The organism is Silvania confinis, assembly GCF_025564085.1.
GTDB classification, from domain to species: Bacteria; Pseudomonadota; Gammaproteobacteria; order Enterobacterales; family Enterobacteriaceae; genus Enterobacter; species Enterobacter confinis.
This window is the reverse complement of the sequence record NZ_JAMGZJ010000070.1, coordinates 1-56,291: the sequence shown is the minus strand read 5'-3', so window position 1 is coordinate 56,291 and position 56,291 is coordinate 1. Positions and strand designations below refer to the sequence as shown.

Here is a 56,291-nt window from a genome sequence, read left to right as displayed (position 1 = left end):
ACAGCGCCATAACGCAATAACAAACCGCAAACGTCAGTTTGCGGTCGCTGTGTGGATGTCAGCCTGACAAGTGCTTATTCTCAGGGGTATTTTGTAACATGGCAGAAAAACAAACTGCGAAAAGGAATCGTCGCGAAGAAATACTTCAGTCTCTGGCTCTGATGCTTGAATCCAGCGATGGTAGTCAACGCATCACTACCGCTAAGCTGGCCGCCTCTGTTGGCGTGTCGGAAGCGGCGTTATACCGTCATTTCCCCAGTAAAACGCGCATGTTTGATAGTCTGATCGAATTTATCGAAGACAGCCTGATCACGCGTATTAACCTCATTCTGAAAGATGAGAAGGACACCACCACGCGTTTGCGCCTGATTGTATTGCTGATCCTCGGTTTCGGCGAACGCAACCCGGGCCTGACCCGTATCCTCACCGGCCACGCACTGATGTTTGAACAGGATCGGCTGCAGGGGCGGATCAACCAGCTTTTCGAACGCATTGAAGCGCAGCTGCGCCAGGTATTGCGCGAAAAGAAAATGCGTGAAGGTGAAGGCTACAGCACGGATGAAACGCTGCTTGCCGGGCAGGTTCTGGCCTTTTGTGAAGGGATGCTATCCCGCTTTGTGCGCAGCGAATTCAAATATCGCCCTACAGACGATTTTGAGGCCCGCTGGCCGTTAGTCGCGACACAACTGCGATAACAGCTTGCCGGAGCCTTATCCGGCCTACCGGCCCGGTAAGCGCATCGCCACCGGGCCGTTTATTCAGACGCCAAACGCTTCCCGATAGGCGCGCACCGCCGCCAGGCTTTCGGCCATTTCCGGCTTCTCTTCCAGATACGCGATCAGGTCTTTCAGGGTGATAATTGACGTCACCGTGCAGCCGTAATCGCGCTCCACTTCCTGAATGGCAGAGATTTCGCCGCGACCGCGTTCCTGACGGTCGAGAGAGATCAGCACGCCTGCGAGCGTTGCATCGTTGGCCTGAATAATCTTCATCGATTCACGGATCGCTGTCCCTGCGGTGATCACATCGTCTACCAGCATTACGCGGCCCTGTAGCGCGCTGCCAACCAGGCTTCCCCCCTCACCGTGTGTTTTAGCTTCTTTGCGGTTAAAGCAGTACGGCACATCGCGATCGTGATGTTCTGCCAGCGCCACGGCGGTAGTCGTGGCAATCGGGATGCCCTTATAGGCTGGCCCAAACAGTAAATCGAAATCAATCCCGGAATCCACCAGCGCTTCGGCATAGAATCGGCCTAACAGTGCCAGATCGCGCCCGGTATTAAACAGCCCGGCGTTAAAGAAATAGGGGCTCTTGCGCCCGGATTTCAGCGTAAATTCGCCAAACTTAAGTACCTGCTTGCTAAGCGCAAACTCAATAAACTGGCGCTGATACGGCTTCATGGATTCGCTCCTTACTTATCTACAGACAAAAAAAAGGCGACTCATCAGTCGCCTTAAAATCAATTTTCTAACGCCGCTTTCTGCGTCGTCACAATGGACTCGATTCCCCCTCGGGCTAATGCCAGCAAGGTAAGGAGTTCTTCGTGGGTAAACGGCTCGCCTTCTGCGGTGCCCTGTACTTCAATGATGCGACCGTCTTCGGTCATCACCACGTTCATGTCGGTTTCTGCCGCAGAGTCTTCAACGTACTCCAGATCGCACAGCGCTTCACCGTTAACGATCCCCACGGACACTGCAGCAACCATGCCTTTCAGCGGGTTCGCTTTCAGCTTGCCAGACGCAATCAGCTTATTCAGTGCATCGGCCAGTGCCACACAAGCACCGGAGATAGAGGCGGTGCGTGTACCGCCGTCAGCCTGGATAACATCACAATCCAGCGTGATGGTGAATTCACCCAGCACCTTCAAATCCACCGCGGCGCGCAGCGCACGGGCGATCAGACGCTGAATTTCCATGGTACGGCCACCTTGCTTACCCTTCGCCGCTTCGCGGGCGTTACGGGTATGGGTGGCGCGTGGCAGCATGCCGTATTCGGCAGTGATCCAGCCCTGGCCCTGACCTTTCAGAAAGCGCGGCACGCCTTCTTCAATGGAGGCGGTACACAGCACTTTGGTATCACCAAATTCAACCAGCACGGAGCCTTCAGCGTGTTTTGTATAGTTACGGGTCAGGGTGACGGGGCGCACCTGGTTGGCGCTACGACCTGATGGACGCATGATGTTATCTCCGGGCTTGAAACGAATGTGGCTGCGCATTATACGGATTAAACGTGCTTATTCCTATCCTGAGAAAGCCCCAAAAGCTATAATCCCCCCATCTCTCCTTTAAACACGGGAATATCTATGATCCGCAGTATGACCGCCTACGCCCGGCGTGAAATCAAGGGTAGCTGGGGTAGCGCTACCTGGGAAATGCGCTCGGTAAACCAGCGATATCTTGAAACCTATTTCCGTATGCCGGAACAGTTTCGCAGTCTTGAGCCTGTCGTCCGTGAGCGCATTCGTGCCCGTCTGACGCGCGGAAAGGTTGAATGTAATCTGCGTTTTGAACCTGACGCGAACGCACAAGGGGAGCTGATCCTCAACGAAAAACTGGCTAAACAGCTGGTTAACGCTGCCAACTGGGTCAAAATGCAGAGCGACGAAGGCGAAATCAACCCGGTTGATATTCTTCGTTGGCCCGGCGTGATGGCGGCAGGAGAGCAGGATCTGGACGCGATTACCACGGAAATCCTCGGTGCTCTTGATGGCGCGCTGGATGATTTCATTGTGGCCCGTGAAACCGAAGGTCAGGCGCTGAAAGCGCTGATCGAACAGCGTCTGGAAGGCGTGAGCGGCGAAGTGGTAAAGGTTCGTTCACATATGCCAGAAATTCTGCAATGGCAACGTGAGCGCCTGGTCGCCAAACTGGAAGACGCTGACGTTCAGTTGGAAAATAACCGCCTCGAGCAGGAGCTGGTGCTGATGGCCCAGCGCATTGATGTTTCCGAAGAGCTGGATCGTCTGGAAGCACACGTCAAAGAGACCTACAACATCCTTAAGAAAAAAGAAGCTGTTGGTCGCCGTCTCGACTTTATGATGCAGGAGTTCAACCGCGAGTCGAACACCCTGGCGTCAAAGTCAATTAACGCAGAAGTGACTAAATCAGCCATCGAGTTGAAAGTGCTGATTGAGCAAATGCGCGAGCAGATTCAAAACATCGAATAAGTACTGATGCTCTGGTCTATTGATAATGGCTCCATTGATGGGGCCATTATCATTTTTGCCTCGAAAAAAACTAATGTGATTTTTTATCAAAAACCGCACTAACCCAGATACAAAGCCAACAGTTCATTAGTTAATCTAAGTCATCAACGCTCACACAAGAAAATCTAAATCGTGAGGCAGGCCACAAAACGCTACTCTTGCGCCTTCAACTCTGGGGGTAACATGCTGCTGCACATTTTGTATCTGATCGGTATCACCGCCGAAGCAATGACGGGCGCCCTGGCGGCCGGGCGTCGTCGAATGGATACCTTTGGCGTGATAATTATTGCCACGGCAACCGCGCTGGGCGGCGGTTCGGTACGCGATATTCTGCTGGGCCACTACCCGCTCGGCTGGGTCAAGCATCCTGAATATGTGATTATCGTGGCCGTCGCAGCCGTACTGACCACCATCGCCGCACCGGTTATGCCCCATCTGCGACGTCTGTTCCTGGTATTGGATGCTCTTGGCCTTATCGTCTTTTCGATTATTGGCGCCCAGGTTGCGCTGGATATGGGCGAAGGCCCGGTCATCGCCACAATCGCCGCAGTCATCACTGGCGTGTTCGGCGGCGTATTGCGCGATATGTTCTGTAAACGCATCCCGCTGGTCTTTCAGAAAGAGCTCTATGCGGGCGTATCTTTCGCCTCCGCCGTACTGTATATCGCCCTGCAACACTATGTGAGCAGCCACGACGTGGTGATCATCTCCACGCTTCTTTTTGGCTTTACCGCCCGTATGCTGGCGCTGCGTTTAAAGTTGGGACTACCGGTTTTCCACTACCGGCACGACAGCCATTAATGCGCTAAAACCCTTCACGCCTTGCTCACCCAGCCCTACCGCCAGGGCGTTAACCGTAGGGTGATGCACAAATTCAACCAGCTTCCGGGCCCTTTCCGTACCGACGCCTGGCACTTGCTGCCAGCGTGGCGAATCTCTTCTCTGTAACTGCTGCCAGCTTCGATCGCTCAGCGCACGCATTGCAGTGCGCGGGAGTGGGATCCCAAGCGCATCCAGCCAGCGTTGAAAGGGCTGACGGCGCACCAGGTTAAATTGATGCCATAGCTGCTGACCCCGCTGCGCTGACAATCCCGGCGTCTGCTGTAGCTGCGATTGCGTTAGCGCAAGCCAGGAAAAGAGGTGCTCGAAATGATGCGCCTGATGTAACGCCAGCCAGCCTGCCTCTCCCAGACCGGTGATATTTAAAACTGCAGACGAACTCAGCCAGACCAGCCGGGCAATAAACTGCTCGTGACACTCTGGTGTCGCATAAAAACAGGTGAGCGGCGTAAAACGTGATGCTGGCGGCTCGGGTTTATGCCGTTCGCTTCCTCGCCAGACGACTTTATCCACGCGCGGAATTCCCTGCCCGGCCAGGCTGACCTGAATGTGATCGCCCGGGGCAATATCCAGCGCCTGCCAGCGCGCAATCGACCCCAGATTCACCCGCTGTACTCGCTTATCATCCAGTTGAAATGGCTCGAGTGCGGCAACGACTGCAATCCTGCCGGAACGCCCCACAGTAAAGTTAATGGATCTGACCTCAGCAACCTGGGCGACGGGCGCATATTTCCACGCCACAACCCAGTTGCCCTCTCCGGGCAGCCAGCGTTCGCCCTTGGGTTCCTTCGCCGAACGGATCACGATGCCATCGGTGACAAAAGGAAGTGGCGACGTCAGCCAGCGATCGCGCAGTTTTGTGACACCCTCCACCGAGTCGATTTTGCGCGTCCACGGTTCGCTAAGGGTGAAACCCGCACGGGTTAACGCTCGCAGACGTTCCGGCATCAACGCGGGACCATTCGGCCATGCCCAGATAAAAATGCCGATCTTATCCAGCCCCACATGATCACCTTGTCGCATCATCGCCCCGGCCACTTTTGCCCGGGCATTCATCCCCCCCATATTCTTCTGGATGTGGTTATCGCGACGTAGAAACAGCTCCCCCTGCAACACGCTATTGGCAAGCTCTCCGGTCAGTCGTGGGGGTATGGACGCGATGCGCATCACTTTCTCGGTCCAGTCTTCACCTTTCAGACCGTTGCCCCGGCTGGTCGCCTGCACCAGTTTCCCTTCACGGTAAACCAGTGTCACCGCCACACCATCCACCTTCGGCTGCACCCACAGATCTCGACGCGAATGCATCCAGTGTCGAAGCGCAGCCTCATCCGCCATTTTCTGTACCCCGGTATGGCTGACCGGGTGTCTGACCGACCCGGTGACAGGCGCCAGCGGTTCAGCGGCCTGCTCCTCACTAAAACAGCGCTGCCACTGTTTCAGCCTCTCGGCGAGCTGATCGTACACCTCGTCATTGACCTCACTTACGCCCTCTTTCCAGTACGCCGTATCCCAGCGGGTAATTTGGGCCTGAAGGCGAGCGATCTCCTGCTCTGCCCTGGCGGGCGACCATACGGGGCATACCGCCAGCCCAAAGCCGCTCCAGATCATCATCACAACGCTTAACGCTCTCCACATTGCCACTCCTCCCTGTTTTGCAACGGGTATAGCGCAGCACAGCGCCACAGGCGATGGGCAAAATCAGACTTTACGAGTCGGTATCCGCACTTTATTTCTGTTGCAGCAACTGGCGGAAAAAAGTGGAAAAAGGCGAGCAAAAATCAACGATGAAGAGGAAAAAGTGTGACAAAGGCTACGTCACGAAGCGGCGACGTGTATAATAAGCCCGTATGTAGGACTTCAACGCTATCAACATACAAAGACTCTCATGGCTCAAGGCACGCTTTATATTGTTTCTGCCCCAAGTGGCGCGGGTAAATCCAGCCTGATTCAGGCGCTGTTAAAAACCCAACCGTTGTACGATACGCAGGTTTCTGTTTCTCACACCACACGGGCACCGCGTCCGGGTGAAGTGCACGGTGAGCACTATTTCTTTGTCGATCACGCTGAATTTAAAACGATGATTGGCCGGGATGCGTTTCTTGAACACGCCGAAGTTTTCGGTAATTACTACGGAACCTCGCGTGAAACCATTGAGCAGGTCCTGGCGACAGGCGTAAACGTGTTTCTTGATATCGACTGGCAGGGCGCGCAGCAAATTCGCATGAAAATGCCGCAGGCTCGCAGCATCTTTATCTTACCGCCGTCGAAAGATGAGCTGGATCGTCGTTTACGGGGTCGCGGCCAGGACAGCGAAGAAGTTATCGCAAAACGTATGGCCCAGGCAGTTGCGGAAATGAGCCATTACGCCGAATATGATTATCTGATTGTGAATGATGATTTCGATACCGCCCTGGGCGATTTGAAAACGGTTATTCGCGCCGAACGTCTGCGCATGAGCCGCCAGAAGCAGCGACATGACGCATTAATCACCAAACTGTTGGCAGACTGAACCCACATTCAGTATCATGCCCAGTCATTTCTTCATCTGTGGAGCATTTTAAGTATGGCACGCGTAACTGTTCAGGACGCTGTAGAGAAAATTGGTAACCGTTTTGACCTGGTGCTGGTCGCCGCGCGTCGCGCTCGTCAGTTGCAGTCCGGCGGCAAAGATCCACTGGTACCGGAAGAAAACGATAAAACCACCGTTATCGCGTTGCGCGAAATCGAAGAAGGTCTGATCAACAACCAGATCCTCGACGTACGTGAACGCCAGGAGCAGCAAGAGCAGGAAGCCGCAGAACTGCAGGCCGTTACCGCCATTGCTGAAGGTCGTCGTTAATTAAACCTGCGGGTCGCCCTTGTATCTGTTTGAAAGCCTGAATCAACTGATTCAAACCTACCTGCCGGTAGACCAGATTAAGCGTCTCCAGCAGGCGTATCTCGTTGCACGTGACGCTCACGAGGGCCAGACACGTTCAAGCGGTGAACCCTATATCACGCACCCGGTAGCGGTGGCCTGTATCCTGGCCGAGATGAAACTCGACTATGAAACGCTGATGGCCGCCCTGCTGCATGACGTGATTGAAGATACCCCCGCCACCTACCAGGATATGGAACAGCTGTTTGGCAAAAGCGTTGCCGAGCTGGTGGAAGGGGTGTCTAAGCTTGATAAGCTGAAATTCCGCGATAAGAAAGAGGCGCAGGCCGAAAACTTCCGCAAGATGATCATGGCGATGGTGCAGGATATCCGCGTCATTCTGATCAAACTCGCCGACCGTACCCACAATATGCGCACGCTGGGCTCATTGCGCCCGGATAAACGTCGTCGCATCGCCCGTGAAACCCTCGAAATCTACAGCCCGCTGGCGCACCGTTTAGGTATTCATCACATTAAAACCGAGCTGGAAGAGCTGGGTTTTGAAGCGCTGTACCCGAACCGCTTCCGGGTGATCAAAGAGGTGGTGAAAGCCGCACGTGGTAACCGTAAAGAGATGATTCAAAAGATCCTCTCTGAAATTGAAGGGCGTTTGCAGGAAGCCGGTATTCCCTGCCGCGTCAGCGGTCGCGAAAAACACTTGTACTCTATCTACTGTAAAATGGTGCTCAAAGAGCAGCGTTTTCACTCGATCATGGATATCTACGCGTTTCGCGTGATCGTCCATGATTCCGACACCTGCTATCGCGTTCTCGGTCAGATGCACAGCCTGTATAAACCACGTCCTGGGAGGGTAAAAGACTATATTGCCATTCCAAAAGCGAACGGATATCAGTCTCTGCACACCTCGATGATTGGTCCGCACGGCGTCCCGGTTGAGGTACAGATTCGTACCGAAGACATGGACCAGATGGCGGAGATGGGTGTTGCTGCGCACTGGGCGTACAAAGAGCACGGCGGTGAAAGCAGCACTACCGCCCAGATCCGCGCCCAGCGCTGGATGCAGAGCCTGCTCGAGCTGCAACAAAGCGCCGGTAGCTCGTTTGAATTTATCGAGAGCGTTAAATCCGATCTCTTCCCGGATGAGATTTACGTTTTCACGCCAGAAGGGCGCATTGTCGAGCTGCCTGCTGGTGCCACGCCGGTCGATTTTGCTTACGCCGTGCATACCGATATCGGCCATGCCTGCGTAGGGGCTCGCGTCGACCGCCAGCCGTATCCGCTGTCACAACCGCTGACCAGCGGCCAGACAGTAGAAATCATTACCGCACCGGGTGCCCGCCCGAACGCGGCATGGCTCAATTTTGTCGTCAGCTCGAAAGCCCGCGCCAAGATCCGCCAGTTGCTGAAAAATCTCAAGCGCGATGACTCGGTCAGCCTGGGCCGTCGTTTGCTCAATCACGCACTGGGCGGTAGCCGCAAGCTGGCTGAGATCCCGAAAGAGAATGTTCAACGTGAAATCGAGCGCATGAAGCTTGCCACGCTTGACGATCTGCTGGCAGAAATCGGGCTGGGCAATGCGATGAGCGTAGTGGTAGCGAAGAACCTGCAACAGGGTGACACCTCGGTACCGCAGCCTGCATCGAACAGCCACGGGCATCTGCCGATCAAAGGCGCCGACGGGGTACTGATCACCTTCGCCAAGTGTTGCCGACCGATCCCTGGCGACCCGATTATTGCCCACGTCAGTCCCGGCAAAGGGCTGGTTATCCATCACGAATCCTGTCGTAACATCCGGGGCTACCAGAAAGAGCCTGAGAAGTTTATGGCGGTCGAGTGGGATAAAGAGACCGAGCAGGAATTTATCACCGAGATCAAGGTGGATATGTTTAACCACCAGGGTGCACTGGCCAACCTGACGGCGGCAATCAACACCGCCTCTTCCAATATTCATAGCCTGAATACCGAAGAGAAAGATGGCCGCGTGTACAGCGCCTTTATTCGTCTGAGCGCGCGCGACCGCGTACATCTGGCGAATATCATGCGTAAAATCCGCGTGATGGCTGACGTAATAAAAGTCACCCGAAACCGAAACTAACCAATGAATTCGACACGTTACGAGCGTATCCGTGAGATGCTCGCCAGGCGACAGCCTGACCTGACGGTCTGCATGGAGCAGGTCCATAAACCGCATAACGTGTCGGCAATCGTCCGTACTGCAGATGCCATCGGCGTTCATGAAGTGCACGCCGTCTGGCCGGACGGTCGGCTGCGCCCCATGGTCTCATCTGCCGCAGGCAGCAACAGCTGGGTACAAGTCCACACTCACCACTCCATTCGCGACGCGGTCTCGCACCTGAAAGGCCGAGGCATGCAGGTACTGGCGACCCATCTTTCCGATAAAGCCGTCGACTTCCGCGAGATTGATTACACCCGCCCGACCTGCATTCTGATGGGTCAGGAGAAAACCGGGATCACCCAGGAAGCGTTAGATCTGGCTGATCAGGACATCATCATTCCCATGACCGGGATGGTGCAGTCGCTGAATGTCTCTGTCGCATCAGCGCTCATTCTGTATGAAGCCCAGCGTCAGCGGCAAAATGCCGGGATGTACCAACGCGAGAGCAGCGTGCTGCCGGAAGACGAACAGCAGCGCCTGCTGTTTGAAGGCGGTTACCCGGTACTGGCCCGCGTGGCAAAGCAGAAAAACTTACCCTACCCCCACGTGAATTTGCAGGGCGAAATTGAAGCCGATGCCGCGTGGTGGGCCACGATGCAGTCGGCGAAATAGATCATGCAAGGCCGCCTGCTAGATGCCGTACCGCTGAATTCGCTGACCGGCGTCGGTGCGGCGCAGAGCAGCAAACTGGCAAAAATTGGCCTGCATACCGTGCAGGATCTCCTCCTGCACCTCCCCCTGCGCTATGAAGACCGTACCCATCTTTATCAGATTGGCGAGCTGCTGCCCGGAATTTACGTCACGGTAGAAGGCGAAGTCCTGAACTGTAATGTCACCTTCGGCGGCCGCCGGATGATGACCTGTCAGATCAGCGATGGCACCGGCATCCTGACGATGCGATTTTTTAACTTCAGCGCGGCGATGAAAAACAGCCTCGCCACCGGGCGACGGGTGCTGGCCTACGGGGAAGCCAAACGCGGGAAGTATGGTGCGGAGATGATCCACCCGGAATACCGCGTGCAGGGCGATCTCAGTACCCCGGAGTTGCAGGAAACCCTGACCCCGGTCTACCCGACCACCGAAGGCATTAAACAGGCGACGCTGCGCAAGCTGACCGACCAGGCGCTGGAGTTGCTTGATACCTGCGCCATTACCGAACTGCTGCCGCCCGAGCTGGCGCAGGGGATGATGAGCCTGCCGGAAGCGATGCGCACCCTGCACCGCCCGCCACCGACGTTGCAGTTAAGCGATCTGGAGAGCGGACAACACCCGGCCCAGCGACGATTAATTCTGGAAGAGCTGCTGGCGCATAACCTGAGCATGCTGGCGCTGCGCGCGGGTGCGCAGCGTTTTCACGCCCTGCCGCTTTCTGCCAACGACGATTTAAAAGACAAGCTGCTGGCCTCGCTGCCGTTTACACCGACCGGCGCACAGGCCCGCGTGACCGCCGAAATTGAGCGTGACATGGCGCTGGATGTGCCGATGATGCGCCTGGTTCAGGGCGATGTCGGTTCCGGTAAAACGCTGGTGGCGGCGCTGGCTGCGTTACGCGCTATCGCGCACGGCAAACAGGTGGCGCTGATGGCGCCGACCGAGCTGCTGGCCGAGCAGCACGCCACCAACTTCCGCAACTGGTTTGCGCCGCTGGGCATTGAAGTGGGCTGGCTGGCCGGGAAGCAAAAAGGCAAAGCGCGACAGGCCCAGCAGGACGCGATTGCCAGCGGTCAGGTACAAATGATTGTCGGTACCCACGCTATATTCCAGGAACAGGTGCAGTTTAACGGCCTGGCGCTGGTGATCATCGATGAACAGCACCGCTTTGGCGTGCATCAGCGCCTGGCGCTGTGGGAAAAAGGACTCCAGCAAGGGTTCCATCCGCATCAGTTGATCATGACCGCGACGCCGATCCCCCGCACGCTGGCGATGACCGCCTATGCCGATCTCGACACCTCGACCATCGACGAGCTGCCACCGGGACGTACGCCGGTAACCACAGTTGCCATTCCGGATACCCGTCGCCACGACATTATCGACCGCGTGCGCAACGCCTGCGTGCAGGAAGGCCGTCAGGCATATTGGGTGTGTACCTTAATTGAAGAGTCCGACCTGCTGGAAGCACAGGCGGCAGAAGCCACCTGGGAAGAGTTAAAGCTGGCCCTGCCGGAGCTGAACGTCGGGCTGGTGCATGGCCGCATGAAACCTGCCGAGAAACAGGCGGTGATGCAGGCCTTCAAGCAGGGCGAGCTGCATCTGCTGATCGCCACCACGGTGATTGAAGTGGGCGTAGACGTACCCAACGCCAGCCTGATGATCGTTGAAAACCCGGAGCGTCTGGGTCTTGCGCAACTCCACCAGCTGCGTGGCCGCGTAGGACGTGGCGCGGTAGCCTCGCACTGCGTGTTGCTCTACAAAGCCCCGCTGTCGAAAACCGCGCAGAAGCGTCTGCAGGTGTTGCGCGACAGCAACGACGGCTTTGTGATTGCACAGCAGGATCTGGAGATTCGCGGCCCTGGCGAAATGCTTGGCACCCGTCAGACCGGGAATGCCGAGTTTAAAGTGGCCGATTTACTGCGCGATCAGGCCATGATCCCGGAAGTTCAGCGACTGGCACGCCATATCCATGAACGCTATCCCGAGCAGGCTGCAGCGCTGATTGAACGCTGGATGCCAGAGACCGAACGCTACTCTAACGCCTAATTCCGGATCGTTTTGTACGATGAAATTTCTGCGAAACAGGCTGGCAATCGTTTGCTTTTCTCATCCACTCGGCTAAAATGCCCGCTTTTCCTCAGGGGATCGCCGCAGATGTCCGTTAACGCCTTAGAACAGCAAGATGCGCAACCGATTGCGCAGCCACATAACAGTGAACTGATTTACCGTCTTGAAGATCGTCCACCGATGGCGCAGACCTTGTTCGCCGCCTGTCAGCACCTGCTGGCGATGTTCGTGGCGGTGATCACCCCCGCGCTGCTGATCTGTCAGGCGCTCGGCTTACCGGCTCAGGACACTCAGCACATCATCAGCATGTCGTTGTTCGCATCGGGCGTTGCCTCTGTGATTCAGATTAAAGCCTGGGGTCCGGTGGGATCGGGTCTGCTGTCGATTCAGGGCACCAGCTTTAACTTTGTCGCCCCGCTGATCATGGGCGGCACCGCGCTTAAAACCGGCGGCGCAGATGTCCCGACGATGATGGCAGCGCTGTTCGGCACCCTGATGCTGGCGAGCTGTACCGAGATGATTATCTCCCGCGTTCTGCACCTCGCGCGCCGCATTATTACCCCGCTGGTTTCCGGCGTGGTGGTGATGATTATCGGCCTGTCGCTGATTCAGGTCGGTCTGACGTCGATTGGCGGCGGCTACGCTGCCATGGCCGACCACACTTTCGGCGCCCCAAAAAACCTGCTGCTGGCGGGCGTGGTGCTGGCAATCATTATTCTGCTGAATCGCCAGCGTAATCCGTATCTGCGCGTCGCCTCGCTGGTGATCGCCATGGCCGCTGGCTACCTGGCTGCATGGGCAATGGACATGCTGCCGCAGTCCACCGCGCCAACCGACAGCCCGCTGATCATGGTGCCAACGCCGCTGTATTACGGCCTTGGCATTGACTGGAACCTGCTCCTGCCGCTGATGCTGGTGTTTATGATCACCTCTCTGGAAACCATCGGCGACATCACCGCCACCTCTGATGTTTCTGAGCAGCCGGTCTCTGGCCCGCTGTATATGAAGCGTCTGAAGGGCGGCGTGCTGGCGAACGGCCTGAACTCCTTTGTTTCTGGCGTGTTCAACACCTTCCCCAACTCCTGCTTCGGCCAGAACAACGGCGTGATCCAGCTGACCGGCGTGGCCAGCCGTTACGTGGGCTTTGTGGTGGCACTGATGCTGATCGTGCTGGGCCTGTTCCCGGCCGTGAGCGGTTTTGTGCAGCACATTCCTGAGCCGGTACTCGGCGGCGCGACGCTGGTGATGTTCGGTACCATCGCGGCATCTGGCGTACGCATCGTCTCCCGCGAGCCGCTGAACCGTCGCGCGATCATGATTATCGCCCTGTCGCTGGCCGTGGGTCTGGGCGTGTCTCAGCAGCCGTTGATCCTGCAGTTTGCCCCGGACTGGGTGAAAAACCTGCTCTCTTCCGGCATCGCAGCAGGCGGTATTACCGCCATCGTCCTGAACCTGATCTTCCCGCCAGAAAAGAACTGATCCCGCTTTTACGGCAGCAGGTTACTGCTGCCGTACACGTAATTACACCATTCCCGCCTTGAGCATTGCGTATAAATCGTGCATAACTCCTTTATGTGCGTTTTACGTGATGGAAGACCATGAAATTTATTGGAAAGCTACTCATCGGTATTCTGGTTGTTCTGCTGGTTGCGATCCTCGCGCTCTATCTCCTTGTTCAGTCCCGATGGGGCGCGGCTCAGGTCAGCAGTTGGATCACGAAAAATACCGATTACGAACTCAGTTTCGACCTGATGGATCACCGCTTCTCCTCCCCCAGCCACCTGGTGCTGAGAAACGTGACCTTTGGTCGTGACGGCCAGCCTGCGACGCTGGTCGCAAAAATGGTGGATATTGGCGTGAGTAGCCGTCAGCTGACCGATCCGCTGCACATGGATACCATCACCCTGTTTGACGGCACGCTGAACCTCTCGCCGCAGACCGCCCCGCTCCCCTTCCAGTCCGACCGTTTGCTACTGAACAACATGGCGTTTAACAGCCCCAATACCGAATGGGATCTGAGCGCGCAGAAGGTGACCGGTGGCGTCAGCCCGTGGCAACCCGAAGCGGGCAATGTGCTGGGGAAAAAAGCCAACATCCAGATGAGCGCCGGTTCGCTGACGCTGAACGGCGTGCCCGCCAGCAACGTGCTGATCCAGGGCGAACTGAACGACAAAGAAGTGGTGTTGAGCACCATTGGTGCGGATATGGCGCGGGGCTCCCTGACCGGCACCGCGCGGCGCGACGCCAATGGCGGCTGGAAGGTGGACAACATGCGCCTGAACGAGATCCGCCTGCAGAGCGATAAATCGCTGGCCGACTTTTTTGCCCCCATCACCACTCTGCCGTCGCTGCAGATTGGCCGCCTGGACGTGACCGACGCCCGCCTGCAGGGGCCGGACTGGGCAGTAACCGATCTCGATTTAAGCCTGCGCAACCTGACCCTGAGCAAAGGTGACTGGCAGAGCGAAGACGGGCGTCTGTCGATGAACGCCAGCGAATTTATCTACGGTACCGTGCATCTGTTCGACCCGATCCTGAATGCGGAATTCGCCCCGCAGGGAATGGCGCTGCGCCAGTTCACCTCGCGCTGGGAAGGTGGGATGGTGCGCACCTCCGGGAGCTGGTTGCGCAGCGGCAAAGCGCTGGTACTGGATGATGTCGCCATCGCCGGGCTGGAATACACCCTGCCACAGAACTGGAAAGCACAGTGGATGGAGACCCTGCCGACGTGGCTAAACAGCGTTACGTTGCGCAAATTCAGCTTAAGTCGCAACCTGGTGATTGACGTGGATCCAATCTTCCCGTGGCAGATCACTTCCCTCGACGGTTACGGCACCAATCTGCAGTTGGCGAAAGATCGTCAGTGGGGTGTGTGGGCCGGCACGGCCACCCTGAACGGCGCGGCGGCCACCTTTAACCGGGTGGACGTGCGTCGTCCGTCGCTCGCGCTGACCGCGAATGCCTCGACGGTCGCAATCAGCGACCTGAGCGCCTTCACTGAGAAAGGCATTCTGGAGGCGAAGGCCAGCGTTTCGCAGCAGCCTGCGCGCCATGCGACCATCAACCTGACCGGGCGTGGCGTACCGTTAAACATCATGCAGCAGTGGGGCTGGCCAGCGCTGCCGGTAGCGGGCGATGGCAATATTCAGCTCAACGCCAGCGGTAACGTGCAGGCGAATGCGCCGCTGAAACCGACGGTCAGTGGCAAGCTTAACGCAGTGAATATGGATAAACAGCAGGTGACGCAGACGATGATGGGTGGGGTGGTGAGTACGGTTGGGCAACCGCCAGCCCCAACTGTACCTTAGTGGCTCCGGGCATTGCCGGGCGGCGGCTTCGCCTTGCCCGGCCTACAAATTCAAAACCGTAAACCAAACTGTAGGCCCGGTGAGCGCCAGCGCCACCGGGCGTTTAACACTTGTCAGAGGTGGATAACCACCTCATTCCCCTCGGCTTTCACCACCACGCCCCACTCGCTACCCACATTGGATGCACCTTTAACGCCGCTAATCTGCTGCACATTGCGCAAACAGACTGACCAGCCCCGCGCGTCACCGCTCCCTTTCAGGGTAAGGGTGTTGCCCGTACGCGTGGCGGCCAGGGTAAACGCCACCGCTCCGTTGGCCGCAGGCACTTCACTCACCACCGTCGCGCCATCGTCGAGATTAAACAGCTGGAAGGCCGTCCCTTCGTTCCAGGCGTAGTCCGGCTTCTGGTCGTTGTTGCCCAACGCCAGCAGGGTGTTGTCGCGTACGTACACCGGCAGACTCAGAAAGTCGTGCTGCTGTTTGTGCCAGCGGCTGCCCTGCACTTCGTCGTTATGCCACAGGTGCGTCCAGCGTCCTTCCGGCAGGTAAAACTGCACATCGCCCGCCTCGCTGAACACCGGCGCAACTAACATCGAGTCACCGAGCATGTACTGGCGATCGAGATAATCGCAGGCCGGATCGTCCGGGAACTCGAGCATCATCGCCCGCAGCATCGGGGTGCCCTGCTCGCGGGCCAGCGCCGCCTGGCGATACAGGTACGGCATCATCCGGCATTTAAGCTGCGTGAAGTAGCGCACCACGTCGCAGGACTCGTCGTCGTACGCCCACGGCACGCGATAGGATTTGCTGCCGTGCAGGCGGCTGTGGCTGGAGAACAGCCCAAATGCGCACCAGCGTTTATACACATCTGCCGGAGCCGTATTTTCGAACCCGCCGATATCGTGGCTCCAGAAACCGAACCCGGAGAGCCCAATCGACAGCCCGCCGCGCAGGCTTTCGGCCATCGATTCGTAGTTGGCGTAGCAGTCGCCGCCCCAGTGCACCGGGAACTTTTGCGCACCGACGGATGCCGAACGGGCAAACAGCACCGCCTCTTCTTCGCCAACGGTCTCTTTCAGCACGTTCCACACCAGCTCGTTATAGATGTAGGCGTAGTGGTTGTGCATTTTCTGCGGATCGGCGCCATCGAACCACTGCACGTCCGTCGGAATACGCTCGCCGAAGTCGGTTTTGAAGCAATCGACGCCGATATCCACCAGGCCTTTCAGCTTGTCGGCGTACCATGCGCAGGCTTCCGGGTTGGTGAAGTCGTAAATCGCCAGCCCCGGCTGCCATTTATCCCACTGCCACAGCGAGCCATCCGGGCGTTTCAGCAGATAGCCCTTCTCTTTCAGCTCCTTAAAGATCGGCGATTTTTGCCCGATGTACGGGTTGATCCACACGCAGACCTTCAGCCCTTTCGATTTAAGGCGGCGGATCATTCCTTCCGGATCCGGGAAGGTGACCGGGTCCCACTCAAAATCACACCACTGGAAGGCCTTCATCCAGAAACAGTCGAAGTGGAAGACGTGCAGCGGCAGGTCGCGCTCGGCCATGCCGTCGATAAAGCTGTTCACCGTCGCTTCGTCGTAGTTGGTGGTAAACGAGGTCGTCAGCCACAGGCCAAACGACCACGCCGGTGGCAGCGCCGGACGCCCGGTGAATTGCGTATAGCGGTTGAGCACCTCTTTCGGCGTTGGGCCGTCGATCACGAAATACTCCAGATATTCGCCCTCAACGCTGAACTGCACTTTCGAGACTTTCTCGGAACCGATTTCAAACGAGACGTTTTCCGGGTGGTTCACCAGCACGCCGTACCCGCGGTTAGTGAGGTAGAACGGGATGTTTTTGTACGACTGTTCGGTGCTGGTGCCGCCGTCGCGGTTCCAGGTATCGACCGTCTGACCGTTGCGTACCAGGGCGGTAAAGCGTTCGCCGAGGCCGTAGACCGTTTCGCCGACGCCCAGATCCAGCCGCTCAAACATGTAATTACGATCGCTGTTGTCGTCCTGCACGTAGCCGTTGTTTTTCAGCTGGCTGCCAGTGATGCGCTGGCCGTGACGCAGGAAGTCCAGCGCCCAGAACTCGCCTTTGGTGACGCGCACGCTAACGTTGCCGCTTTTCAGCTCGGCATACTCGGCGTTGTTTTCAATCTTTACGTCGACGTCTTTGAGGACGTTGAGCGGATAGTGCGGGCCATTATCCAGCGCGCCCTGGAAGTGCTCGATGCGCACCCCGACAATTCCCTCCTGCGGCGCAAACAGGCGCACCGTGAACATTAAAGAATCCAGTTGCCAGGCACGCTCGCGCACGTCGCGCGGTGCGACATACACCACCAGGTCGTTACCCTGCTGTTCCACCTCAAATACCTGCACCGGCGACGTCACATTCAGACCCGGTTGAATAAGCCAGTTTCCATCACTGATTTTCATGCTTTCGTCCTCTTAGTTCTGTAATTCTTTGCTGACCGGCAGCGTGTTGAAGTCCTGCTGATTACGGCGTGCGCCCTGCGCCAGATCGCCCATGATTTTGAGCAGGAACGGCGTTTTCAGGCTGTAGTAGCGTTTGGCGATAATCGCGCTCAGCAGGTAGCACGCGGCCGGAACCAGCGTAAACAGGGCAATTATGATGCTGATGGTGGCGCTGTTCTGGGTTTTGGCTGCGGCATCGTATCCGCCGCCTGCCAGCATCCAGCCAATCAACGCGCCGCCGATCGCCAGGCCCAGCTTGAGCACGAACAGCGTGCCCGCGAAGCTGATGCCGGTGAGGCGTTTGCCGTTGGTCCATTCGCCGTAATCGACGGTGTCGGACATCATCACCCACTGGATCGGCGTGACCAGCTGGTGCAGCACGCCAATCACGAAGATAAAGCCGAACATGGTGATGTTGGCCTGCATCGGCACGAAGAACATCGCCACGCTCGCCACTGCCAGCAGGGCGTTGGTCCACCAGAAGACGCTGACTTTGCACTTCCAGTCGGTGAGCGGTTTGGCCAGCGCCGAGCCAATCAGGTTGCCGACGCAGTAGGTGGTCAGGAAGGCGACGAACAGCTCCGGCGAGCCGAGGATCCAGGTGACGTAATACATCATCGCCCCGCCGCGCACGCAGACCGCGAGGATATTGAGGATGGTGAGCAGCCCGACGATGCGCCACTGGTCGTTTTGCCAGATATCGCGCAGATCTTCGCGCATACCGGAGGTGCTTGGCGGCACCTGGATGCGCTCTTTGGTGGTGAAGAAGCAGAACGCCAGCATCAGGAACGCCACCACCGACAGCACCGCGATGCCGCCCTGGAAGCCGAACGCTTTATCCTCGCCGCCAATCAGATTGACCAGCGGCATCATCAGCACCGTCGAGAGCATGCCGCCCGCGGTCGCCAGCACAAAGCGCCAGGATTGCAGGGAGATGCGCTGCGTCGGGTCGTTGGTGATCACCCCACCCAGCGCGCAGTACGGGATATTGACCACGGTGTAGAGCAGGGTCAGCAGGGTGTAGGTGACGGCGGCGTAGATCATTTTGCCGTTCAGGCTGAGGTCTGGCGTGGTGTAGGCCAGCACGCAGACCAGACCAAACGGGATCGCCCCGAACAAAATCCACGGACGGAATTTCCCCCAGCGGCTGCGGGTCCGGTCGGCCAGCAGGCCCATGCACGGATCGGATATGGCATCCAGCGCACGCGCCAGCAGGAACATGGTGCCGACAAACCCGGCGGGAATGCCAAAGATATCGGTGTAGAAGAACATCATGTACAACATCACGTTATCGAAGATGATATGACTGGCTGCGTCACCCATGCCGTAACCAATTTTCTCTTTGACGGATAAGACTTCACTTTTCATTGCTGTTCCTGCGCCCGAAATGGGCCCTGAGACCGGTTACAGGTTTTGTAAACCATTCACAAACAGGCAGGTATTCCGTTTTCTGGTTACGTTCTTATGATTCTTGTTTTTTGTGATCGCGTTAAAACTGGCGACATAAAAAAGGTAAGGTGAGGATTTTGTTAGGATTTACCTTAGAAGGGGTAACGCAGGTCAAAAAAGGGATGAAATAAGTGAGCGAAAGATTGGGGTAAATGATTGAAAGTAGATATACTGCGCTCCGCCTCCATGTAGCAATCGAGGCGCGGAAGATCGTCATCTCCGGTGAGGTGGCTGGATTTCAAATCCAGTTGGGGCCGCCAGCGGTCCTGGGCAGGTTCGACTCCTGTGATCTTCCGCCAAAAATGCTTCTGTACAAATTGCTCATATGACAACGACAACTTTAATTTTTATAGAAATACATCATCATCCATATAAATAGATATGAAATTTACTTCTAAAAATCATACCATGTTTGTTAATCCCTTGAGAAGCATAGTATAGTACTCTAAATCATGAATTGTTATTTCTCTATTCAAATCATGAACTACAATATTTCTAATTTCCCGTAATCTCAAAAACTGCTCAACAAAATCCTCACTAATCAAACTTCTCTCTCGTAACCTTAAAATTAAAGGTGATAGAGGCATAACTTTGTTATCAGGCGCAATATTACTTTTATAGGCTAAATCCATCACTCTCTTTTCAAAGAGCTTCCAAGAAACAATAAAATCACCATAGTACTGATTATTATTTATAGCAACATTTTCAGCCAACTCTTCTCGTTCGCTCTCAGATACGGTGATTTTATCTAGAGATGAAATCGCTTTTTCTAAAATGGGTTTCACTTCATTATTTAGAGTAATTATTAGATCATAATCATTTTTATCGAAGATGTTATTGTGTGCTATTTTACATCTTAATAAATATAGTTTCTCCCATCTTGCCTTAAGGTATGTTGCTTCACAATCAACATGTTTTTGGAAATATCTTTGCCAATTGGATAATGGTATAAACTCTTTGATATTTTCAATTTTTATTGAGTCATCCTTATGATTTTTTATGGTGAGAATCAATTCATCAATATCCTGAGTTCGATATGAATCAAATAAAAAATTTGATAATTGAATGAAATCCGTTTCATATAAATAATTATTATTCCCAGATGTACTCCTATCTCTCTTTGCTTTAAGTAATTCTTCTGGAAAAGTAGTCTCTATCCAACCTAAACCGACATTTGTAAGCATGAATTTTGTAATTAACTTTCTCATCAAATTTTCTATCTCATGTATGATAGGATAGCATTTTAATGAATAGTTATAACTTATATCATCCCATATGGTCTGAATATTATTTTTCGACGCAATATGTAGCATCCCTCTAAGTACTTTCAAAAATTCCACAAAACTTTCAATTTCTCCCTCATGTCCGCTCTTAACCTTTAGATGAAATATTTTATGCCTTTCAGAAGGTGATTTTTCCTCCAAAATCTCGAGATTAAATGAATTATTTTTATAGGTCACTTTCTCTTTAATCAATAAAATATCCGCATTGGATTGTATAAAATTAATAAATGCTTTTTTGGTTTTGCAGAACGAGTCTTTTATTTCTATTGTAACTAAATATTCAACTTTCATATTAACATCCTTATATTTTAAGACATGCGTATTTGAGAAAATATAATTATCCTTGTGGTTTTATTCCCCGTTGACGCAAAGCCTCCCTTGCCAGTTCCTTCAACCAGCTGGCGAGACTAACCCCTTCTTCAGCAGCCACAGCCTCCAACTGTTCCTTCAATGCCGGATCAATACGCATTTTAAACTGCGGGGATTGCCCACCGCCTTTTGGTTTTTTTTCGCGCGCTATGATTGACATGAGGCCACCTATCCGTCTACTCTAAATCAAATTAGGAGGCCACCTAAACCTCCTGTTTTATCAACGCGCCAGTGTGCAGGAACACACCGGAGCGTCTAACCTCACCAACTATCAAGGAGTTGATTATGGCTGATTCGCATTCTACCCCAGACATCGCCACCACCGGAATAGAGCGTACATTAATTGTGGGATATCGCCCGCACGGTTTGGACCGCAGTACGCCAAATCTGATCCTTTCCGGCAAGTGGCTACGCGCCGCGGGATTTGATACCGGGGATAAAGTCACGGTAAAAGTGATGGACGGTTGCATCGTGGTGATGGCGCATAACCCGTATGAGAAAACGTTGCTCAACGAATTGAAGCAGGCGCAGCAGAAGCTGAAAGGGATTGAAGGGGCGCTTGCCCTCGTTTAACCAGGCAGTTTCCCGCAACCTGTAAGTCTTACTTACAGGTTCGGCAGATATTTAATTATTCGGTAGCTTCCCCTACACTCCTGACAGACATCTGCTCCGTCATTTCGAGCACGTTACCCACTCTTTTCAAACTCCCGGTAGTCATCACAACAGACGATATCATTTCCGAAAAAACACATAAGCCATTGTTAACACGATAAACGCAGCTATTGATTTTAAGGCCAACTCGCGCGGCAGATAGTGAGCGGCCAAAACAGCAAAGATCATCATTACCAAAAAAGGGATCCAGGCCCAAAAGGCAAAAGAGATCTGCTTTTTAATCCATTGCATGAGCGCTTTTTTCATTATTTTATCATCCGTAATATTGAGTCAGCAATGTCTGAGCCTGAGTAATTAAAAGGATTGAGGTGCCTGCATTTAAAGGTAATGGCTAGATTATAAACATATAACCTCAAATTGATGAATGAAAAAACCTCTTCGACACCACCGCTCTAGCATTCGACAAGGATCAGTTACATGTTAATCTTCGACATTATGATTTTTGAATAATTTATTCACTAAGTAAATAATTACATTAAAAAAACCAAAATGAAACTCTTGAAAATTCAACAAGCGTGAATTAAGTCACAATAATATTTTGTAATTATATAGAAATTAGCATGCGTGCTTTAGCGAGGTCACAGGAGGTGATATGTATTATAGCGATTCATTGATAAGAAAAATGGAAGCGGAGAAATTACTGTCTGTTAAATTAGAGGAGGCTCTATCAGGCGTAAAGGATGATGTGATTAAACAAGCAAAAATTATTGGGGATGGTGCAACTCGGCTGAGTTACTATACTTCATGCTTTACTGATAATTATCAGGATGTATGCTCGAGATTACAGCATGAAGATATCCGATTTATAAAAGCAATTATTCGATTGGTTAAGGACAGGAATATTATCTTCCAGATGGTATCAATTTACGTTGATTGTCTTTTACAAAACAAATCGATTGATCGTATTCAACACATACAAACTCTTTTATTGAGATTGGGCATCACCCTTTCTACGTCGATGCTGACAAGCCAGGCTTTAGTTTATTCAATAACAGAGGCTATCTGTACTGGTGCTCATACTCATGCATGGATAAAATCGAAGATAGGAACTTTATCAACTTACTCAGTGTTTCTCCTGAAGGCATACGGTTTGGTTGAAGAAGCTTCAAAAAGCGCCAACCTTCTTAAATCATCCCATCCTTATTACTATAACGCCCTCTATCACAATGAACTCGAAATGATGTTTTTCATTATCGAACCTATTATTCTTAAATCATTAATTTTCAACGCTGCTTCAACTTCAGACAACGACATCGCACATGCCATCTCCAGGATGATAAAAGGATGATGCAGTTCCTGAAAAAGTGGGTAAAAGAGCAATTATCCTTTTGCCTGCGTGGAGGTATCCCACTACTCATTGTTATTGTCTTTTCACTACTTGCCGTATCGTATTTACCTGAAAATATCGCCATCAAAGCCATTGGCCTATTCATTATCGCTGTTGGTATCGCTATTTTCTGTATCAAGCAAAGGTAATTCATCAATTCTAAAAGGATATTCTCATGTCTAATCCCGCTCACTTATGGCTTACAGATGAAAATGGCTCACCCATTATTGGCCCGTCATTACTGCCCTCTCGCCTCGGTTCTTTCGAAATTCGTAACGTAAGCCATACCGTCTGGGTACCCGAAAGCCCCAATACGGGCCGACTGACAAGCACCCGGGTGCATCGACCTCTCAATATTCATAAAGAATTTGACAGCGCAACGCCCATTTTATATCGCGCAATGTGTGAAGGGAGGACGTTTACATCAGCAACGTTAAAAATGTATAAGACTCTGGATCAAGGTGTAGAGAGCGAATACTTCAACATTATTATGGAGAACGTCAGAATTGCTTCAATCTCACCCTTACTTCACCCGGCAGGGATCAGCAACACCCACCTTGAAGATATCCAGTTAAGATACGAGAAAATAACGTGGAAATATTGTGAGGGTAATATTCTGTATAAAGACGAGTGGAATAGCTTCGCAACATCCTGAGCACCGAAACAACCTCTGGCGGGGGGAACGCGTCTGGCAGATCTCACCTCCCCCCTGTGACCCCCCTCACAACTCCACCACAAACCCCACCCCGCGCAAAAAATCGGAACTCCACAAACAAAGGCTGGCAAGCCGCCCATCAGCGCCCCGGTATACTCAGCACGACACCAATCAGAATGAGTACTCTACAAAATGAAAACAACAGACATCACTTCTGACAGCTACGTCAAAGTCAGCGTGCGGGAAAAGATCGGCTACGGGTTTGGCGATCTGGCCTCCAACCTGTCGTTTGGCTTCGTCTCGCTGTTCCTGCTGTTCTTCTACACCAATATCTATGGCATCAGCGCCGTGCAGGCGAGCCTGATCTTCGTGATTGCCCGCGTGCTGGATGCGCTGTTCAACATCTGTATCGGCTACGTGATTGATAAAACCAACACCCGCTACGGCAAGCTGCGCCCGTACTTGTTATTTGGTGCCGTGCCGCTGGGGATCCTCACCATCCTGTGCTTCAGCACCTTAGGCGAAGAGTATAAGTTCTATTACGCGCTCTTTTCCTACACCCTGTACTGCCTGGCCTACACGGCGGTTAATACCCCCTATTCCGCGATGACCAATACCCTGACGCAGCACGAAGGTTCCCGCGCCTCGCTGTCGGTGTACCGCATTGTGCTGGCGATTGTCGGATACCTGATTGTCTCGACCACCGCCGACTTGCTGATTTCGCAGTTTACCGATAAGAAAATGGGCTACGTGTTTGCCGTCAGCTGCTTCAGCCTGTTGGCCACCTTCTTCTTCCTCGCCTGCTTTGGCATGACCAAAGAACGCGTCAAAACCCAGCCGGATCAAAAAGCCCCGACGCTGAAAGAGATGGTCTCGGCGGTGTCCGGCAACCTGCCGTTAATCAACCTCTCGGCGTTCACCGTGTTCTTTTACATCGCCTACACGGTGTGGATGGCCATCGCGATTTACTTCATCAAATACACGCTCGCCGACGAGTCCTTCACCACCAAATTCTTTTTGATCCAGTCGGCGGCGTATGTCGCGGGCACCATCGTGTCGGAAAAACTCATCAGCCTGATGGGTAAAAAGTGGATGGTGCAGTTCGCGCTGCTGATCGGCATCCTCGGCATGTTGTTCCAGTATTTTCTCGCGGGCAGCAATGGCACCCTGATCATGACCGGCGTGTGCCTGTTCAGTATCACCCTGGGGATGGGCTTTGTGGCGATGTGGTCGATGATTGCCGACACCGTGGAATACGCCGAATGGAAACAGGGCGTGCGTGCCGAGGGGGCGATCTACGGCTTCTTTAACTTCATCACCAAAATTGCGATGGCCATTGGCGGCGGCTGCGCCGGGTTGATGCTCGACTATTTTGACTACTCTTCCGAGCACCTCAGCGCCAGCGCACTCAACGGCATCAACCTGATGATGACCCTGTTCCCGGCCCTGATGTTTGCCCTGAGTATGGTGTTCGTCTTCTTCTATACCCTGGACGAAAACACCTACCGCAACATCATCAAAGACATTCAGTTACGCAAAGTTAATGCGCAGTAAGCACCAGGGGAAAAATATGAAAACTGACTTTCACGCGATTATTGCGGCCATGAGCGCCGAAGACAAAGTGGCCCTGCTTAGCGGAAGTGGCCTGTGGCGCACCGCCAGCCTGCCGCGACACGGCATTGAAGACATTGTGATGACCGATGGCACCTACGGGGTGCGTTACAGCACCAGCCAGATTGAACAGGGCGAAAGCTGGAACATCACCGATTTTCTCGACGTGATCGCGCAGAGTGCTGGCGACGTTGAGCACGAAGAACACAAAGGCGGCTCCGAGGCGTTGTTCACTAAATCGAAACCGGCGACCTGCTTCCCGAACGGCTCGACCCTGGCGTGCAGCTGGGATATCTCGCTGGTGTATCAGATGGGTGCCGCGCTGGCGCAGGAGTGCCAGGAGATGGGCGTTGGCCTCCTGCTCGGGCCGGGGATCAATATTCGCCGCACGCCGCTGGCCGGTCGCGGGTATGAATACTATTCCGAAGATCCGGTGGTGAGTGGCGACATTGCCGCCGCGCTGATCAACGGCCTGCAGGACAACGGCGTCGGTGCCAGCCTGAAGCACTTTGCCGCCAATAACTCCGAATACCGCCGCACCGAAATGGATTCAGTGATTGAAGAGCGGGCCTTGCGCGAGATCTATCTCGCGGGCTTTAAACGCGCGATCGAGAAAGCGAATCCGTGGACGGTGATGTCCTCCTACAACCGTCTCAACGGCGTGCAGACCTCGCAGGATAAATGGCTGCTGACCGACGTGCTGCGTACGGAATGGCAGTACGACGGGCTGGTGATGTCCGACTGGTACGGCATCAAAGACCGCCCGGCGTCCCTGCTGGCGGGTAACGACCTGGCGATGCCGGAAACCCAGCTCGACAAGAAGGATTTACTGGCAGCCATCAACCGGGGCGAGATCCCCGCAGAGGTTCTCGACACCGCCTGCCTGCGGATGCTGACCCTGATCGACAAGGTGCAGCGCCACCGCAAGCCGGGCAGCAAAGCGGATTACCACCAGCATCATCAACTGGCGCAGCGCCTGGCGGCCGAATCCATCGTCCTGCTGAAAAATGCAGATGCCATTCTGCCTCTGCAGAAAGGCAAACAGCGCACCCTCGCGGTGCTGGGCAAGCCCGCGCAGGAGCCGGTGATCCAGGGCTCGGGTTGTGCCACCACGGTACCGTATATGCTCGACCGTCCGCTGGATGAGATTTTTGAAGTGGCCGGCAGCGACTTCAACGTCGAATACGCGGTCGGGACGCCGGAGGATAACGCCAGCGATCCGCAGGCGCTGGCGCAGGCCGTTGCGGTGGCGAAAAATGCCGACGTGGCGATTGTGTTTGTCAGCACCGCCATTGGCGAAGACGGTGAAAATGGCGATCGCCAGGATTTGCATATTTTGCCGGCACACGAAGAACTGATCCGCGCCGTCGCGCAACAGCAGCCGAACCTGATCGTGGTGCTGGCCAACAGCGATGCGGTGGTGATGCCATGGCTGTCCGACTGCAAAGCGCTGCTCGAAACCCACTTTGGCGGACAAGGCATGGGCCGCGCGGTCGCCGATATCCTGTTTGGCCGCGCCAACCCGTGCGGCAAGCTGACGGTCACCGTGCCGAATACGCTTGAAGAGACCCCGGCCTGGCTTAACTATCCTGGCGAGAACCTGCGCCATCACTACAGCGAAGGGCTGTACGTGGGATATCGCTACTATGACCGCCGCAAACTGACCCCGCTGTTCCCGTTTGGTTTTGGCCTGAGCTACACCACCTTCGACTACAGCGGGCTGACCACCTCGGTGCGCGAGCTGGAAGAAGGCAAGACAGTAACCGTCAGCGTTGACGTCACCAACAGCGGCAACATGGCAGGGAAAGAGGTGGTGCAGCTGTATCTCTCTGCCCCGGCCGGTGAGCTGGCGCGCGAAGAGAAGGCGCTCAAAGCCTTTGCCAAAGTCCATCTCGAACCCGGTGAAAGTAAAACCGTAACTCTGGAGCTGAACTGGCAGGACTTTGCCTGTTATCACCCGGGCATCGGCGACTGGGTCGTCGATTCCGGCGAGTATCAGCTGCATATTGCACGCTCCTCGCGGGATACGGCATTGAGTATCGCGATCGCCGTGCGGGCAACACCGCGCTACGCGCCGCTGAAAATTGATAATTCGCTGACTCAACTGATCGGCAACCCACCCGCCTTCGCCCGCGTGGTGACGCTGGTGGCCAGCAAAAATGGCCTGCCTGAGCAGCAGGTGCGAGAAAAATTATGTGCGATTGCGCCCGATCTGGTCTTCGGTCTGTTTATCTCTTTAACGGAATTCCTGACTATTGATATCACGCGTCAGGAGCTGGCGAACGCCCTTGCCGGGCCTGCAGCACAGCAGTAAAGCCTGAGTTCCCTCTTGCTTTGGCAAGAGGGACACGCCCCGCCTTCATTTGACGGAGAGTTAGCGATGTTCCCCTTTTCTGTCGCCCGGTCCCGGGTCAACTCGCCGCAGCAGGCAACGACCGCCATCCATGAAGGCAGCGGCTACGAACTGATCTCGTTTGATGCGGAGAAGCTGAACGTGTTCGCCGCCGAGGTATTCTACTGCGAACCGCACTGGCACTCGGCGCCGGAACTGATCTGCATTCTGTCCGGGGAATTTTCTGTCACCCTCGGGCATAGCACATCGGTTTTTGCCGCAGGCGGGATGCTGTACATCAACCCGGATGAGATCCACTCTCTGGAAGCCCGCGCGCCAAACAGCCAGCTGTTAACCCTGCAGTTTGCGCCGAACCTGTTTGATGAGACCCACCCGGCCCCACAGATGGAGTACGCCTCTCTGACCCCTAATCAGGAACGCGACGCAGACAAACAGCTCAGAAATAGCGTGATTGCGCTGGTTGAGCACCTGGTGCGCGCGCAATCGTCATTTGACCGCATCTCGCTGGTTTATCAGCTGTTAGGCACGCTTGCCGCCACCGGCAAGCGTCAGGATGACCGCCAGCAAGTCACCATCAGAAAGAAAGATCAGCAGTTGGTGAAGTACGGCATCGAGTTCATTAACCAGCATTTCGACGATGAACTGACCTTAACCACCATCGCCGATAACGCCGGGGTCAGCTATCACCATTTTTCACGCACCTTTAAGAAGATCAGCGGCTACAACTTCAAAGAATATCTGACCATGATCCGCATTAATAAGGCCAAGCGGCTGCTGAAAGATACCCATATTCCGATCACCGACATCAGCTACACCTGCGGGTTCAGCTGCCATAAGCAGCTGATTTTCGCCTTCAATAAATACTGCCGCATGACGCCGACCGCGTTTCGTAAAAGCTACATCACGGCGATCAATTCCGCCGATGAACTGCAGGTGATGACCGATTCACGATTTTTGCCGCTGGGGGAATCGGTGATTGCGCGGCTGAGAGGATTTATGTCGGCAGGGTAAGGCGTTTCGTATTACAGCTTCTCGCATATCGCGACGTTCAGCCGAACAAAGTCATCCCACGCAATAACCTCTTTCAGCTTTGCACGATAGTAATCTTCTACCCGGCAGACCAACGGGCGCGTCTCATAAATGGCGCACAGATGCGTCTCTTCGACAAAATGCTGGCAGACCCCGTCCCCACGATCGAGGAACGCGGTTTCGGGGCTGGCACTGACCCTGCGGCAACATTTGCCGCAGGCGTTACAGGGGAAGGGCGAAAGGGATTCGTTACTCACGCAAAATGACGCAGCAGGGAAGCAAGACGCTGGGCTTCCAACACGTGATCGCTCAGAACCTTGTCCTGCTGACTGGCTATCTCCCGCGCGGCTTTGACCTTATCCAGAATGTCGTTGAACAGAAGATTTAAATCCTCATTCACCATACGAGTCACATTGGCGTCGAACTGATTGGCGATGGTAGTCGCGAAATCCTCCATCTCCTGCTGATAGCGCTCCCACTCCCGGCGATACTGCTCGCTCTGTTCGCGCGCATGTTTACTCTCGCGATCTTCCGCAAAAATACCCCACAGCGAGCTGATAATCGTGATGGCCGGTCCGACGTAAGGGATCCACTTGCCGACCACCATCGCGCCCCATTTTTCCATGGTTTTTGGCCCGATCCCTTTCATCAGCGATGGCAGCCAGTCTTTTACCACCCCAAGACCCGTCACAATGTGTTCCGGTTTGGCGATCGAACTCAGCGAGTTCACCGCCTGGCTGACCATATCCGCGTTGATGCCGCCTTTTTCGGGTTGCTCAACATGGGTCGTCGCCTGCATGCCCGGCATGTGCGGAATATCCTGCGCCGCACCGCTACTGGCCTGGCTTAAAATGGTCGCCTGAAGGCTGTCCACATCATCGGCAAAACGCTGAACCAGGAACGTTGTCTCCTGCTGTTGCACCCCTTCGATCTGCCCGCAGGCCTGCTTAAACAGGGCATCAATTTTCATCTGCGCCTGCTGTGGATCCTGACGCAGTGCGGTTTTACTGCCCTGATACATCACATCGCGCTGGCGTTTAACTTCATCGATTATCGTTTTGCGACAAAGATGCTGCTGCTCAACGATGTTTTTCAACAACGCATCAAAGCTGCGCACGGTTTCGCTGGTGGTGTTTTTGTCCAGCACCAGGAGGACGCGCTCCAGAAACGCCTTCAGTTCACCGCCAAGACGGCGATAGATATGCTGGCTGTCGATGCTGGCGATGAATGCCTCCAGCTCCGCTTCAAACAGCGGAAATTCGCTCATTCGCAGCAGCCCGGCGCGATTCTCCAGTTTGGCTTGCAACGCCATCTCGGCATTCACGCGCAAAATCGGGATTGCCTGCAGCACATCTGTTAACCCCTGCGCATCGGCCAGGGTCTGCAGACGAATACGAATGTCATTTTTGAGGCGCGTTAACGACTCGATGTCCATTCTGTCTTTATCGTTGAGCACCAGAAACAGCTTTTTCTTCGCCTGCAGAATCTCGATCAGTACCTGAAGCGTCTTCTCTTCTTCCGCCGCACCCGACGGGTTGACGACAAAAATCACGGCGTCCGCTTTCAGCATCTGCTCGCGGGTAACGGCTTCATGTTTGAGCGGCGCATCCACTCCCGGGGTATCGAGGATCATGCTGTTATGCCAGCGGTACGCATCCACGCGGTCGGTCAGCGGAATGTCGCCGGTTTTGGCAACGCGCTCCCCCACCAGGGCATTGATCAGCGTGCTTTTTCCGGCGTTATACACGCCGTAAACCATGATGCTGGCATCAGGCTGGTTACGCTTATCGTCAAACTGTTTCTGCAGCGCGGCAAACTCGCGGCTCAGTTCAGAGTACTGGCCTGCGAGCTTCGCCGTCAGGTCGTAGGTGTGAAAAAGATCGGCAGCTGACATGTCCATGGTGCTAGTTCACCTCACGGCTTAAGTGTTTTTCGGCGCTTTCCTTCAGCTTGCTTAACGCCCGCTCAAAGCTCTTAATTTCATCGTTTACGCTGGCACAGGACACTTTCATATCCGCCACTAACGCACTGATCAGCGTCTCGACGTTGTGCGTAATCTGTTTTTCGATGCCGTCGTGATAAAGGCCCAGCACCTCCGTTCGCAGCGCGTTCAGGTTGTCGCCCACCACAAACTCAATGGTGCGTGTGGTTTGCTGAGCGCGGTCTCCCACCATCGAACCAAGTCCCCCGCCCAGCCCGGCTCCGATAGCCGTGCCTAACGGACCACCCAGAATCGTTCCCGCCAGTCCACCGAGCAGCGCGCCCATACCACCGTTACGGCCACGGGTGCTTTTGCTGTAACCATCCGGAATTTGTTCGGTCATTTTTTCAACCGAGAAGGCCGGCAGAGAGAGCGACGAGGAGGTCCAGGTCGAGGTCACGTTCGCTTTAAAATCGGCCATCACATGCGTGAGGATGGTGTCCAGCGCGGAATCCATCAGCGTAGCCATCTGACGATCCCACTGGGTCTTCGCCATTTTTAACGCGGCGTTGATCTGATACTCATCGTCACGGCTGGCTGCCAGCTCGTCGAACCGGGCCTGAATCGCACTGCGCATGGCCGATTGTGCGACGCGAACAGCAGGGACAACCCGCTTATCGAGGTCTGTTTCAAGCTTCGTCAGATTACCGTTTAACTCGCCGGTCAGCTGGTGATATGCCTTAACCCCGGTCAGGCAGTGGGTCAGAAAATTTTTGAAGTTGGTCATCGGCACCGCGCGCTTCATCCGCACGCCCTGCGCCTGAGAAATATCGTGCAGGCGGGCAAACAACTGCCCCATGCCGCTATCGTGGATCGCGGCCTTATCATCCGCATGTAATTCCGCATAGCGTGCAGAAATGGACAAAATATCCACGCGGCTGGCGTCAATATCGCTGCTTTGCAGCTCACCTTTGACAAAATTCTGCTGCAGCACGCGATCCTGCAGCGGTTTCATCACGCAGCGTTCAATAGGTTCGTCTTTGACGTCATCCCAGTCATGCTCCTTTTTATCGCTGCCTGTGAGCAGCAGCATGATATTTTTTTCTTTACCAAACAGCTGGCGGATCTCGTTCAAATCGCTGGCACGGCCTGGCGCATCAGACTTCATGGTGTAGAGGATCAGGTCCGCATGATCGGCATGCTCTCTCGCCAGTTCACCATTTTGTGAACGCACAGAATGCAGGCCAGGCGAATCCACCCAGGTCAGGCCCGGCAGACGGAAGCTCTGGATCGAGCTGGTCGCCTCGGTTGCCCCGACGCGGAATTTGCCCTGCTGCGCCGCTTCGTTGTGCGCATCGCCGTTTTCCGCGTCAGTATTGTCATGGGATTCATACTTCAGCGTGATGTCGTCCTGCTGCTGCTCGCAGGTCGGATCGGTATATCCCCAGGCCATATAATTGCCCAGCGAACTTTTCCCCGACTTCACCTTGCCATAGACATAGACCAGCAGAGAGTCCTCAAAATTTTTGCGAAAACTCAGCCCTTTATTCTGGTTTTCCAGGCTGGCTTTCCAGTCGCTATCCAGTTTTTCCAGCCCGGAGATAAACCCTTTCAGGGACTGGCTGAGTGGGCTGGCGTCCGGCAATCGGGCCCGGGCGTTAGCCAGAAGGCCAGACAGGTTAGAATTAAACTGCTGGTAGTGGGCAGCAAAACGGGTATCCAGCGCCTTTGCCTCATCCAGCGAGGAGTCAAACTGCTGTTGCAGGTTGTTGAAAGAGGCCAGCAGATCCTCGCGCAGCATCTTGTTGTTCATGGTGTTATTCCTGTCTGCTTAGCGAGCTAAATGCTGGCGAATACGTTCAAACTGCTCGCGATAATCCTGCAATTCCTGCAATTGCACGTCCCATTCCGTCATCTCATCAGCAACGTCCTCGAAGGCGTCGGTCATGGTGAGCGTAACGTCATAGCAGGCTTCAAATTCATTGAGGTTCTGGCGCGTTTTGCTATCCAGCATCGAGAGCTCTTCCTTGTCGACAAAATGCTCTGCCACCACGCGTTTGTACTGCTTGCCCGTCTGAAGAATGGCAGCTTTAAACGGCGCCGGGCTTTGATAATTCACCTCTACCCACCCTGACAGCGTTTGCGTAAAGTCGGCGGCACGCCGGGCACCTTCACTTTTTAACGCCGCTTTAATGGACTTGCGTTCTTCCTGCTGTTCCCGCTCGCGACGCTCACGTTCTGCCCGCTCCCGGCGCTTACGCTCTTCGTCATCGCCGTTACCATTCGAACTGTCATCATCACTGGATGCCGCTGCGATCAGAGCGCCGACGCCTAATACCGCTGCGCCAATTAACCACGGTAATGCCATTTTCTCTCTCCTTATACGGCCGGGAATTTATTCAGGGTTTGGGTCATCCACGCGCGGAAGTCATTCATCGCCTTATCAAAAGGCTGAAATCCTTGCTGGATTTGGCGTTCGGCGTGGGCGTATTTTTGCTGGATCGCGTGTTCGGCTTGGGTTAATTCGGCAATGATTTCGTCAATAGCCACCCGCTGGCGCTCACGTTTGACCGCGCTGGCATCGGTATTCAGTGCATCCAGATGCTGGGCCAGATCGTAAAGGTGACTGGCACGGACCAGACCGTCCTTTTTTTGCATGACACCGGCGTGAAAACGCGAGCCGGAAAGGGCATAGCAGCGAGGGGTAAAACCGAGGTCGTCACGACACTGTTCCAGCATGCGCTTTTCAATCGCCGCGATGCCGGTGTCGCTTTCTACATCTGATTTACTCAGGACTAAAATAATATTCTGCTCAGCAAACTGCCCGAAGGAATCTTTAAGTTTGCCTAAAAAATCGACTTCGATTTTTTCCAGTTCACCCTGTGGCTGATGCACAAACAAAACGATATCCGCTTTAGCCGCACCCTGTAGCGCGATTAAATCATCCGCGTTATTCGCATCAAGCCCCGGGGTATCGAGGAAAATAAAATCGTCCGTTTCAAACTCTTTCAGCTCCGCCGTTTCGCGGATGTCATTCGTGCAAAAACATTCGGTCTGAATATGGTTAGTCAGCATATTCAGCAGATAGCTTTTACCTGCATTCATCAAGCCCCAGGCAGCCACAACGGGTTTTCCTGGCGTAATGTTCTGATCCAGTAAAGCATCAGCCTTGAGCAATAACTGCGTGTGGAGAGACGTATTTAAATCAAGCATGAAATAAGATCTCATCAAGTTATAGAGTGATTAAGCTGATCGACTCCGCATCATTCATTTCACTGGCTTTCGCCGTGCGCGACAGAAAATCGTCGGCAAAACTCTCTTTCAGCGAAGCGGGTTCGAGAATACGAATATCGGGGAGCCAGTAGCGTAGCCAGCGGAAGAGCGTGTGTTTATCGTTATTGGTAGTCGCGAGCGTCAGGCTGCCATCCGGGTGCGTTTGCACAATGTGCTGGCTGGGGAACAGCGCCCGGCGGGTGACATATTGCGCGGCATGGGCCGACACCCACAGGGTGGCGTCGATACGTGCGCCAAAGTGGATCCCCGTGGTGGTGTCCAGCTCTTCCCGTACGGCATCATCAGCATAAAAGTGGACGTCGGACAGGTTAAAACGGGTAATGCGCGCCAGCTCAAAGGCCTTCAACCGCCCCGCTTCAACCCCAGCCAGATACCACAAGCCATAATGGTTGATCAGCCGATACGGCTGCACCACGCGCGATTTACCCCGATAGGAAAAGGTGACGGTCTTGAGCGCACTAATGGCGCGATCGAGGTTGTCCATCAGGTCGCTGAGGAGTCGATTTTCCCGACTGCTGGCCCCCCGAATCGTCAGGTTATCAGCGCTTTTCATCCGCTTACGTAACGATCTGCCATCGCTGTGCGGAAACAGATGGGACACGCCGGTAAAACTGGCAAACTCGGCAAGGTGTCCAACGTGCAGGGCCGGGAGCAAGTGCTTGCTGAGCTTGTATCGCCCGGGAGAGACCTCTTCCAGCACATGTGAAAGGCGGGCTAAATCGCGATAGGCCGTGCGCTCGGTGACGTCGAACCGCTCGCAAAACCAGTTTTTATCGATGATATTTCCCTGATACAGCGCGCCAAACGTTTCGCAGAGTCGTTCAATAAGCAGGGAATGCTTGCTCGTAACGCTTTCTTTCATCGTGTCCTGGATCCCTCAGTTCAGAATGCATTTACCATCAGAATCAGGTTTTGAAACCTGCTTTGCATTCAGCTTTAACCATGAATTTAGTAAGCATTAACGGCATAACAGCCGGAAACTTAAGTCAAAATTTTGGCGGTTCAGGTGTTGGAAGGTAATGCGATACACTGACAGGTGGTGTCGGGGAAGCTGAGCCTGCAAGTGAAAAAGCGGGGCATAACGCGGTGTGAAAATGGCAGGGGTTACCTGCCATTTTAGAATTGCGACGAGCTTACGCTATTAAGGCTCCACCGGTGTCAGGTAATCCAGGCGCAGCGGCTCCGCCAGCAGGTCATCCATTTGCAGGATAAAGTCCTGGAAATGCGGCAGCGCAATGTGTGCCTCCAGCCCCTGCTGTCCGCGCCACGACTCCCGGACATAAAAACAGTCTGGCGTGTCGCGCAGCTGAAAAAGCTGATACTCCACGTTGCCGGGCTCCTGTCGGGTGGGGAGCAGCAGCCCCTGTAAGGCGGTTTTCAGCGCTTGCGTCTTTCCGGGTTTGGCTTTCAGCACCGCAATAATGGAGATGATGTCAGTCGATTCCATCTCAGAATCCTTCCAGCACAATCTTGCCGACCGCACGCCCGGTTTCGAGCTGCGCGTGGGCTTTCTGCAGGTTAGCCGCGTTGATCGCGCCGTAATGCTCACCCAGCGTGGTGGTGATGACCTTGTCGTCAATCAGCCCGGCCACGCGCGTCAGCAGCTGATGCTGGGCGATCATGTCGCGGGTTTCAAACATCGAGCGGGTGAACATAAATTCCCAGTGCAGCGAGATGCTTTTCACTTTCAGCGGCCGGGCATCCAGCGTCTGCGGATCGTCAATCAGCGCCAGTTTCCCCTGCGGCGCCAGCGCTTTAACGATCTCTGCGTAATGGCTCTCGGTGCTGTTCAGGCTGGCGACGTGGGTCACCTCGTGAATGCCGATGGCAGCCAGCTCTTCCGACAGTGGCTTGCTGTGATCGATGACGTGATGCGCGCCCGCGTCCCGGACCCACTGCTGGCTTTCAGGCCGCGATGCCGTGCCGACCACGGTCATTTTCGTCAGCTTGCGCGCCAGCTGCACCAGAATCGACCCGACGCCGCCCGCGGCACCGACAATCAGCAGCGTATCGCCTTCGTTACCCTGCTCCTCGATACCCAGACGATCGAACAGCATTTCCCATGCGGTGATCGCCGTTAACGGCAGCGCCGCCGCAGAGGCGTTATCCAGCGTTTTGGGCTTCAGCGCCACAATGCGCTCGTCCACCAGCTGGAATTCGCTGTTGCTGCCTGCGCGGCCTAACGCCCCGGCGTACCAGACTTCATCCCCTGGCGCGAACAGGGTGACCGCCTCGCCCACCGCCGTGACAACACCGACGGCGTCCCAGCCCAGAATGCGCGGCGTCTCGCCCTGAAAACCAGCCCGGACTTTGGTGTCCACCGGGTTAACGGAGATCGCTTTGACATTGATCAGTAGATCGTGACCGGTCGCCACGGGCTGCGGCAGGTCGATCTCCTGCAGGAAGTCGATGTTTTGCGGGGCAGAACGGGTAATGGCAATGGCTTTCATACTTTCTCCGGCGTTAATTCGTTGGATGTATCGCAATAATTTGATGGTAAACGGCGGCCGTCGCAGGAAAAATAGCCTCGCGGCGATAAGACTTATACTCGGGAGAATAAAATGTTTCGGCTTGAGGACCTGGTGCTGTTTGTTCGGGTGTCTGCCCTGAGCAGCTTTAGCGATGCGGCAAGGGAAGCGGGCGTGCAGCCTGCGCAGGTGAGCGCTGCAATCAAACGACTGGAGTCGTGCCTGACAATCCGGCTTTTTGCCCGCTCGACACGCAGCCTGCGCTTGACGCCCGAGGGCGAGGCCTGGTTGCCCTACGCGCGACAGATGCTCGATGCGATGCACGCCGGGATGCAAAAAATCCACACCCCGGATGACGCGATCTCGGGCACGCTGCAAATCGCCGTTCCGTCGGATTTAGGCCGCAACTTACTCCTGCCCGTATTCCAGTCCTTTGGTGAGCGCTATCCGGCGTTACGCCTGCGGCTTTTTTTCTCCGATCAGGTAGCCGATGTCTTTAAAGACCCGGTCGATATCGCCTTTCGCTACGGCACGCCAGAGGATGCGTCGTATATATCCCTGCCCATCGCGCCCGCCAACCGCCGCGTGCTGGTTGCCTCTCCCGAGTGGGTCGCCCGCCACGGTGACGTCCTGCACCCCGATGCGTTAAGTCATCTCAACGCCCTGACGTTTGTCCTGCGCGGGCGCGTTCACGATCGCTGGACATTTTTCCGTCACGATGAGGTCTTAAACGTGAACGTCAGCGGCACCATGATGAGTGACGATGCCGAGGTGATCCGCCGCCTGGCGGTCTCCGGCGCGGGCGTGGCGTACAAATCCTGGCTGGATGTCGCAGAAGATGTCCGCGCCGGTCGGCTGCAGGTATTAATGACGGACTACGAGGGCGAGAAAGCGCCGCTGAATATGATCTGTCCGCACCGCAAGCAGTTATCTGCAGGGGTCAGGCTGCTTTATGAGGCGGTAAAAGCGTGCTGTGAGGGGCAGGCATCTGTCGCAAAAGCAGGTTGCTGAGGTAATGGGGATCAGCCAGCCCGCCATCACTCAACTTGAACAGCGTGGTAATGAGCTTAAAATCGCGACGCTTAAACGCTACATAGAGGCGATGGGCGGGAAACTGAGCCTGGATGTTGAGCTCCCGACAGGAAAACGCGTTGCGTTTCAAATTTAGAACACCGTTGGTGAGGGTGAGCAAAGGATATTCACCCTCATCCCACCCGAATCTCCATCACCGCATAGACCCCATCTTTCGGCACGATTACCGTCACATTTTCCACCGCGATGCCCGCCGCGAGATGGATATCCTGCAGCTGCTGTAGCGTGCGTGGGAAGATCGGCGTCCAGCCAATGCAGCGCAGGGCAAAATCGATTTGCGGGCTGCTGGTCAGCATATTGGAGACCACGATCGCCCCGCCGGGCTTAATCAGCCGCAGAACGTGTTTCAGGAATGTAACCGCATCGGTGTCGTTGAAATATTCGAAAATCCCCAGCGCATCCACCAGCTCGACGTGGCCTTCGCCCAGCTCCTGCACCAGAGCGTCACTGCGGATCAGGGCGTGGATCAGATTACGTTCCAGTATCGTCACCTGCTCGCCGATCTTCAGCCCTTCGGCAACGACCATTTTCTTCGCCCACTGCAGCGAGACCGGATCGTAATCCACCAGCGTCAGATGCACTTTTTGCCCGTCCAGATGCGCATTACGCAGCGCTTCCAGCACCGGGATCGCTGCCCCGCTGGCGAGGCTGACCCAGACGTTGTCGATATCATTACGCAGATAGTTTTCGGCCAGCACCGCCAGCACCCGCGCGCGGGAGCGGATGCCGATGGCATCGTTGGCGTGGATAAACCACTGGCGGCTGTTGCTGTCCATTCGGGTGCCGTCGGGGAGATGTTCATCCAGCGGGTTCTGGATGGCGTACAGCGCCAGCGCCGTCGGCACCAGCCGGGTACGCCAGGCCACAACCGCCGGACGGGTGGCAAAAGCCTGTTCAGACCAGCTGTGCTGGCAGGTGAGGGTCACGTCGCCGCTGGCGTCTTTTTTCACCATCGGCGGCATTAGCTGCGGGTCCGCTTTTAAGGCCTTATCAACGGCGTTCAGCTCACGGGTCACTTCGTCTTTCATCGGCCAACTGTCGCTGACATCAGGAAATGACGCGCTGTGAATGGTCATGGTACTCGGCGCAGTGCCGCGAAAGGGTTGCCAGTGCATATGTTCATCTCCCGTGTGCCCTCAGGGAAGTTTAGTCACTTCCCCGGAGAGCGCCCCAGGAAGAAAGCACGATCTTTACTGCTTCACCCACACCAGCTCATCAACCTTAAAGCCCAGGCTGCGCGCGGTGTTGAGGTAATCCTGTTTCACGGCATCCGGGATGGTTGGCGTACGCGACAGGATCCACAGATAGTCGCGGTTCGGGCCGCTGACCAGCGCGTATTTATAGTCATCGTCCAGCTTGATCACGTTATACCCGCCGTAGAACGGGCCGAAGAACGAGACCTTCAGCGCCGCAGTGGTAGGTGCGCCGGTGAACGAGGCTTTACCCTCACTCTCTTTCCACTCGCCCTTCTCAGGATCATAACCCCGGTTGAGCACGCGGATCGCCCCATCGCTGCGCTTGCTGTAGGTGGCGGTCACCTGCTCCAGCCCGCGTTCAAAGCGATAATCCATACGGGCGATTTCGTACCATTTGCCCAGATAGCGGCTGGCATCAAAGCCCGTAATGGGCTGCACGCCTTTAGGCGGCGTGGGGGATTTACAGGCAACCAGCGTCAGCGCAATGGCGACACCGGTCACAACAGGCCATAGTTTCATCAGAATTCCTTTCATTTGCGCGGTTGGAATTAAAGTGTAGTGCAGCGCGGTGGCGCTTCATCCTGGCGGCAAATATTCGTAGTATATTAAGATTATTCCTCCTCTTCGGGTGCAGGCATGGCTTACTCCATTGGCGAATTCGCCAGACTCAGCGGGATCACCGCCACCACCTTGCGGGCGTGGCAGCGGCGCTACGGCTTACTCAAGCCGCAGCGCACCGAGGGCGGCCATCGCCTGTACAGCGAAGAAGACGTCCAGCAGGCGCTGAAAATCCTCGACTGGGTGAAAAAAGGCGTCCCGCCAGGCCAGGTGAAGGCGCTGCTGGAACGTCCTGCAGCCGGTCGCACCAACAACTGGCAAACCCTGCAGCAGAACATGCTGCAACGTCTGCAGGCGGGTAAAATCGATGCCCTGCGCCAGATGATTTACGATGCCGGCCGTGAGTATCCACGGCCAGAGCTGGTCGCCAACGTATTGCGTCCGCTGCGCAGCCAGATGTCGGCCAACGTACCCGCCGCCATGACCTTGCGCGAGATCCTCGACGGCATCATCATCGCCTACACCTCGTTTTGCCTCGAGGGCGATAAAAAAGCGGCGGGCGACAATATCCTGCTCAGCGGCTGGCACCTCAACGACCCGTGTGAAGTCTGGCTCGAGGCCTTAGTACGCACCGGCCAGGGTCACCGGATCGATATCCTGCCCATTCCCCCCGCCACGCTGGCACCGGAGATTTTCCCGGACCGTAAATGGCTGTTAGTCACCCGCGGTAAACTCACCGCTGCGCGCAAAAAGCAGGTTGAGCAGTGGCAGCAGCAGCTTTCCCTTGAGGTGATTATCCTCTGATTATTTTCTCCTGCGGGAGTTGTCACAGAAAGTTGAATATTTTCCCGCGCCGGGAGTGCTAACGTTTTCCTGTCACTGACGACTTAACAGGAAAACACCATGAAAAAAATGCTCCCTCTGCTGGCCCTTGCCACCCTGGCCTTTGCTCCTGCCGCCTTTAGCGCCCCTGTCGGCACCCTCAGTGTGCATATTCTTGACCAGCAAACCGGCACCCCGCCACCGGGCGTGACCGTCACGCTGGAAAAGCAGCAGCAGAATACATGGACCCCGCTTGCCAGCGGCAAAACGGACCAGGATGGCCGCATTAAATCGCTCTATCCGGCCGATCAGGATATGCAGCCCGGCGTGTACAAAGTGACGTTCAAAACTGCAGATTATTTCCATGCGAACAAGCTGGAATCATTCTTCCCGGAAATCCCGGTGCTGTTTACCGTGACCCGCACCAACGAAAAACTGCACATTCCTCTCCTGCTCAGCCAGTACGGTTACTCGACCTATAAGGGCAGTTAAAAGCCATTGATAATTATCGATAATAAAAAGTAGCCTCGCCAATACCTGGACAAACTCGTCATGTTGTGTAAGTTTTAAAGAAGGGCTCTGGAGGTACACACCATGACAACAAAACCTGTACTCGGTATTAGCGGCTGTTTGACCGGATCCGCCGTTCGCTTTGACGGCGGACATAAGCGGATGGGCTTTGTCATGGATGAGCTGTCCCAGTGGGTGAGCTTCCGGCCGGTTTGCCCGGAAATGGCGATCGGCCTGCCGACGCCGCGCCCGGCGCTGCACCTGACCAAAACCGCTGTCGGCGACATCGGAATGCGTTTTTGCCATGAACCTTATGATGACGTCACGCAAAAAATGGCAGATTTTGCAGCCGATTACCTGCCTAAAATCGGCGATCTGGCCGGGTTTATCGTCTGCGCCAAATCCCCCAGCTGCGGGATGGAACGGGTGCGGCTGTACAATGAAAAGGGCGATCGCGGCGCGAAAGAGGGCGTCGGATTATTTACCGCCGCCCTGCTGGAGATGTACCCCTGGCTGCCGGTAGAGGAAGACGGTCGACTGCACGACCCGGCGCTTCGCGAGAGCTTTATCGAACGTATTTTTGCCCTTTATGAGCTCAACACCCTGCGAGCAAACGGCTTAACCCGCCGCGCGCTACTGGATTATCACAGCCGCTACAAGCTGCAACTGCTGGCGCACGACCAGCCGGGCTATCGCGAGATTGGCCCGTTTGTCGCCCGCATGCACGAGTGGGACAGCCTCGACGATTTCTTTGTCGCCTACCGGGGAAAGCTGATGGCGATCCTCAGGCAGCCTGCCTCGCGCAAGAACCACACCAACGTGCTGATGCACATCCAGGGCTATTTCCGCGAGCAGCTCAACTCCCGTCGGCGCACGGAGTTAAGCGAGGTGATCCTCAACTATCGCAACGGGCTGTTACCGCTCCTCGCCCCCATCACGCTGCTGAAGCACTATCTGGCGGAGTACCCGGATAAATACCTGCAGACGCAAAACTACTTTACCCCCTATCCCGACGCGCTGGGATTGCGGTTGGCAATAGCCTGACCGTAACAATGCGAAGGCCCCACTGTCCTGAGGGGTCCCAACCAGTACCCTTTTTAGACGACACCCTCACTGTCGTCTTTTTTTTGCACTTTGCTTAAAACACTGTAATTCTATACAGGTTTAAACCGTAAATCTGGATACGCCAATGATCAAAACCCTGCACATTCAAAACTACCGTTCCATCCGCGACCTGTCGCTGGATCTGGCGCAGCTCAACATCATCATTGGCCCAAACGGTAGCGGGAAATCAAATATCTATAAGGCCATCCACCTGATGCACAGCGCGGCGCAGGGGCAGTTTTCGCAGGCGCTGGCTGATGAAGGCGGGATCCTGAGGGCATTCTGGGCGGGCAAAACGCGCAGCGACCAGCTGCGGCGCATAAATCTGGCGGTAGAAACAGAGACCTGGGAATACGAATTACAGGTCGGCTTTGTCGAGAAACTGCCTTATCCGTCTCAGTTCCAGCTCGACCCGGTTATCAAAGAAGAATCACTCTGGCTAAGCGGCCACCATCGACGGCCCTCGTCGCAGCTGATGAAGCGTAAAAATCAGGCCGTTTTCCTGAACAATGTGCATCATGAAAAAGTGACCCACAGCGGCACCCTGTACGAGAACGAATCGGTGTTCGGGCAGCTCGGCGAACCGCATCTCTACCCGGAAGTGTCGCAGATGCGCGAGTCCCTGCGTAACTGGCGTTTTTATCATGAATTTTCCGTTTCATCTGGCTCGGCGATCCGTGCCCCACAGCCCGGCTTCCGCTCGCCGGTGCTGGCCAGCGACGGGGCGAACCTGGCGGCAGCGTTTCAGACCATTGTTGAAATCGGCGACGAGCTGTTGCTGATGCGCATCCTCGACCAGGCTTTCCCTGGCTGTGTATTTTACAGCGACAACCCGGATGGACGCTTTCGTATGATGATGCAGCGCGAGGGGTTAAACAGACCGCTGGAGCCTGCGGAGTTCTCCGACGGTACGCTGCGTTTTCTCTGTCTGGCGGTGGCGTTGCTCAGCCCGCGCCCGCCGGCGTTTATCGCGCTCAACGAACCGGAAAACAGCCTGCATCCGCAGATGCTGCCTGCACTGGCGAGCCTGATCGCCGAGGCCAGCCGCTACACCCAGATTTGGCTCACCAGCCACTCGCCAGAGCTGGCAACGCTGATTGAAAAGCACCGGTCGTTTTCACTGTATCAGCTGTCGATGGCGCAGGGAGAGACGAGGCTGGCGCGGCTGGGGTAAGGGATTAACCGGACTATCCTCGCGTGCGGAAGGTTTTCCGCCATTCTGCCGGGCTGACGCCAAAGCGCGCTTTAAACTGCTGCCTGTAGGTCACTGACGAGAGAAACCCCACCTGCTCTGCCACCGCGTCGATCAACAGTGCGCCAGCTTCCAGCAATAGCTGGCTGCGGCGCAGGCGTTCGGCGGTGAGCCAGTCGGTGATGCTCATCCCCGTCGCCTTGATAAAATGACGGGTCAGGGTACGGCGGCTCATTGAAACCACCTCCGCCAGCGAGTCCAGGGTATGCGGTTCGGTGATGTGTTGCTGAAGATAGTCGATCAGGCCGTTAATCCGCGCATCGCGAGTATTTCCAGGCACCGGCTGGGCGATGTACTGCGCCTGCCCGCCTTCGCGATGCGGCGGGACGATCATCCGCCGGGCAATCTGGTTCGCCACCGTACTACCAAAACGCTGGCGAATAATGTACAGACAGCAATCCAGCGCCGCCGCGGTACCTGCCGAGGTAATAATGCGGTCATCATCGACATACAGAGCATTGATATCCAGCCCAACCGCCGGAAACAAAGACTGGAACTGTCGTTCAAACTCCCAGTGGGTCGCCGCACGTTTACCGTCCAGAATCCCCGCGTAGCCCAGCACAAACGCCCCGAGACACAGCCCGACTATCTCCGCGCCGTGGTTTCTGGCCTGCACCAGACTGTCGAGCAGCGTCTGCGGCGGCCGATGAAGGACGTGCGCCCAGTAAGGCACCACCACAATATCTGCCCGCGCGATGGCGCTAAAATCTTCCGTCGCATTGAGGGCGAAACCGTCGCGAGAGGTCAGTATCCCCGGCGTTTCGGCGCAGATGCGCACATCAAAGCGCTTTTCACCGCTGACGCCGTCGCCAAACAAAATGCAGGGCACGGAGTAGTGAAAAGGGCTGAACCCGTCGACGGCAACAATCGCCACAGTTGTTAGCTTCACGCGGCTCTCCTCTGCCCGGTTACTGCTCAGACTATAACGCTTTCTCCGTCCTGCGGAATGGTGACTGCATCACCAATCAGGTTCGCATCGACATATTCACGCAACGCACTGCGCGTCAGCAGGCAATGGTTGATCGCTTCCATGTGGACGGCGACGATTCTGGCCTGCGGCAGCAGGTAGTGCACATTCAGCACGTCCTCCGCACCCATGATGATCGGCCCAAAACCGATCACGTGCGCGTAACCCGCATTCACGACCACCACGTCCGGCTGATGCTGCTCCAGTTCGTTAGCCACTTCAGTGCGAAAAATGGTATCGCCCACGATCAGCAGCGTTTTCTCGTCAGGATGGCGGAACACCACGCCGCAGGCCTCGCCAAGGCGTTCTGCCAGCTCCGGCACGGCGTAAGCGCGGTCGGTGCCGTGTTGACCGCCATGGGTTTTGATGAGCTGGATATCGCCAAACCGGCTGTCGTCAGTCAGCAGGGTGAGATTGTGAAATCCCTGGCTCCGCAATAGCTGGGCATCATTTTCATGCTGTACGAAGATCGGCTTATTTTTGGCAATAAGGTCAATAGCGTACTGGTCCCAGTGGTCGTCATGAGTGTGGGTCACAATCACCGCATCGGCCTCAAGCAGCGTATTGATATCGCATGGCAACTCCACCGTCGGATTACGTATTTCAGCCCTCGCGGTACTGGGAAAACCCGGGTATGCGTCTTTCGGCGCCAGCATAGGGTCAATCAGGAAGCGCTTACCGGCGTAGGTAATGAGCTGCGTCGCGTTACGAATATGGGTGATGTTCATGGCTGTTCTCCGGTATGTAGTGCAGAAAGGATAGCCGGAGAGGGGTTATCAGAATGTGGGCTAAAGGGCATTAAGCGATGGGATTGGGCCAACGTTGCTGAGAGTGATTCCCGGTGCAATTTTCGGCAAAGCTATGCTAATTTAATAAAAGTTATTAACTGTTATTAATTGAGGTCAACTATGGGATCGCATGCTAAACAGACTATCAGCGCTCAAATCCCTGTAGAACTGGCGCTGGCAATTGAAAAGCTGGCTCAGGAGCTGGACCGTTCTAAAAGCTGGATCATCAAAGAAGCGCTAACGTTTATGCTCGCAGAGCGGGAACGTCGTCATAACGATATCCTGGCAGGGCTTGCTGACGTCGATGCCGGACGGGTAGTGAGCCATTCAGAGATAGTGGATTTTGCGGCACGCCTGAAAAAAGAGTAATTCATGGAAATATTCTGGACACGGAAAGCTCAGGACGATCTTGAACGGATTTATCAGTTTGCCATGCAGTACAGCCGTCAACATGCTAACGACGTGCTCGACAGGCTTATTGAAGGTACGACAAGCCTCGGAGATTGCCCTGCCATGGGTGTTGTCGAGGCCCGCTATAAACCGCGCGAAGTCAGGAAAATGATCTTCGATGAGTATGAAGTGCATTATGAAATACGGGGCACTGCGATTTATATAGTGGACCTCTGGCATCGCCGGGAGGATCGCTAGCGCCCCGCCTCTGTTACCAGCCTGGCACGGCCCCGCCGTTAAAGATGGTTTCCGCCGCCTTCGCCACTTCTGGCGACTGATACGACTGGATAAACTCCTTCACGTTCTGGGCATCTTTATTGTCTTCCCGCGTGACCACGATATTCACGTACGGCGAGTTTTTGTCTTCGATAAAGACGCTGTCATGCACCGGCGACAGCCCGGTTTGCTGGAGATAGGTGGTGCTGATAATCGCTACATCCACTTTCGGATCGTCCAGCACGCGCGGCAGTTGCGCCCCTTCCAGCTCCATAATTTTCAGGTTTTTCGGGTTCGCGGTGATATCCAGCGCCATCGGCAGCAGACCGGTATCCGGCTTCAGGGTGATTAGCTTTTCGTTTTGCAGCAGCAACAGCGCGCGGCCGAGGTTTGTTGGATCGTTCGGAATGGCGATGGTTGCGCCGTCTTTCAGCTCGGTCACCGATTTTATTTTGCGGGAATAACCCGCCATCGGGAACACAAAGGTATTGCCGACGGCCACCAGCTTGTAGCCGTGGGCCTTGTTATCTTCGGCCAGGAATGGACGGTGCTGGAAGACGTTGGCATCCAGCTCACCGTGGTTAGTTGCATCGTTAGGCAGCAGCGAGCCGCTGAACCCCACCAGCTCCACGTCGAGGCCAAACTTCTCCTTCGCCACTTTTTTGGCCACTTCTGCCACATCCTGTTCGGCACCGTTAATCACGCCGACCTTAATGTGTTTGGCATCGCTGCCGCTTTGGTCACAACCCGCCAGCAGCAGGCCTGTAAGAAGTAATGCACCCAGACGACGTTTCACCAGACCGTTCCTTTTGATTAATGTTGTCTCGACTATATCGGCAACGCAGCGGCAGGCGAAAAAACGAAAAGGAATCAGTAAGAAGGATAAGTTATATGCGCAGGGTTGCAGTAGGCCCGGCAAGCGGAGCGCCACCGGGCATCAGGGGTCAGGCCGCAGAAGTCCAGTCCTCGACCGTCAGTTCCTGAACCATTCCGAATGCACGATCGTTAGTCACGATGGTCGTGCCCCGACTGAGGGCATGGGCTGCGATTAACTGATCGAGATCGCCCATGACCTTCCCTCGCTTTTCCATTTCGGCGCGGAGTTTGCCGTAAGTGGCTGCGGCATCGCTGTCCCAGTCACAAATGGTGATGTTGCTTAGAAACTCCTTTATCATCTCTTTTAATCCGCTGCTTTGCTTTTTATCGGCACCATAAAGCAACTCCGCTTCGGTGATACTTGAGATACACACATCTGCAGGCCTCAGGTTAGCCATTCGATTTACGACGCCGGGTTGTTTTTAAACAAATGACTCACAATATTCGTATCCAGCATATGTTTCATACCTGAACGCCATCCAGAGGATCTCTCTTTGTAATACTCTGATTTCTTTCCTCTGAACTTAAAAATGAATCAGGTACGGTCGTGTTTTCCAGCATTCTGAAAAATTTATCCCAGCTTTTTTGCTGTGCGGGTATTGCCGCCAAAACAACATTCCCCTCTTCGTCCCGCCGGATATAAACATTCTGCGTATCAAACGCGAACTCGGCGGGCAAAATAACCGCCTGATTTCGCCCCTTTTTGAATAGCTTAGCTTTGCGTTCCATTGCCACCTCTGCCGGTTTATAAACCCGCCCAAAGCATGCGTCAGCGGCAGAGGGGAAGACAAGTCTGGTCATTCAAATTCGGAAAGCGACTCGCAACAAAGAGTTGAACCACTATCTTTACGCCTCACCCCGCCGCAGCGGCGCTTCGCGTAAAAACCACGACAGCACAAACGCCAGCACCATAATGGCGGCCGCCAGCATAAACACGGCATGAATGGCCGAGCCAAATGCATCGAGATAACTCAGCCGCAGAGCATCAGGCAGGTGATGGATCGCCGTCGGATTCAGTTCACGTGGCAGTTCGCTGCCCTCGGGTATCCGTGCCATCAGGCCCGACTGCAATACGTGGGTAAATACCGCACCAAACAGCGCCACGCCCAATGCCCCGCCAATGGAGCGGAATAAGGTCACCCCGGAGGTGGCTACACCGTACTGGCTGGATGAGACGCTGTTCTGTACCGCCAACACCAGCACCTGCATCACCAGGCCCAACCCCATCCCCAGCACGCTGGTAAACAGGTACAGCTGCCAGATCGGCGAATCCACGGTGATCCGCGTCAGCAACGTCATGCCGACCACCCCCAGCAACGTGCCCAGGATTGGGAACACACGGTATTTGCCGGTATGGCTGATGATGCGACCACTGACAATCGAGGTCAGCAGCAGCCCGCCCATCAGGGGGATCAGCTGCAAACCGGCCTGGGTCGGCGTGGCATCTTTCACCACCTGAAGATACAGCGGCAGGAAGGTGACCGAGCCAAACAGCGCCATCCCGATGATAAAACCAATCAAGCTACACAGCAGGAAGCTGCGATCGCGGAACAGCGACAGCGGAATAATCGGCTCCCACGCCAGACGCTCCTCATAGATAAACCCGGCAATGCCCGTCAGGCCAAAGGCCAGAATGCACCACAGCTGCGGGTCGCTCCACTCGCGTACCGTGCCGCCTTCAGTGGTAAACAGGATGATGCACAGCAGTGCCATGCTGAGATAAATCGCCCCCAGATAGTCGATTTCATGTTTGTTGCGCTTCGCGCTGCCGCGGAATACCGCCCCAATCACCAGCAGGGCAAACAGCCCCAGCGGCAGGTTGATGTAAAAAATCCAGCGCCAGGAGGCGTGCTGCACGATAAAGCCGCCGATCAGCGGGCCGATGACCGTCGCCAGGCCAAAAACCCCGCCGAACAAGCCCTGATAGCGGCCACGATCCGCAGGCGGGATCACGTCGGCCACCGCCGCCATGCTGATCACCATCAGCCCACCGCCGCCCAGTCCCTGCAGGGCACGCATCAGCACCAGCTGGGTCATGTTTTGCGCCAGCCCGCACAGAGCAGAGCCCACCAGAAACAGGACAATGGCGATTTGCAGCACGATTTTGCGGCCAAAAAGATCGCCAAACTTGCCGTACAACGGCACCACAATCGTGGAGCTTAAAATATAGGCCGTGACCACCCAGGAGAGTTTATCCAGGCCGCCCAGCTCCCCCACGATGGTAGGCAGCGCCGTGGAGACGATGGTCTGATCGAGGGCCGAGAGCAGCATCACCAGCAACAGCGCGCTGAACAGCAGCCGCACCGAAGGGGCCTTGTGGGTTTGTGTCGATGAATCAGCCGTCATAAAACACCGCTTGAAATTAATTAATGAGATAATTAATATTCAATGAAGTTATGAATTCGGTCAAGGGATCCTCCGCACATGTCAGCACATAAAGATAATTCTGAGCCTCGCCGTCCAGGACGCCCACGCGGTGGTAAACGGGTTACCGCCAGCCGCGAACAGTTGCTGGATATCGCCCTGACCCTCTTTTCCCGTCAGGGGATCGCCAACACCTCGCTGAACGCGATTGCCAAAGAGGCCGGCGTCACCCCTGCGATGCTGCATTATTACTTCAACTCCCGCGAACAACTGCTCGATGCGATGATTGAGGAGCGTTTTCTCCCCTTACGCAGCCGGATCGGCACCCTTTTCGCTGACAACCCGGATTGCCCGGTCCAGACACTGACGCAGATGGTAAAAGTGCTGGCCGAACTGGCCGAGGAGCATCACTGGTTCGCACCGCTGTGGATGCAGGAGGTGATTGGCGAGATGCCGGTTTTGCGCACCCACCTGCAGGCCCGCTTCGGCGACGATAAATATCAGGCAACGATCGCCACCATCAAAGGCTGGCAACAGCAGGGGAAACTCAACCGCGATCTGGAGCCAGCGCTGCTGTTCACCACTTTGTTAAGCCTGGTGCTGGTGCCTTTTTCACGGATGCGCAATGACGAGCGGTTAAACGCCCTCTCGCCTGAAAGCATCGTGCGACATGCGCTGGCGGTGATCGGTGGCGGGATTGGCGCTTAAAGCGCCTTCGACAGGTAATACCGCTGCATGCCCTGATACGGGAAATCGTCCAGCGTCATTTTCAACTGATAGCCCTGCTTTTCATAAAAGGGACGCGCCTGGAAACTTAAGGTATCCACCAGCGCCTGTTGGCACCCCTGGCGTCGGGCTTCCTCTTCTGCCGCACGCATCAGCTGCCCACCAAGTCCGCTGCCACGCGTGTCATCGCATACCCACAGATACTTGATGTCCAGCCATTCCCCCACGCGCCTGCCGATCAGCCCGCCACGCATTTTGCCGCTGTCGTCGCGGGCATATACGGCGATGTCGCTTCCCACGGTGGCAAAATCGAGAAACTGCCCGTTGTAGGCGCGTAAACCTTGTAATAGCTCTTCTTGATCCTGGTCGGTGATGGTGTCGGTTATTGTCAGCTGCATATCATTCTCCCGTTACGCTGTACATGGACTATCTCACACTTAAATCGGCTTAAAAACGCCTTTGCGACCCGCATCACCCTTTGCTGCTCGCTGCATAACGGCCATCACAAAAATTCCTTTCAGGCGTGCCTCTGCGCCAAAAACTGCGGCTACGCTTATTCCTACCCCTGCGCAACTATTGGCAAAATTAATACTTTCGGCTTGGGTCGCAAATGCGGATGTAACTATATATTTCACAGGAATGTGTGTGGTTTTTTCCGGAGGTCATCATGAAGTCAGCACATCTGTTTTGCCTCGTCGTCTGTCTGCTTTTTGCCGCCTTCGTCCATGCGGAGGATGCACAGGAAGTGGATGACCCGGTAAAACTCGAGCAGATGAAGCAGCTGGTGTTGAAGGATGTGAAGAAAGCCTGTGCCCCGCAGCGCAAGCAGAGCAACCAGGAATGGGAAAAAATGATTATGTCTTCCGAGGCCAATCAGATGCTGGTCAGGAATGCGGTGCTGGCGATGAAACGCAATAACCTGGACGGATACTGGGATGCCGTCAGTCGGGTGGACTGCATGGAGGATTACTGATTACGGATTAAGGGGCCATTACGCCCCCTTAATTTTTAGCGCCGCATATCTGGAATAATCAAATCTCCGCGCAGCACATACGAACCCAGCATCTGCGTTTTTTCAGTCAGCCAGCTGACGATCCTTGCGGCCATCGCATCCATCGAGTATTCAATCGCCGGAATGGTCGGGATCCCCGGCAGATGCAGGGAACCGGCAAGGCTGAACACCATGATGTCGCCCGGCACCGATTTATTGAAGGCCTGCAGCTGTGGGATCACCCGCTGTGCCTCCTGCTCGTCGGCCACCAGTAACGCATTGAAATTCAGCGTGCTGGCGTTATGCAGCAGTTCCTGTAAGGCCACTGACGATGAGGTGGCTTCCATAAAGACCAGGTTGCGATTAAACGGCAGAAAGTTTTTTTCCAGCGCATGTTTGTAACCCAGCAGTATCTGGTCAGCGAAACCGCTGCCCTGAGGCTGGATAAGGGCAATCTGACGTCGCCCCTGGCTGGCTAAAAAAGTGCAGGCGGTTTCTGCGGCAAACGCATGGTCAAACTGGATGCTGTTGACGTTATCCGACTCCATGCAATCCACCAGGATGACGTTCTCCTGCTCGATCTGCAGTGGGAAGCGTGCACCAATAATCAGAATGTCATCGCACAACCCGCAGGAGAGTTCATCCAGCGCGTTCATGACTTCGGTTTTGGTGTTGGCGAAGCGAAGCAGCAGGTGCTTCTGATGCTGGCTGAGGTGTTTTTCCAGCGCGTACAGATAACCGGTGGTCTGGTTAACGTTGTCCTGCGCGCAAATCACCCCGATACAGCCGGTGGACTGGCTCAGCAGTGACTGGGCAATAACATTTGGCCGATAGTTTAACTCATCGACCGCTTTCAGTACGGCCAGGCGGCTAGCTTCCTTCACGCCGCGCGACCCGCTCAACACCCGTGATACCGTGGCTTTTGACACCCCGGCCAGACGTGATACATCGTTGATTGTAGACATCTTTATCCCCTGACAGGTCGCTCCTGGCACCTGTAATTCCTAATCCCGCATCGGCCATATTATAGCCAGTCAGGAGTATATCTGTTTCCGTTTTCCATGGAAACCGATTTTCCGTTTCCGTCCATTTGATGCAAATCACGCCAAAATTCGTGACCGAAATCCGATATCCAGACCCCATAAGCAATGGATCTTGATGGGTGTCACACTTCTGTCTTATATCAATGGAAACCGGTTTCCATATGTTATCCAATCATCTCCGCAATAACTTATTACATTTTGAGGATGGGATGTCGATGTTCAAGATTATGCTGTGCTGCTCTGCCGGGATGTCCACCAGTTTGCTGGTGCGGAAAATGGTCGAAGTCGCAGAAGAACGCGGTTTACCGGTCAAAATTGATGCCTACGGCGTATCCGAATTTGATACGCAGTTTCCGCAATACCAGGTCGTGCTTCTCGGACCGCAAGTCAAATACATGTTAAAAACGCTCTCAGACAAGGCTGCTACGCAAGGCGTCCCGGTACAAGCCATTGATATGATGGATTACGGTATGCAACGTGGTGATAAAGTGCTGGACTATGCTCTGTCGCTCATTGAAGCGGCACATTAAAAGGTGTTCTCATGAGTTCGTTATATCAATCTATGGTTGCCGTCATTGAGCAGTCCATCGCCCCCCTGGCGGGCAAGCTGGGCCAGCAAAAATACGTGATTGCTATCCGCGACGGCTTTACCGCCGCGCTGCCGTTTATGATCATCGGCTCGTTTATGCTGGTGTTTATCTTCCCGCCGTTCTCAGCGGACACCACCAACAGCTTTGCCCGCGGCTGGCTCGATTTCTCCGAGACCTATCGCGAACAGCTGATGCTGCCGTTCAACCTGAGCATGGGGGTAATGACCTTCTTTATCTCAGTAGGAATTGGCGCCAGCCTCGGTCGTCAGTTTAATCTCGACCCGGTGATGTCCGGCCTGCTGGCGTTTATGGCGTTTCTGCTGGTGGCGGCACCTTATGCCGACGGCAAAATCTCCACCCAGTATCTGTCGGGTCAGGGCATTTTCACCGCGCTTATCACCTCTATCTACGCCACCCGCGTGTATGCCTGGCTGAAAGAGAAAAAAGTCACCATCCGTCTGCCGAAAGAAGTCCCAACCGGCGTGGCGCGTTCGTTTGAAATCCTGATCCCGGTGGTTGTGGTGATCGGTACGCTGCACCCGCTGAACCTGTTTATCGAAGCCCAGACCGGGATGATCATTCCGCAGGCCATTATGCACCTGCTGGAGCCGCTGGTATCAGCGTCTGACTCCCTGCCAGCCATTCTGCTCTCCGTCCTGCTGTGCCAGATTTTCTGGTTCGCCGGGATCCACGGGGCGCTTATCGTCACCGGTATCATGAACCCGTTCTGGATGGCGAACCTGTCCGCTAACCAGGCTGCACTGGCTGCCGGAGCTGCTCTGCCGCACGTCTATCTGCAAGGCTTCTGGGATCACTACCTGCTGATTGGTGGTGTGGGCTCAACGCTGCCGCTGGCCTTCCTGCTGCTGCGCAGCCGCGTAACCCATCTGCGCACCATCGGCAAAATGGGCGTCGTCCCAAGCTTCTTTAATATCAACGAACCGATTCTGTTCGGTGCCCCGATCATCATGAACCCGATGCTGTTTATCCCGTTCGTGTTCGTGCCGATGATCAACGCCTGTCTGGCGTATGGCGCGACCAAACTCGGCTGGCTGGCGCAAGTTGTGTCACTGACGCCGTGGACCACTCCGGCACCAATTGGCGCCTCCTGGGCGGCAAACTGGGCCCTGAGTCCCGTGGTGATGTGCTTCATTTGTATGGCGATGTCGGCGCTGATGTATTTACCGTTCCTGCGTGCTTATGAACGTTCTTTGATGAAAAACGAAGAGCAAAAAGCGCAGGCAACTGTGGGTGCTGCTGAAACCGTCAGTAACTAAGTCAAAGAGGACGTTTTATGAAATATGCATTTCCCGAGAACTTCTGGTGGGGTAGCGCGGCTTCCGCATTGCAAACCGAAGGGGAAAGCCAGGGCAATGGCAAAGGATTAACCACCTGGGACCACTGGTTCAAGGAGCAACCGAATCGCTTTCACAATGGGGTGGGGCCGCAGAATACGTCCACGTTTTATCAGAACTGGAAAGCGGACATTCAGCTGTTAAAGCAGCTGAACCACAATAGCTTTCGCACCTCGATAAGCTGGTCGCGTCTGATCCCGGAAGGCATCGGTGAAGTGAACCCGGAAGCGGTCGCATTTTACAATCAGGTGATCGACGAACTGCTGGCCCAGGGCGTGACGCCGTTTATGACCCTGTTCCACTTCGACATGCCGATGGCGATGCAGGAGATTGGCGGCTGGGAAAACCGGGACGTGGTGGCGGCCTATGCCCGCTACGCCGAGACCTGTTTTGAGCTGTTTGGCGATCGGGTGATGCATTGGTTTACCTTCAACGAGCCGATTGTGCCGGTAGAGGGCGGGTATCTTTATGACTTCCACTACCCGAACGTGGTCGATTTCCGTCGTGCGGCAACCGTGGCTTACCACACCGTGCTGGCACATTCGCAGGCGGTTCGTGCTTTCCGCGCCGGGCATTTTGCCGGTGAGATTGGCATCGTACTGAACCTGACGCCGTCGTATCCACGTTCGCAGAATCCGGCGGATGTGAAAGCGGCGCACCACGCCGACCTGCTGTTTAACCGCAGCTTCCTCGACCCGGTGCTGAGCGGTGAATATCCGGCGGATCTGGTGGCATTGCTGAAAGCGTACGATCAGCTGCCTGCCTGTCGGCCAGAAGACAGCGCGCTGATTGCCGACGGCAAAATCGATCTGCTGGGGGTGAACTACTATCAGCCGCGTCGGGTGAAGGCACGCGACTCTGCCGTGAATCCGCTGGCGCCGTTTATGCCGGAGTGGTTCTTCGACAGCTACGAAATGCCGGGACGCAAAATGAACCCGTATCGCGGCTGGGAAATTTACGAGCCGGGTATTTACGATATTCTCGTTAATCTGCGCGATAATTACGGCAACCCACGCTGCTTTATTTCTGAAAACGGCATGGGCGTCGAAAATGAGCAGCGTTTTATTGAAGACGGTCAGATTAACGATCAATACCGTATCGAGTTTATTTCCGAACACCTTAAATGGCTGCACAAGGGTATTAGCGAAGGCTGTAATTGCCTGGGTTACCACATGTGGACATTTATTGATAACTGGTCGTGGTGTAATGCGTATAAAAACCGCTACGGTTTTGTCCAGCTGGATATTATCACGCAACAGCGCACCATTAAAAAGAGTGGAGAATGGTTTGCCGCCACGTCTCTGAATAATAGTTTCGATATATAGAGAAAAGATGATGATTGCCTTAGAAGAAGCCGTAATGGAAATCATCGTCAATGCTGGTCAGTCGCGCAGCCTGTGCTTTGAAGCACTGCATGCTGCGCGGCAGGGCAACTTTGACGAAGCGAAAAGCCTGCTGCGCGAAGCCGATGGTTACTCGCGCCAGGCGCACCACATGCAGACCAAACTGATCGAGCAGGACGCGGGTGAAGCCCGTCAGCCGATGACCTTAATTATGGTGCATGCTCAGGATCACTTAATGAACTCGCTGCTGGCCCGTGAATTATCCGAAGAGATTATTCACCTGTACCAGCGCTAATTAATTAAATATCAGTGATGGAGAAATCGTTACGATAATAGTGTAAAGCCTCTGTACCTATAAAATATCAACCCCCCTTATTTTGGTGATAGCGACTTATTAAGTCTCTCCAGAATGGGATGGTTATTGTCTGAATAAAATTTAACTATATATTGAGATAACCATGCATATGATTAAAAAACTTCCATTAACAATGGCGGTTCTCGCCGCGCTTTGCCCGATTTCTGTCCTCGCACAGGATTTCACTCAGGAGCAAATCGACGCCATTGTGGCCAAAGCGGTGGATAAAGCGCTGACCGATCGTCAGGCTAAAATAGATGCTGCAGTCGACAAAAAAGCCGACGTTATTACCGAGCCACAAAGCACCGCGCAATCTCCAGATTTGGCGATCCCGTTTGGGATTAAATTTACCGGTTATGCTCGCTATGGCGCGCACTTCCAGGCCGCCGATCAAAAATACGTGGCCGTGGACGGCTCCTACAACGGCGCCTCCGCCATTGGTCGTCTCGGTAACGAAGGCAACGGCGGTGAGTTCCAGCTCTCCAAAGCGTTCAAGAGCGCAAACGGTGCCATCTGGGACGTCAACGTGATGATCGACCACTGGGGCGACGAAGTTAACCTGAAAAAAGCCTACGCAGGCGTGACCAACGTGCTGGAATCCAACCCGAATGCCTATCTGTGGGCCGGTCGTGACTTCCACCAGCGTCCGCAACAGGGCATCAACGACTACTTCTGGATGAACCACGACGGCCAGGGTGCCGGGGTGAAGAACTTCGACATCGGCGGTATCCAGTTTGACGTCGCCACCGTAGCAGCAGTCGAATCCTGTAGCCCTGAAGTGATGAATGACGAGGCCAACCCCTCGCGCATCACCTGTACCGGCGGTTCCGGTACCGGCGACAAAGGCAACTACGCCGCGACCTCAAAAATTCACGGCATGAAGCTCGGTCCGTTGGATCTGGAAATCTACGCCAACTACGGCTTTGACTCGAAAGGTATTGATACCCAAGAGCGAATGAAAGCCTGGCAGGGCGGTGCGGTCATCAGCCACACCAACGACAGCGGCGTAAACAAAGTGATCGCCCGCTACTCGGATAACTCAGACAACAGCGTATTCAATAAAACCGAAGACCTGACCACAGTGTATGCCAGCTTCGAAGGGCTGCATAAATTCACCCAGGCCACCCAGGTTGAGTACATTCTGGCCTTCCACGACTTCGACAACAGCCGCGACAAGACCGACAACCGCAAAAACTACAATGCGATCGTCCGTCCAATGCACTGGTGGAACGACGTTCACTCCACCTGGCTGGAAGCAGGCTGGCAGCATGTTGATTACGACAACGGCGGCGATAACAAAGGCTGGAAGCTGACCCTGTCGCAGAACATGTCTATCGCGATGGGCCCGGAATTCCGTCCGATGCTGCGCTTCTACGTTACCGGCGGCAAGGTGGATAACGAACGCACTGCCCGCGTGAACAACACCAAAGACGAGACGCTGGACGACTTCAACGTCGGCGCGATGTGGGAAGCCTGGTTCTAAGATAAAAGCAAAACGGCAACGAAAGTTGCCGTTTTTAGTCTTTTCGCCCTCTCCCTGTGGGTGTACAGACCGGGGACATGGTAAACAGGTGTTCGGGGACATGGTGAACACTTTTTAACACCCTTTACCCATGGTGATCGACTTTTTCTTCAGGTCGATCACCCCCACTTTCGTGCTGTACCA

At 54.9% G+C, this 56,291-nt stretch carries 56 protein-coding genes, 1 tRNA gene and 2 pseudogenes; 33 read left to right on the top strand and 26 right to left on the bottom strand.

The window, feature by feature from the left end; all coding sequences use genetic code 11:
• Window positions 1–98 precede the first annotated feature (98 nt).
• Window positions 99–695, top strand: coding sequence for a nucleoid occlusion factor SlmA (slmA, locus tag M8013_RS06220; RefSeq protein ID WP_271266937.1), 597 nt, complete (start codon window positions 99–101; stop codon window positions 693–695).
• A gap of 63 nt (window positions 696–758) precedes the next feature.
• Here the strand turns inward: slmA and pyrE are convergent, their stop codons facing one another.
• Together pyrE and rph are read right to left on the bottom strand one after the other, a co-directional pair.
• On the bottom strand, window positions 759–1,400 hold the full coding sequence (gene pyrE / locus M8013_RS06215; protein ID WP_271266936.1) for an orotate phosphoribosyltransferase: 642 nt from the start codon (window positions 1,398–1,400) through the stop codon (window positions 759–761).
• Window positions 1,401–1,459: 59 nt separating this feature from the next.
• Window positions 1,460–2,176 (bottom strand): ribonuclease PH, encoded by a 717-nt coding sequence (gene rph, locus M8013_RS06210; RefSeq protein ID WP_271266935.1) that lies wholly within the window; start codon window positions 2,174–2,176, stop codon window positions 1,460–1,462.
• Window positions 2,177–2,302: 126 nt separating this feature from the next.
• On the opposite strand from rph, the gene M8013_RS06205 reads away from it, so the two are divergent.
• Window positions 2,303–3,166, top strand: coding sequence for a YicC/YloC family endoribonuclease (locus M8013_RS06205; protein ID WP_271266934.1), 864 nt, complete (start codon window positions 2,303–2,305; stop codon window positions 3,164–3,166).
• A 222-nt stretch (window positions 3,167–3,388) separates the two neighbouring features.
• Window positions 3,389–4,006 carry a trimeric intracellular cation channel family protein gene (locus tag M8013_RS06200; RefSeq protein WP_271266933.1) on the top strand — a complete coding sequence of 206 codons (618 nt, stop codon included), beginning with the start codon at window positions 3,389–3,391 and terminating at the stop codon, window positions 4,004–4,006.
• On the opposite strand, the gene ligB is transcribed toward M8013_RS06200, so the two are convergent.
• Window positions 3,971–5,680: an NAD-dependent DNA ligase LigB gene (ligB, locus tag M8013_RS06195; RefSeq protein WP_271266932.1), complete on the bottom strand. Its 1,710-nt coding sequence runs from the start codon at window positions 5,678–5,680 to the stop codon at window positions 3,971–3,973. The two genes, M8013_RS06200 and ligB, sit on opposite strands and share 36 nt — an antisense overlap.
• Window positions 5,681–5,930: 250 nt before the next feature.
• On the opposite strand from ligB, the gene gmk reads away from it, so the two are divergent.
• The 7 genes from gmk to M8013_RS06160 all read left to right on the top strand — a co-directional run bounded on the left by gmk (window position 5,931) and on the right by M8013_RS06160 (window position 15,125).
• Complete coding sequence (gene gmk / locus M8013_RS06190; protein WP_271266931.1) at window positions 5,931–6,554, top strand: guanylate kinase; 624 nt, start codon at window positions 5,931–5,933, stop codon at window positions 6,552–6,554.
• 54 nt (window positions 6,555–6,608) lie between these two features.
• The gene (rpoZ, locus tag M8013_RS06185) at window positions 6,609–6,884 is read left to right on the top strand and encodes a DNA-directed RNA polymerase subunit omega (protein ID WP_271266930.1); all 276 of its coding nucleotides are present in this window, start codon (window positions 6,609–6,611) and stop codon (window positions 6,882–6,884) included.
• 19 nt (window positions 6,885–6,903) lie between these two features.
• A complete protein-coding gene (gene spoT / locus M8013_RS06180; protein ID WP_271266929.1) occupies window positions 6,904–9,018 on the top strand; it encodes a bifunctional GTP diphosphokinase/guanosine-3',5'-bis pyrophosphate 3'-pyrophosphohydrolase in 2,115 nt (704 codons plus the stop codon).
• Window positions 9,019–9,021: 3 nt separating this feature from the next.
• On the top strand, window positions 9,022–9,711 hold the full coding sequence (trmH, locus tag M8013_RS06175; protein WP_271266928.1) for a tRNA (guanosine(18)-2'-O)-methyltransferase TrmH: 690 nt from the start codon (window positions 9,022–9,024) through the stop codon (window positions 9,709–9,711).
• Window positions 9,712–9,714: 3 nt separating this feature from the next.
• Window positions 9,715–11,796 carry an ATP-dependent DNA helicase RecG gene (gene recG, locus M8013_RS06170; protein ID WP_271266927.1) on the top strand — a complete coding sequence of 694 codons (2,082 nt, stop codon included), beginning with the start codon at window positions 9,715–9,717 and terminating at the stop codon, window positions 11,794–11,796.
• A 108-nt stretch (window positions 11,797–11,904) separates the two neighbouring features.
• Window positions 11,905–13,296, top strand: a complete 1,392-nt coding sequence (locus M8013_RS06165; protein ID WP_271266926.1) for a nucleobase:cation symporter-2 family protein — start codon at window positions 11,905–11,907, stop codon at window positions 13,294–13,296.
• Between the two features lie 119 nt (window positions 13,297–13,415).
• Window positions 13,416–15,125 (top strand): AsmA family protein, encoded by a 1,710-nt coding sequence (locus M8013_RS06160; RefSeq protein ID WP_271266925.1) that lies wholly within the window; start codon window positions 13,416–13,418, stop codon window positions 15,123–15,125.
• A gap of 113 nt (window positions 15,126–15,238) precedes the next feature.
• Here M8013_RS06160 and yicI read toward each other — a convergent pair whose 3' ends face one another.
• Together yicI and M8013_RS06150 are read right to left on the bottom strand one after the other, a co-directional pair.
• Window positions 15,239–17,557 carry an alpha-xylosidase gene (yicI, locus tag M8013_RS06155; RefSeq protein ID WP_271266924.1) on the bottom strand — a complete coding sequence of 773 codons (2,319 nt, stop codon included), beginning with the start codon at window positions 17,555–17,557 and terminating at the stop codon, window positions 15,239–15,241.
• Between the two features lie 12 nt (window positions 17,558–17,569).
• Window positions 17,570–18,964 carry a glycoside-pentoside-hexuronide family transporter gene (locus M8013_RS06150; protein WP_271266923.1) on the bottom strand — a complete coding sequence of 465 codons (1,395 nt, stop codon included), beginning with the start codon at window positions 18,962–18,964 and terminating at the stop codon, window positions 17,570–17,572.
• 285 nt (window positions 18,965–19,249) lie between these two features.
• On the opposite strand from M8013_RS06150, the gene M8013_RS06145 reads away from it, so the two are divergent.
• Window positions 19,250–19,344, top strand: a tRNA-Sec gene (locus M8013_RS06145).
• A 102-nt stretch (window positions 19,345–19,446) separates the two neighbouring features.
• Here M8013_RS06145 and M8013_RS06140 read toward each other — a convergent pair.
• Together M8013_RS06140 and M8013_RS06135 are read right to left on the bottom strand one after the other, a co-directional pair.
• Window positions 19,447–20,619: a HEPN domain-containing protein gene (locus tag M8013_RS06140; RefSeq protein ID WP_271266922.1), complete on the bottom strand. Its 1,173-nt coding sequence runs from the start codon at window positions 20,617–20,619 to the stop codon at window positions 19,447–19,449.
• A 46-nt stretch (window positions 20,620–20,665) separates the two neighbouring features.
• Entirely contained in the window at window positions 20,666–20,857 is a 192-nt protein-coding gene (locus tag M8013_RS06135) for a toxin-antitoxin system HicB family antitoxin (protein WP_271266921.1), read from the bottom strand.
• A 125-nt stretch (window positions 20,858–20,982) separates the two neighbouring features.
• Between M8013_RS06135 and M8013_RS06130 the strand changes: the two genes are divergently transcribed.
• Window positions 20,983–21,270 carry a SymE family type I addiction module toxin gene (locus tag M8013_RS06130; RefSeq protein ID WP_271266920.1) on the top strand — a complete coding sequence of 96 codons (288 nt, stop codon included), beginning with the start codon at window positions 20,983–20,985 and terminating at the stop codon, window positions 21,268–21,270.
• A gap of 159 nt (window positions 21,271–21,429) precedes the next feature.
• Here the strand turns inward: M8013_RS06130 and M8013_RS06125 are convergent, their stop codons facing one another.
• Entirely contained in the window at window positions 21,430–21,615 is a 186-nt protein-coding gene (locus tag M8013_RS06125) for a hypothetical protein (protein ID WP_271266919.1), read from the bottom strand.
• A gap of 346 nt (window positions 21,616–21,961) precedes the next feature.
• On the opposite strand from M8013_RS06125, the gene M8013_RS06120 reads away from it, so the two are divergent.
• The 6 genes from M8013_RS06120 (at window position 21,962) to M8013_RS06095 (ending at window position 28,326) form a co-directional block, all read left to right on the top strand.
• Complete coding sequence (locus M8013_RS06120; RefSeq protein ID WP_271266918.1) at window positions 21,962–22,657, top strand: hypothetical protein; 696 nt, start codon at window positions 21,962–21,964, stop codon at window positions 22,655–22,657.
• Entirely contained in the window at window positions 22,654–22,845 is a 192-nt protein-coding gene (locus M8013_RS06115) for a hypothetical protein (protein WP_271266917.1), read from the top strand. The genes M8013_RS06120 and M8013_RS06115 overlap by 4 nt, the downstream gene beginning before the upstream one ends.
• A gap of 26 nt (window positions 22,846–22,871) precedes the next feature.
• Entirely contained in the window at window positions 22,872–23,351 is a 480-nt protein-coding gene (locus M8013_RS06110) for an Hcp family type VI secretion system effector (RefSeq protein WP_271266916.1), read from the top strand.
• A gap of 192 nt (window positions 23,352–23,543) precedes the next feature.
• Entirely contained in the window at window positions 23,544–24,905 is a 1,362-nt protein-coding gene (locus tag M8013_RS06105) for an MFS transporter (RefSeq protein ID WP_271266915.1), read from the top strand.
• A 16-nt stretch (window positions 24,906–24,921) separates the two neighbouring features.
• The gene (locus tag M8013_RS06100) at window positions 24,922–27,276 is read left to right on the top strand and encodes a beta-glucosidase family protein (protein ID WP_271266914.1); all 2,355 of its coding nucleotides are present in this window, start codon (window positions 24,922–24,924) and stop codon (window positions 27,274–27,276) included.
• A 66-nt stretch (window positions 27,277–27,342) separates the two neighbouring features.
• Window positions 27,343–28,326, top strand: a complete 984-nt coding sequence (locus tag M8013_RS06095; protein WP_271266913.1) for an AraC family transcriptional regulator — start codon at window positions 27,343–27,345, stop codon at window positions 28,324–28,326.
• 11 nt (window positions 28,327–28,337) lie between these two features.
• Here M8013_RS06095 and M8013_RS23545 read toward each other — a convergent pair whose 3' ends face one another.
• From M8013_RS23545 to M8013_RS06055, 8 genes are all read right to left on the bottom strand, one after another.
• Window positions 28,338–28,601: a YkgJ family cysteine cluster protein gene (locus tag M8013_RS23545; RefSeq protein WP_271266912.1), complete on the bottom strand. Its 264-nt coding sequence runs from the start codon at window positions 28,599–28,601 to the stop codon at window positions 28,338–28,340.
• Window positions 28,598–30,244, bottom strand: coding sequence for a GTPase (locus M8013_RS06085; RefSeq protein WP_271266911.1), 1,647 nt, complete (start codon window positions 30,242–30,244; stop codon window positions 28,598–28,600). The genes M8013_RS23545 and M8013_RS06085 overlap by 4 nt, the downstream gene beginning before the upstream one ends.
• Before the next feature lie 4 nt (window positions 30,245–30,248).
• A complete protein-coding gene (locus M8013_RS06080; protein ID WP_271266910.1) occupies window positions 30,249–32,078 on the bottom strand; it encodes a dynamin family protein in 1,830 nt (609 codons plus the stop codon).
• An 18-nt stretch (window positions 32,079–32,096) separates the two neighbouring features.
• Window positions 32,097–32,633, bottom strand: coding sequence for a hypothetical protein (locus M8013_RS06075; RefSeq protein WP_271266909.1), 537 nt, complete (start codon window positions 32,631–32,633; stop codon window positions 32,097–32,099).
• Window positions 32,634–32,644: 11 nt separating this feature from the next.
• The gene (locus tag M8013_RS06070; protein WP_271266908.1) at window positions 32,645–33,388 is read right to left on the bottom strand and encodes a GTPase; all 744 of its coding nucleotides are present in this window, start codon (window positions 33,386–33,388) and stop codon (window positions 32,645–32,647) included.
• 109 nt (window positions 33,389–33,497) lie between these two features.
• Window positions 33,498–34,421 carry a WYL domain-containing protein gene (locus M8013_RS06065; protein WP_271266907.1) on the bottom strand — a complete coding sequence of 308 codons (924 nt, stop codon included), beginning with the start codon at window positions 34,419–34,421 and terminating at the stop codon, window positions 33,498–33,500.
• 279 nt (window positions 34,422–34,700) lie between these two features.
• Window positions 34,701–34,991: a putative quinol monooxygenase gene (locus tag M8013_RS06060; RefSeq protein ID WP_271267039.1), complete on the bottom strand. Its 291-nt coding sequence runs from the start codon at window positions 34,989–34,991 to the stop codon at window positions 34,701–34,703.
• 16 nt (window positions 34,992–35,007) lie between these two features.
• Window positions 35,008–36,009 (bottom strand): zinc-binding alcohol dehydrogenase family protein, encoded by a 1,002-nt coding sequence (locus tag M8013_RS06055; RefSeq protein WP_271266906.1) that lies wholly within the window; start codon window positions 36,007–36,009, stop codon window positions 35,008–35,010.
• 111 nt (window positions 36,010–36,120) lie between these two features.
• Between M8013_RS06055 and M8013_RS06050 the strand changes: the two genes are divergently transcribed.
• Window positions 36,121–37,038: a LysR family transcriptional regulator gene (locus M8013_RS06050; RefSeq protein WP_271266905.1), complete on the top strand. Its 918-nt coding sequence runs from the start codon at window positions 36,121–36,123 to the stop codon at window positions 37,036–37,038.
• A pseudogene (locus M8013_RS06045) lies at window positions 37,016–37,195 on the top strand (helix-turn-helix domain-containing protein); the annotation flags it as partial. The gene M8013_RS06050 and the pseudogene M8013_RS06045, both read left to right, overlap by 23 nt.
• 37 nt (window positions 37,196–37,232) lie before the next feature.
• Here M8013_RS06045 and M8013_RS06040 read toward each other — a convergent pair.
• On the bottom strand, window positions 37,233–38,234 hold the full coding sequence (locus M8013_RS06040) for a class I SAM-dependent methyltransferase (protein ID WP_271266904.1): 1,002 nt from the start codon (window positions 38,232–38,234) through the stop codon (window positions 37,233–37,235).
• A gap of 75 nt (window positions 38,235–38,309) precedes the next feature.
• On the bottom strand, window positions 38,310–38,834 hold the full coding sequence (locus M8013_RS06035; protein ID WP_271266903.1) for a lipocalin family protein: 525 nt from the start codon (window positions 38,832–38,834) through the stop codon (window positions 38,310–38,312).
• A 117-nt stretch (window positions 38,835–38,951) separates the two neighbouring features.
• Between M8013_RS06035 and M8013_RS06030 the strand changes: the two genes are divergently transcribed.
• The 4 genes from M8013_RS06030 to M8013_RS06015 all read left to right on the top strand — a co-directional run bounded on the left by M8013_RS06030 (window position 38,952) and on the right by M8013_RS06015 (window position 42,483).
• On the top strand, window positions 38,952–39,677 hold the full coding sequence (locus M8013_RS06030) for a MerR family transcriptional regulator (RefSeq protein WP_271266902.1): 726 nt from the start codon (window positions 38,952–38,954) through the stop codon (window positions 39,675–39,677).
• Between the two features lie 99 nt (window positions 39,678–39,776).
• On the top strand, window positions 39,777–40,187 hold the full coding sequence (uraH, locus tag M8013_RS06025) for a hydroxyisourate hydrolase (RefSeq protein WP_271266901.1): 411 nt from the start codon (window positions 39,777–39,779) through the stop codon (window positions 40,185–40,187).
• A 102-nt stretch (window positions 40,188–40,289) separates the two neighbouring features.
• Window positions 40,290–41,249: a YbgA family protein gene (locus tag M8013_RS06020; RefSeq protein WP_271266900.1), complete on the top strand. Its 960-nt coding sequence runs from the start codon at window positions 40,290–40,292 to the stop codon at window positions 41,247–41,249.
• A gap of 145 nt (window positions 41,250–41,394) precedes the next feature.
• Window positions 41,395–42,483 (top strand): AAA family ATPase, encoded by a 1,089-nt coding sequence (locus tag M8013_RS06015; protein ID WP_271266899.1) that lies wholly within the window; start codon window positions 41,395–41,397, stop codon window positions 42,481–42,483.
• A gap of 13 nt (window positions 42,484–42,496) precedes the next feature.
• Here M8013_RS06015 and M8013_RS06010 read toward each other — a convergent pair whose 3' ends face one another.
• On the bottom strand, window positions 42,497–43,450 hold the full coding sequence (locus M8013_RS06010) for a GlxA family transcriptional regulator (RefSeq protein ID WP_271266898.1): 954 nt from the start codon (window positions 43,448–43,450) through the stop codon (window positions 42,497–42,499).
• A 26-nt stretch (window positions 43,451–43,476) separates the two neighbouring features.
• Window positions 43,477–44,256, bottom strand: coding sequence for an MBL fold metallo-hydrolase (locus tag M8013_RS06005; protein WP_271266897.1), 780 nt, complete (start codon window positions 44,254–44,256; stop codon window positions 43,477–43,479).
• A gap of 180 nt (window positions 44,257–44,436) precedes the next feature.
• Between M8013_RS06005 and M8013_RS06000 the strand changes: the two genes are divergently transcribed.
• Both M8013_RS06000 and M8013_RS05995 read left to right on the top strand, forming a co-directional pair.
• Window positions 44,437–44,685, top strand: coding sequence for a CopG family ribbon-helix-helix protein (locus tag M8013_RS06000; RefSeq protein ID WP_271266896.1), 249 nt, complete (start codon window positions 44,437–44,439; stop codon window positions 44,683–44,685).
• Window positions 44,686–44,688: 3 nt separating this feature from the next.
• Window positions 44,689–44,964, top strand: a complete 276-nt coding sequence (locus M8013_RS05995) for a type II toxin-antitoxin system RelE/ParE family toxin (RefSeq protein WP_271266895.1) — start codon at window positions 44,689–44,691, stop codon at window positions 44,962–44,964.
• A 13-nt stretch (window positions 44,965–44,977) separates the two neighbouring features.
• Here the strand turns inward: M8013_RS05995 and nlpA are convergent, their stop codons facing one another.
• The 4 genes and pseudogenes from nlpA to M8013_RS05975 all read right to left on the bottom strand — a co-directional run bounded on the left by nlpA (window position 44,978) and on the right by M8013_RS05975 (window position 48,204).
• The gene (gene nlpA, locus M8013_RS05990; protein WP_271267038.1) at window positions 44,978–45,796 is read right to left on the bottom strand and encodes a lipoprotein NlpA; all 819 of its coding nucleotides are present in this window, start codon (window positions 45,794–45,796) and stop codon (window positions 44,978–44,980) included.
• Between the two features lie 130 nt (window positions 45,797–45,926).
• Window positions 45,927–46,324: pseudogene (locus M8013_RS05985) on the bottom strand (PIN domain-containing protein).
• Window positions 46,321–46,587: an antitoxin gene (locus M8013_RS05980; protein WP_271267037.1), complete on the bottom strand. Its 267-nt coding sequence runs from the start codon at window positions 46,585–46,587 to the stop codon at window positions 46,321–46,323. Before M8013_RS05980 ends, M8013_RS05985 begins: the two are co-directional and overlap by 4 nt.
• Window positions 46,588–46,704: 117 nt before the next feature.
• Window positions 46,705–48,204 carry an MDR family MFS transporter gene (locus M8013_RS05975; protein WP_271266894.1) on the bottom strand — a complete coding sequence of 500 codons (1,500 nt, stop codon included), beginning with the start codon at window positions 48,202–48,204 and terminating at the stop codon, window positions 46,705–46,707.
• A gap of 78 nt (window positions 48,205–48,282) precedes the next feature.
• Between M8013_RS05975 and M8013_RS05970 the strand changes: the two genes are divergently transcribed.
• Entirely contained in the window at window positions 48,283–48,930 is a 648-nt protein-coding gene (locus tag M8013_RS05970) for a TetR/AcrR family transcriptional regulator (RefSeq protein ID WP_271266893.1), read from the top strand.
• Here M8013_RS05970 and M8013_RS05965 read toward each other — a convergent pair.
• The gene (locus tag M8013_RS05965; RefSeq protein ID WP_271266892.1) at window positions 48,927–49,346 is read right to left on the bottom strand and encodes a GNAT family N-acetyltransferase; all 420 of its coding nucleotides are present in this window, start codon (window positions 49,344–49,346) and stop codon (window positions 48,927–48,929) included. The genes M8013_RS05970 and M8013_RS05965 overlap by 4 nt on opposite strands.
• Window positions 49,347–49,615: 269 nt before the next feature.
• Here M8013_RS05965 and M8013_RS05960 point away from each other — a divergent pair, with 269 nt between their 5' ends.
• Complete coding sequence (locus tag M8013_RS05960; protein WP_271266891.1) at window positions 49,616–49,921, top strand: YicS family protein; 306 nt, start codon at window positions 49,616–49,618, stop codon at window positions 49,919–49,921.
• 35 nt (window positions 49,922–49,956) lie between these two features.
• On the opposite strand, the gene M8013_RS05955 is transcribed toward M8013_RS05960, so the two are convergent.
• Window positions 49,957–50,904, bottom strand: a complete 948-nt coding sequence (locus M8013_RS05955) for a LacI family DNA-binding transcriptional regulator (RefSeq protein WP_271266890.1) — start codon at window positions 50,902–50,904, stop codon at window positions 49,957–49,959.
• A 293-nt stretch (window positions 50,905–51,197) separates the two neighbouring features.
• Between M8013_RS05955 and M8013_RS05950 the strand changes: the two genes are divergently transcribed.
• The 5 genes from M8013_RS05950 to M8013_RS05930 all read left to right on the top strand — a co-directional run bounded on the left by M8013_RS05950 (window position 51,198) and on the right by M8013_RS05930 (window position 56,108).
• Window positions 51,198–51,512 carry a PTS sugar transporter subunit IIB gene (locus M8013_RS05950; RefSeq protein ID WP_271266889.1) on the top strand — a complete coding sequence of 105 codons (315 nt, stop codon included), beginning with the start codon at window positions 51,198–51,200 and terminating at the stop codon, window positions 51,510–51,512.
• A gap of 11 nt (window positions 51,513–51,523) precedes the next feature.
• On the top strand, window positions 51,524–52,849 hold the full coding sequence (locus M8013_RS05945; RefSeq protein ID WP_271266888.1) for a PTS sugar transporter subunit IIC: 1,326 nt from the start codon (window positions 51,524–51,526) through the stop codon (window positions 52,847–52,849).
• 17 nt (window positions 52,850–52,866) lie between these two features.
• Entirely contained in the window at window positions 52,867–54,252 is a 1,386-nt protein-coding gene (locus M8013_RS05940) for a glycoside hydrolase family 1 protein (RefSeq protein ID WP_271266887.1), read from the top strand.
• A gap of 10 nt (window positions 54,253–54,262) precedes the next feature.
• Window positions 54,263–54,565, top strand: a complete 303-nt coding sequence (locus M8013_RS05935; protein WP_271267036.1) for a PTS lactose/cellobiose transporter subunit IIA — start codon at window positions 54,263–54,265, stop codon at window positions 54,563–54,565.
• Window positions 54,566–54,728: 163 nt separating this feature from the next.
• Window positions 54,729–56,108 carry a carbohydrate porin gene (locus tag M8013_RS05930; protein ID WP_271266886.1) on the top strand — a complete coding sequence of 460 codons (1,380 nt, stop codon included), beginning with the start codon at window positions 54,729–54,731 and terminating at the stop codon, window positions 56,106–56,108.
• Window positions 56,109–56,291: the final 183 nt, after the last annotated feature.

Coding starts and splice junctions, on each gene's coding strand:
- M8013_RS05930 (WP_271266886.1), top strand. CDS start 54,729: ATGCATATGATTAAAAAACTTCCATTAACAATGGCGGTTCTCGCCGCG.
- M8013_RS06105 (WP_271266915.1), top strand. CDS start 23,544: ATGAAAACAACAGACATCACTTCTGACAGCTACGTCAAAGTCAGCGTG.
- M8013_RS05970 (WP_271266893.1), top strand. CDS start 48,283: ATGTCAGCACATAAAGATAATTCTGAGCCTCGCCGTCCAGGACGCCCA.
- M8013_RS05965 (WP_271266892.1), bottom strand. CDS start 49,346: ATGCAGCTGACAATAACCGACACCATCACCGACCAGGATCAAGAAGAG.
- ligB (WP_271266932.1), bottom strand. CDS start 5,680: ATGTGGAGAGCGTTAAGCGTTGTGATGATGATCTGGAGCGGCTTTGGG.
- M8013_RS06140 (WP_271266922.1), bottom strand. CDS start 20,619: ATGAAAGTTGAATATTTAGTTACAATAGAAATAAAAGACTCGTTCTGC.
- M8013_RS06050 (WP_271266905.1), top strand. CDS start 36,121: ATGTTTCGGCTTGAGGACCTGGTGCTGTTTGTTCGGGTGTCTGCCCTG.
- M8013_RS06160 (WP_271266925.1), top strand. CDS start 13,416: ATGAAATTTATTGGAAAGCTACTCATCGGTATTCTGGTTGTTCTGCTG.
- gmk (WP_271266931.1), top strand. CDS start 5,931: ATGGCTCAAGGCACGCTTTATATTGTTTCTGCCCCAAGTGGCGCGGGT.
- M8013_RS05995 (WP_271266895.1), top strand. CDS start 44,689: ATGGAAATATTCTGGACACGGAAAGCTCAGGACGATCTTGAACGGATT.
- M8013_RS06125 (WP_271266919.1), bottom strand. CDS start 21,615: ATGAAAAAAGCGCTCATGCAATGGATTAAAAAGCAGATCTCTTTTGCC.
- trmH (WP_271266928.1), top strand. CDS start 9,022: ATGAATTCGACACGTTACGAGCGTATCCGTGAGATGCTCGCCAGGCGA.
- M8013_RS06200 (WP_271266933.1), top strand. CDS start 3,389: ATGCTGCTGCACATTTTGTATCTGATCGGTATCACCGCCGAAGCAATG.
- pyrE (WP_271266936.1), bottom strand. CDS start 1,400: ATGAAGCCGTATCAGCGCCAGTTTATTGAGTTTGCGCTTAGCAAGCAG.
- uraH (WP_271266901.1), top strand. CDS start 39,777: ATGAAAAAAATGCTCCCTCTGCTGGCCCTTGCCACCCTGGCCTTTGCT.
- recG (WP_271266927.1), top strand. CDS start 9,715: ATGCAAGGCCGCCTGCTAGATGCCGTACCGCTGAATTCGCTGACCGGC.
- M8013_RS06150 (WP_271266923.1), bottom strand. CDS start 18,964: ATGAAAAGTGAAGTCTTATCCGTCAAAGAGAAAATTGGTTACGGCATG.
- M8013_RS06075 (WP_271266909.1), bottom strand. CDS start 32,633: ATGGCATTACCGTGGTTAATTGGCGCAGCGGTATTAGGCGTCGGCGCT.
- M8013_RS06130 (WP_271266920.1), top strand. CDS start 20,983: ATGGCTGATTCGCATTCTACCCCAGACATCGCCACCACCGGAATAGAG.
- M8013_RS06085 (WP_271266911.1), bottom strand. CDS start 30,244: ATGGACATGTCAGCTGCCGATCTTTTTCACACCTACGACCTGACGGCG.
- M8013_RS05980 (WP_271267037.1), bottom strand. CDS start 46,587: ATGGAACGCAAAGCTAAGCTATTCAAAAAGGGGCGAAATCAGGCGGTT.
- M8013_RS06120 (WP_271266918.1), top strand. CDS start 21,962: ATGTATTATAGCGATTCATTGATAAGAAAAATGGAAGCGGAGAAATTA.
- M8013_RS06115 (WP_271266917.1), top strand. CDS start 22,654: ATGATGCAGTTCCTGAAAAAGTGGGTAAAAGAGCAATTATCCTTTTGC.
- M8013_RS06005 (WP_271266897.1), bottom strand. CDS start 44,256: ATGAACATCACCCATATTCGTAACGCGACGCAGCTCATTACCTACGCC.
- M8013_RS06165 (WP_271266926.1), top strand. CDS start 11,905: ATGTCCGTTAACGCCTTAGAACAGCAAGATGCGCAACCGATTGCGCAG.
- yicI (WP_271266924.1), bottom strand. CDS start 17,557: ATGAAAATCAGTGATGGAAACTGGCTTATTCAACCGGGTCTGAATGTG.
- M8013_RS06055 (WP_271266906.1), bottom strand. CDS start 36,009: ATGAAAGCCATTGCCATTACCCGTTCTGCCCCGCAAAACATCGACTTC.
- slmA (WP_271266937.1), top strand. CDS start 99: ATGGCAGAAAAACAAACTGCGAAAAGGAATCGTCGCGAAGAAATACTT.
- M8013_RS06035 (WP_271266903.1), bottom strand. CDS start 38,834: ATGAAACTATGGCCTGTTGTGACCGGTGTCGCCATTGCGCTGACGCTG.
- M8013_RS06065 (WP_271266907.1), bottom strand. CDS start 34,421: ATGAAAGAAAGCGTTACGAGCAAGCATTCCCTGCTTATTGAACGACTC.
- M8013_RS06020 (WP_271266900.1), top strand. CDS start 40,290: ATGACAACAAAACCTGTACTCGGTATTAGCGGCTGTTTGACCGGATCC.
- M8013_RS05960 (WP_271266891.1), top strand. CDS start 49,616: ATGAAGTCAGCACATCTGTTTTGCCTCGTCGTCTGTCTGCTTTTTGCC.
- M8013_RS06205 (WP_271266934.1), top strand. CDS start 2,303: ATGATCCGCAGTATGACCGCCTACGCCCGGCGTGAAATCAAGGGTAGC.
- M8013_RS05945 (WP_271266888.1), top strand. CDS start 51,524: ATGAGTTCGTTATATCAATCTATGGTTGCCGTCATTGAGCAGTCCATC.
- rph (WP_271266935.1), bottom strand. CDS start 2,176: ATGCGTCCATCAGGTCGTAGCGCCAACCAGGTGCGCCCCGTCACCCTG.
- M8013_RS06110 (WP_271266916.1), top strand. CDS start 22,872: ATGTCTAATCCCGCTCACTTATGGCTTACAGATGAAAATGGCTCACCC.
- M8013_RS05940 (WP_271266887.1), top strand. CDS start 52,867: ATGAAATATGCATTTCCCGAGAACTTCTGGTGGGGTAGCGCGGCTTCC.
- M8013_RS06135 (WP_271266921.1), bottom strand. CDS start 20,857: ATGTCAATCATAGCGCGCGAAAAAAAACCAAAAGGCGGTGGGCAATCC.
- M8013_RS06040 (WP_271266904.1), bottom strand. CDS start 38,234: ATGCACTGGCAACCCTTTCGCGGCACTGCGCCGAGTACCATGACCATT.
- M8013_RS05975 (WP_271266894.1), bottom strand. CDS start 48,204: ATGACGGCTGATTCATCGACACAAACCCACAAGGCCCCTTCGGTGCGG.
- M8013_RS06000 (WP_271266896.1), top strand. CDS start 44,437: ATGGGATCGCATGCTAAACAGACTATCAGCGCTCAAATCCCTGTAGAA.
- M8013_RS06015 (WP_271266899.1), top strand. CDS start 41,395: ATGATCAAAACCCTGCACATTCAAAACTACCGTTCCATCCGCGACCTG.
- M8013_RS05935 (WP_271267036.1), top strand. CDS start 54,263: ATGATTGCCTTAGAAGAAGCCGTAATGGAAATCATCGTCAATGCTGGT.
- M8013_RS06100 (WP_271266914.1), top strand. CDS start 24,922: ATGAAAACTGACTTTCACGCGATTATTGCGGCCATGAGCGCCGAAGAC.
- M8013_RS06080 (WP_271266910.1), bottom strand. CDS start 32,078: ATGAACAACAAGATGCTGCGCGAGGATCTGCTGGCCTCTTTCAACAAC.
- rpoZ (WP_271266930.1), top strand. CDS start 6,609: ATGGCACGCGTAACTGTTCAGGACGCTGTAGAGAAAATTGGTAACCGT.
- M8013_RS06030 (WP_271266902.1), top strand. CDS start 38,952: ATGGCTTACTCCATTGGCGAATTCGCCAGACTCAGCGGGATCACCGCC.
- M8013_RS05955 (WP_271266890.1), bottom strand. CDS start 50,904: ATGTCTACAATCAACGATGTATCACGTCTGGCCGGGGTGTCAAAAGCC.
- M8013_RS05950 (WP_271266889.1), top strand. CDS start 51,198: ATGTTCAAGATTATGCTGTGCTGCTCTGCCGGGATGTCCACCAGTTTG.
- M8013_RS06095 (WP_271266913.1), top strand. CDS start 27,343: ATGTTCCCCTTTTCTGTCGCCCGGTCCCGGGTCAACTCGCCGCAGCAG.